The sequence below is a fragment of the Pseudoalteromonas luteoviolacea genome (assembly GCF_001696455.1).
In the GTDB taxonomy this organism is placed as follows: domain Bacteria; phylum Pseudomonadota; class Gammaproteobacteria; order Enterobacterales; family Alteromonadaceae; genus Pseudoalteromonas; species Pseudoalteromonas luteoviolacea_C.
Genome location: NZ_MAUJ01000017.1, coordinates 1 through 57,671, shown reverse-complemented (window position 1 = coordinate 57,671; position 57,671 = coordinate 1). Strand labels below are relative to the sequence as shown.

Genomic DNA, 57,671 nt, shown 5'->3' with positions numbered 1-57,671 from the left:
GGTCATCTCGGCCCATGGGCCAAAACTTAATGTCTGGATCATGAATCAAAGCATAAAAGTCTAAAGTAAATCTTGCACCTTTTAGGGATTGCCAATAAAGCGGGCTTACGACTTTCGGAGCGTCATTGATTGGGTTAACAGTGATTTTCAGCGCCATAGTATTGGAGTGATGCTTGCCATCAAACAATGAAACAGGTACGTTCAGTTCACCATTAAAGTGTTCAGTTGGGGTAATAGTTAATCCATTTACTTGGTAGTTTTGTCCTTGCGCTATTTCAAGCGTGATGTCTTTGCTTAATGAGTCTGCATCAATATAAGTGATATGCTCAGTGCTGAGCGTTAACGATGTATCTTCATCCATCACTATTTGCTGTTGCGCTGTTATTTCAGGCGCTGTTTTATTTTCTTTTAAAACTGTAATTAATACTTTGGCGCTTGAAGTGGCGCCACCAGTATCTTGAATGACATAGTCAATAACTTCTGTGCCATCAAAATCATAGTTGGGCGTGTATTCTATCGCGTTATTTATTACTAAAACTTGTCCATGTTTTGCACTCGCTAGCGTTATTTTCAGTGCATCACCGTCAACATCGGTGTCGTTTTCAAGTACATTAATTAACTTTGTTGTATTAGCAATTAAAGTTGCCAAATCGTCTTTTGCGACGGGGGCATCATTTATTGAGTTGACTGTAATATATGCTTGACCAGAAACGGCATTAGAACGACCATCATAAAGCATATAGCTTATTTGATCTTGTCCCGAAAAATTTATAGGCGGAATGTACTTTACTTGCCCGTTTGGCATTATAAGTACTTCACCATATTGCGCGCTCACCGACACAATTTTAAGCGTGTCTTTATCGGCATCTATATCGTTAGCGAGTAAGTCAAGTAACGACGTTTCATCTTCACTTAAAGTAATATAGTCTTTTGTGACTATTGGGGCCGTATTAGCTTGCGCATTCTCACGCAAGTTTTTAAGCATAAATTGTAAATGAGTGGGAAAGTCAAAACCTGCTGCCAAAGCAGGTTTTGCCAATACACAAAGCAAAACCAATGTGTATTTTAAAAAAATGCGAGTCACAATCATCCCTTAAACGTTTATTATTTTATCCAGCAAGGCGTTTTGCCGCACAAATCGTGTTCAGTTTTTACTAATTTATACGCAGTGCTAAATTGATAGGCTAAGGCACTTTCTTTAACACAACCTGTTTGCCCCCCCCAATCCTTATAGACTGGCGCATTACCATAATCATGCATGCGATTCTCGGTAATACTTGTGTTTGCAATGGTTAAGTAACTATTAAATTGTTGATAAAAAACAACGTAATTATACGTATGACGTTCTAGAAAAGGCTCTGTTTTACACTCAGAGTCTAAATACAATAAACCTGCCCCTGATGTTGCAATAGAAGGTGCATAAAAAAGCGGTGTTTGCGTGCCATTATTTGGCGTATATGCGTAACCAAAGTTGTTATAAGAAATAACTTTGCCTAGCTTTGTTATGCCATCGCCTTTATACAGCCAAGCTCCTTCCGAAGGTGGTGCGCTCGAATTCATACTCAGTGATATACTTTTTACTTGCTCAACATCAGCAAGTGATTCACATCGCAAGGCCGACTCAACAGATATTGCTTGCTCTTTTGATACGGCCGTCACCAATAAGCTATACATAGCCTGCCCTTGCAATGAGTTAAGATTAATCGCCCATTTATTTTGATTGCTTTCGCTCACACAACTTGGAGGGGTATGTGTTTTGGGTGATGATAGGGTAAATGTGGCTGTCTCGCCTTGTACGTTAAGTTCTGAAACAGTTGCTGCTGCACTTGCAAAATGAGCAGTAAAAAAGCCTATAAGTGTAATAGTTAAAAATCGCATATCATACAACCCTGTTTAATAAACCTATTATTCATTTTATTAAGTGTTTTATTTAATAATACATCCGCGTTCACCACATAAATAATGTGGGGTTGGCTCAATTTTAACCGCATTAGCTAGCGCGCTGGCTGTCTGACCGGTATCAATACATGTATAATTAGTTGTCGTGTCATTCTCATAAATAGGTTTTAACTTATAAACTTTAGCACTTCCATGTACCCCTAATTTATTTTCAGGCACAGAAGCGTCGCTTGCTTTTATGTATAAGTCTAAATACTTTATATATGAAGTATTGTAAGTGTAAGCGCTAACATAATTGTTTGATTTGCAATCTTTGTCTAAGGAGAATATCTGCGTATTTGACTCGTCATATATATATTTCATTATTCCTTTAGCGCCTTCTATGGGCGCATAGTAAATATAATTATGTCCTGGTGTACCTATGATGTTTCCTATTTTAGTGACGCCATCACTTTTATAAAGCGCTGGTATATTGTTTACTTGCGTCACCTTACTAACATTGAGTGCAATATGCGCCACTTGTTCAACATCTGGTAGCGCTTCACATCGCCCAGCCGTTGTTACCTCTACTAACATTTCCTTTGATATCGCTGTGACTAACAAGCTATACATAGCCTGACCTTGTAAAGAATTTAGGTTAATCGCCCATTTATCTTGATTGCTCGCGCTCACGCAATTCGGAGGTGTATGTTTTTTGGGTGATGATAAGGTAAATGTGGCTGTATCACCTTGTATTTCAAGCTGTGATACTGAAGAAGTCGCATAGGAAGCAACTGGTAGTGATAAAATCAGCACAGCTGAGAATAGTTTGTTAATTTTCATTTTAAATCTCAGTTTACAGGTCAGAAATGATTCTACTTTATTTAAGGTTTTAATAAGGTTAAAAGTATTAATTATAAAAAGTATAAATGATTAATTAAGTTTGCTTTTAAATTTTACTTTATCTAGAAGTTCAATATCACCCTCTGGCAAGCAAGTGTTTTTACCTTTCAAAATGACAGGCCTGTTACTTTCAAATGCACCTAAGATTAGACTGAATAGGTTTGCGCCGCCTTGACTTGTCAAATCGATTGCCCATGAATCTAATCGCTGAGCGTTAATGCACTCAACGTTTGGATTACTGCGATTGGCATGGGTTTTTAAAATAACGGCATTGTTTTTTATTTGCACATTAGTTATAAAATACGTAACTTCGTTGCCAAAACAGCTTAAACTAGTAATAAATGAAGCTATAAACATTAGTTTTTTCATTTCCTAAGAAATCTCTCTTTATTAAATTGTTTTGCCACGCTCGGTTTAAATTTAAAAGACCGTACTGCGGCATGTGTAAGCTTATTTAGCGTATATTGACAGAAATTAAAGTGTATACGATACGCACGTTTTCACTTTAAAACCTTCATAGTTACAAGGCGAATTTGGCTCAATTTACCTAACCCCAAAATAGGAGTGTCGTAATTTTTAGCGCAACTGCCATATTCTTTATTTAAATAGTGCAATGCCTCTTTATTGCGCATGAGGCATTGCAGCTTGCTTATTGCGACTCTACAACTGGGTTACCTAATAGATCTGTATGGATAAAAATGATCTGCTTTTTAGGTTTAATGGTCACAATATTACTCCAAGGCGTACAATGGCCTTTTTCAAAACATGCTTTAACACGAAATGATTTGTACTCGCCAGAAGTAACTTGGTAATAATGGATGGCCTTACTAAACGTACTAATTGTTTGCCAATTAACATCAGGAGCCCTACTACATGAAGTGCAGTTTGCACCTTGCAAAATGTAGTTTGCGGCGTTATCTACTGAAGGCCAACGTAGTGTATTGCCATCTAACATCAAGGCTATTGCATTACTTATTGAAAAGTAGTTATCTGCATACGGATCAACTGTAGTAATTGCAGCAGACCATGAAGTAATTGCAGAGTTAGTGTCAGCTTGTATCGCAATACGAACTTCGTTTGTGGTTGAATTAACACTGCATTGAAGTGGAGATTCAAGCTTTACTTTATTCGCTGCGGCAAACTCACCATCGGTAACTGAGTTGACTTGATAACCTTCTGCGTTATCTACTCGAGTTATTTTCCAATATTGCTGTTTTACAATCGGATAAGATGCATAAGGGATCATTAATACCCCAGGTATCACTTTAGAGTGAAACTGTGTAGATTCTCGTTTCATGTAAAGGCCGGAGCTGCTTTGATAAACTTCAAGGCGTCCCAAAGCTTGGTCACATTTAGTATTTCTAGGTACATCAATCGGCAAAGTGCTTTTTGACACTTCGTAGCATTTTGTAGGGTCACAGGAGCGCACCCGATAAGCCACTTGGCCTTGGGCCGGTGCTAAGTCAATGTACTCAAGCCCGTCAATTTGCTCTATTACTTGCCAAGTCCCAGAATTGACAGAACGTTCAACAGAATACCAGACCTTGTCTGCATCTGAAGGGGCTTTCGACCAAGTCACTTTAATACTGCTTGTTGGGTATATTGGCGTAGAATCGGGGTTTAAAGTGAGCAATGCACTGACATTTTGTGGCGCAAGGATGCCGCCAACACCATTCGACTCATTTGAATACTTTGAACATTGACTACTTTCTGGGCTGCAAGCTCGTACTTTATAACGCGTCGTTGCATCATTAGGTTTAGCCAGTTGAATTTGCTGCTCATTAGTTTTGCTTAAATAAACAAAGTCAGAACTATTTGTGCTTTCATAGACTTCATACTCGATACCAGTCGATTTACCGGTTAATGCGCTCAAAAACCGTGATATCGGTTTAAGGTTTATATTTTGTAGTGAGTTTATGCTAGTTGGTGACCAACTTACTTGTACCTGGCTGCCTTGTTGTGTCGCAGCTATATTTTTTGGCGCTTCTGATAAAGCATTGACTAAAATAGAACGGGAGTAAACAAAGTGGGTGCATAGCGACTTTGTTTGGCACGCCCGAACACGATAATAATATGTGGCTGAATGCGATGTAGACACGTCAAAATAATTATTATTTCCTTGATATACAACTTGCCATTCAATGCCCGTATCTACACTTTGTTCTAACGTATAGTTACTTTCATACCCTTCTACACGCCAGTCAAGTCTAAAGTCTCCTGTATCACTGCGGTGTGGCAGATTGATATACCCTTGATGCATTGAAGGAGCATCATCCATATAGTAATCAATTAAAATCGGTAGATATAAGTCATTCGCCAAGCTTTTAAATGGCGAAAAACCAAGCAGTGTTAAACCGCTCAGCAATAAATACTTTTTTATCATAAAGGTACTTTAGGTTGTTTAAAGTGAGAGTTGAATCATATTTTCATTTACTTGACGTCATGAAACCCAGGCACATCACTTTGGATCTGCAATGCAGATAACTCTCTTGCAGAGTGTTGTACTTTTATATTGCTTGTATTTATAAATACACGAACAGGCAAGTTATTTGCTTTTGCCATAAATGCCAATGACATAACGGCGTTAAATTCTACCGGGTAGTCGGCAGTGGAGACAAAACCATAAACAGTATCGCCACAAACATAAGTCGCACCTTTTGCATCTTTAAAGCTTATCAGCAAAGTACGGCTTAGTATTGGCATATCGGCTCTGTTTGTTTCGATTGCAATAGAATCAACGTATGCATCGCCGCATTGAACCACTTGAGCAAATGCGTGAAATGGGGCTAGTATGGTTAACGCAAAGAGTATATTAGCTAATTTTTTCATTTTTATTTCCACAGTTGCACTGCCATTACAGTTAATTATGCGACAGTGTTTATCCTATTAAACTAAACCACAGCTAATTGTACCCATTAGATTAACTCGACACAATTAATATAAGCGGTATAATGCAGATAAATAACAATTTTAGTTAAATATCTCTTAAAAAATGAAAGCTAACCGTACATTATCGGCCATAATTGGCTTGGGCTTGTTTGCTACATGTTCAAGTTTACAAGCAGCGTCACTTATAACACATGTAAAACTAGATAAAGACCTCGTTGTAGTTGAAGTTCAACCAAAAAAACAAACGGGTTCTTTAAGCTGTGTTGAACAAGGTAAGCAGCACCTCTGGGCTGTAGACACCTCTAGCACTGCAGGTAAAAAGCTTTATGCAACTTTACTGGGGGCTTTAACAGAGCAAAGTAGTGTTGAATTAATATCAGGGCAAGATTGCGAACACACTCAAGGTTATGAAAGGCTTATTGGTATTCGCATAAAATAACACGGCGAAGCAACTTCTTCTATTGCTTCGCTGTTGCTTATAATCAAAATTGGCGCTTTATTTAACAATACATAAACTGCTGCCGCAAACTGGGTGGATTGCAGGCTCTAATGCATAAGCAGGATTTGGCGTCCCTGTAGGTTTGCATGCTCCTTCGTCAACATAATACCATTGACTGCTGACAGCCGAGCCTAACTTACTTAAGTTTGCGCGATAAAAACCGTTTAATCCTTCGTGTTCTTTTTGGTAATAATTAACACCTATAAGTTGATCTGATTGATTATATCCGTGAATATAAGGCGTTGACTTGCATGACGCGTCTGGGTAATAAGTCATATTTTGGCTGAATCCTAAGCTATATTCTCTGAGAATCGTTGGATTGTCTAAAGGAACATATAATAATTGACCAGTATAACCAATAGGTGAAGATACCATCTCACCTGGCAATCGCCCTGTGTGTATTCCATTAAGCACTAGCCCTACTTTAGTGAAGCCGTCACTTTTATATAAATAGGCTTTGCCATCATCAGCATCCGCTGTTACATCAGTAGGCGCACTCACTGCTAACTCAATGCCTGATACTAGTTCAATTTGTTCATTACAGCTTAGCGCACTGGTTGCGGTTATTTTTTGCTGCTTAGCAACCGCGGTCATCAACATGGTGTACATCGCTTTACCATGGCTATCATTTAAATAAAATGACCATGTATTTTTAAGCTCTGGGATAGTTGAAACACAGCTCGGTAAAGGGTGAGATTTATCTGCATGCAAAGAAAAACGAACGAAGTCACCATTTAACTCAATCGTTTTTATTGTAGAAGGTGAATTCGCTAAAGCACCAAAAGAAGCTAAAGCGCATAAAGAAAATAGCGATAGGCTACTTCGCATATTAAATTCCTGAATTAAAATTGCAGCGGTAACAGATACTAAATTACTATGACTGTTAGTTTTTTAAATTATCGCAATATTGTACCTGTTTTTTAATAACGCAGCAATCGAGCAAGTTAAAAACATTCTAATTTTAAGATAAATAATTGTTTTTATATCAAAATTACAAGAAAAAATGATTAAGGTATTAAAAAATACTTTAGCTGTATTATTGGCTTGTAATGTGCAGTTAAAACGGCAATAATCCTGAGAAACGTGTAACTTATGTTTATAGGTATGTCATTATACGGTTATTAATAAATTCATTAACTCTAACTTTAACCACTTTTAAGCGCGTTTTGTAAAGTCGCATTTTGAAATTATTACACTTTTAATATATCTCGGAAAAGTGCTGTTATAGTGCTTTTGCTGTGGCTTATCAACTCCTATGAATGGGGGGCATATTTTAATTGGTCGCTATTTTCTTTGAATCGTTATCATTTCAGCGTCTGAATTACCGTTTATCTCAGGCGTATACATAAGCTCTATGTTCGCGGCTGGTGATACGTATTCCCCATTAAACCTTGCTTCAGCCAAGTATTCGAATAATGTGACACCATCCGAAACCTGATATCGGTGCCAGACTATTTGTCCCATGCCATTTATGTGCGGTAAGGTGTTTACAGCACTTTCTCCTAGCCAATTGGTGTATTGTTTTTGTCTGTGTAGAGGGTTTAGGGCAACAAGCCCCTTTGGCAGAGTATCCGTTATTAGGACATGGGTTCGTGGAATTGGGCTAAACGCAGAAAGCCGCACTTTAACCAGTTGGCCAACCTTAATCTCGTTTTCAGAAACGTCTTTCCACTCGCCGTCGGTCATTATTTGAAACTTTTTTGAAATGCCAACGCCATTGAACGACGCTTTATCGCTGATATAGTGCTTTTCGTAGTCAATATTGAGATAAAAACCCGCATCAACTTGGTTCGTATGTATTTTATACTCGGTCACCTTATTGTGAGTGTTTTCTGCGCGCAGGTTTACGTGCAAAGCCTCTGTGACAGGTCTATTTTTAAGTGCTCTTGTACACAGTGCATCGTTTAAGGTGTTGCCGAAGTGCCCAACTTGAATTTGTTTGCTTATCACTTGTTTGGCAAGGTCGTCTTTAAGGCTTTGGCGTTCAGTGAGCATAACGGCCAAGCACTTATCTTGAGTAGAATTTAAAGATGTATAACTACTGTCTTGATAACCGCCAGACAAAATGCGTTCTAAGGCTTTTTCAATTTGGGTCTGATCACCGCCCGCAGATTTCATCGCCAGTAATTGAATCAAGTTACTTGTGCTATCTAAAACGCCTCTTGCCCTAACCCTCTTAACGTCCTTTAAATTTATTTCTCCCTGTTCTGCTAGTGCCCACAGTAACCAATCGTTTGCATAGGGGGTTAGTTTAGACTTATAAGCAATTTGAGTTTGGTTTGTATCTGAGAGCTTATTGACTTGCGTGTCGATTAAACTTCTGTCTACATTGAACTTATAGGCAGAGTCTTTTAACCACTGATTTGCTAATAACGTATAAGCAGTTAAAAAAGGGTCTGTTTTGGCGTTTAGAAAGTAGCTATACCCATCATTTCGAGCATTGTGTTTATTGCTAGCATGTAGAGTCTTATGCAAAGCTACGTTCGTTTCTTTAGTCATTGGGTTATTGGTGAGGCTGACTGTTCTAGATAGTGTTTGCTCCCAACATTGATGCGGATAACGAGTGTGGTACTTCAAAAGCCCCGACCAATCAGGCGCGAGTGTATTAGTTGGAATTGCATAGCTTTTTAATATTTTTTCATTGGTGGGCAGCATAATGTTCGGCGTTGTTTGGCTCGGAGCCATTTTTACTGAGCGTTGGTCTTGGTATGTGGCTAATAAAACTTCGTAGTTTGCGAATTGGTTTCGTGTCCTGTCTTGCTCACTTTTAAGCGCAATTTGGTAGTGACCCATGTCCGAAGTCTTGATCGGTATATCGAGTGTGAAGCTTTGTTGTTCATGCAACTCAATGTTGTATGTTTTAGCGCCACCGTTGTTTATAGAAATATCTAGCCGGTCTTGTAATACTCGGTTTGTGCGGTTAGTTGCAACGACTCTCATGACCGCTTTGTCGTTTTTAAAAACCTTAGGTGGTACGTAAAGGCTATATTCTATTTCGGCTGAAGTCGTTATATCCCCCTCATATCTTGCATGATTCGTCTCGTTTGCACCAAGTGCAAATAGTTTCCACCGTCCAATTAACTGTGGTAACGGCACGTCTATCGTCCGTGACTTTTTCGCTTGTAATGTAATTGGTGGTAGCCATACCGATTGGGCTAAAGGCGACATAGACTGAGAGGGAGGCATAGAAGCTAACCGCCTTCGCATTTGTACGTCATGATGCGTGGACGCAAAATGCGCGAGCATCTCGGAGTGCTCAGTGAGTTCAGGTTCAATCATCCACTCTTTTAAGTTGTGGGCTGGCTTAAAAGGCAGCTCATACAAATACGCGTTGTATAAATCTTTAAAAGAAACATCTTCGGCGCGGGTGTAGCTAACATCAAAAAGCGCATCGTTCACGAGCCAAAGTTGCACGTCTGTATTTTGATTACTTTCAAGCGTCACTGACAGCATACTATTTGATTTTGTTGTAACTGCGTGAGTAGCCTTAAGCTCAAGGGGGGTTACGGGAGTAACGTTAATGCGTTTACTGGCTATTTCGCCCAAAATACTTGGCTTTTTGGGTAATACAAAATTGTTTTGACTTGTAGGGAACTGCTCGAACTGCGACTTTAATTTCTCGAACAGTAGCTTGAGTTGGTCACTATGTAAAGATTTAAGCTCTGCTTGCGCTTGGGCGCTAAAAGGCATAAAGACATGAACCTTGATTCCAGGCATGTGCCTTTGAGAAATAGTTATTTGTTCAGAGTTGCTGCCTTCAACTAAATGTATGTGATTTATTTCTTTATATTCACCCGCATTGATAAAAAGGAACGCTTCCCCTGCTCTATTTGACGTTATATTGAGTTCATATTCGCTACCTACCTCTGTTTGTGCTTTCCCTTGTATCTCTAAGGGGGCAGTTTTTAACTCATCGTCTGATTGTTCAGGGTATACATAATGTGAACGTAACCACGTGAACTTATTATCACCGCTTACTAATTTAAAGGTGACTTTTCCTGAAAGACCCGTAGGTATTTTGCAACTAAATGGGGTCTCACCGGAACAGAGCTCAGTGGCCTTCCCATCTTCATGAACAATATTGACGTGCGTTTGAGTTTGAATCTGTTTGCCTGACGGCTCTACTGCAATGACATCTATTTGATAGTTTTGCTGCTTTGTGCCGATATAATGTTCCCTAGAAAAATACGGTATACTTGCTCTGTAAAACGTACTTTGCCCAGTTTCAGAAATAACCGTGCCATTAAGCCTAATTTGAACTAGAGGTAGATCTGGTTTTAGTTTTAGCTTTAATTCACCGACTTCATCTTTTGATTGCAATTCGGTTTTTACAGCCCTTCTTAAGTTGGCTGCTAACTCATCGCGATCACTGTACTCAAAATTCGCAGGCCAGCCATCTGGGGCTCGGTACATGTGGTCATATTGATGGCTAAGTACGCCTGAAAAGTTTTGAACAGCAAATCCATTAAAGGTTTTGCCTGTCACTTGCACAGTAAAAGGTGCCAACTTTGTTGCGCTATCTGAATGACGCCAATCAAATTCAACCTCAGGTGGAATGAATTCCGTAACCTTGAAATACCCGTTTACTTTTGTGGGTGAGCCATTGTATTGAGCTTCTAACCAATAAACCCCGGTTTCACTTAATCCTTCGGGTAGCTCGAATTGCATTAAACCGTGTTCGGATATTGCGGTCGCGTCTATTTCAATTGGCGTGTGAAGCTTATTGTTGAACCGGTGTATGGTGATATTGAGATTGTTTTTGAGCGTTTTTAAGCCATTTTCAGAGTGCCTTTTCGCTAGCAAAGTAAAATGAATGGGTGTATTTGGCGTATAAACGGGTTGGCTAAAAACAGCCTTGGCAACAATTTTTGTTTCAGGGCGTTGGTCTATTTCTAATACCGCTTTTGACTTTTTGCTGGTGGCCCAAAGCCAGCAATTTTGCATTGATTTTCCCTCAAATTTGAGCCAACTTGTATGAGAGATGCTAAGTTCGCCATCATCGTTTGTTGAACCAATCGATGCTGGTTTAGACATGTTCGGACACACAAGCTTTATTTTTGCTTGGACTGGTGAGCCTGTTTCAAAACGCGTTGTTGAAACATACAACCCTGCACCCATAAACGCTTTTAACTCAAAATCTGAAGCACTTAATGCGATGCTTTTATCTTCAAAGCTTGTATCGGATTGAGACTGGCTTTTACTACTCTGCCCTGTCAAATTGTAAATGACGACACCACTAGCATGATCTAGGTGCTCAGCGACTGGTAAGTGTTGATGACGAAGTGTATTGTCATTTGCTGAATTTATCTGAATGGGCGTAAATAAACTTTGTTTATTGCTCGTGTTCAAAAAATTGAGCAATTTCGTCGCATTTGTGGCTGAAAAATACTGTGCCTTGAGGTCCAATGCATTTCTATGCTCAAGGCGAAGTATTGCAGATTCGCTTGATTTAAACTGCTTGCCCAAATAGTCACGTGTGCGCCAGTAAGTACTTTCCTTACCCGTTTTGTATGAAATTAAGAAATCTGTATTTTCGAAATGCTTGCCCTTTGTGGTGGTCAAGGCTGAAAAGTCAAATTGGTATTGGGTGTCGCCCTTTAAGTTAACACTATAAAAGTGAAAGCGGTCCTCTTGAGATTTTTGGGTTACTTTAATCGGGTGTGAATTCAAAGATGTAGCTGTAATCGTTGATAAGTCATGCTTGCTGCGAAGTGCATGTGTAAATGCAAATGCTAGGTTCTCTGGCGGACAGGACTTTTTGCTGGCGTTTTCTATTGAAGTGAATCGCTTATTAGTCCAATCATTGTGTGACGCCTCACAAAAAAGCCCTATAAATTTCGGGGTATCTGAATAAGCTTTTTGCCGATATAACACTGTTTTTGAATGCGTGGCTTGATGAGCTTCAGTTGCTTTAAACCCTTGAGGTAACACGAGTTCAATATTCAGTTTGTTTATAGGTTCTTTAAATTTAAAAACAAGCTTTGTTTGCGTGTCATTTGTGCGTATCAATTGCGTATTTAAGGGCTTAGTAATTGAGTGGTCGAGTTTAATGCGCACTACATCGAGTATGGCTGCAATTGCTTGTTGGTCCGCTTCGAAGGGGGTTGTAAAAGTGACAGAGAGTTCATATTCATTGACTTTAGTCTCACCTACGGGAAAGCGTGTGTTAACCCATATGTGTTCAAAACGATTGTTTATTTGTTTGCCTTTGCCAACAAAATGCTTCGTCACGACTAACTTTGTTGGAATGTAAGCTGGCGTTTTGACAAAGGTATCGCAACTGATTTTATTTAAACCCTGGTAGCGCCAACGACATTGCTTTTTGAGTTTTTCGTCTAGCTCTATTGCATTTATTTGTGCTGATGTGGGTACTTGCCCATGCTTTGCTATTGCTTGGTTGAAAGTAATGAGGATCTGATTGAGGTGTCGATTACCTTCAACAAATTTGACATCAGTGACCGCAAGTGGTTGCGCAGCGGCTGAAAACGAAGCGAGAGTTAAAATAAAAAGCAGGGTTATCTTGAACATTAGTGTATGGGTGTTTTTCTTATTGGCACCAATATACCAAACGTATTTGTAAATAACATCAATTCAATAAGTTAAGAACGGTCACCCAAGGGGCACCAATTTGGGAACCCCTTGTTATGTCGATTATAACTCTAAGTTAACAGCTAAGTATTACCACTCACCTGGATTGCCGTCATTGTCACTGATTTCTTCAACTGTTCCACCCGTTTGAGCGGCGAGCTTCTTCAAGAAATCGAACGTAGGCAAAGACTGTGCGTAATGTTTTGGTGAAAGCGCATAAGCAGGTAAGTCCTTTGCAATCGCGGCATCCATTTTATTACTGAGATTCGCAATGGATTGAACTGTACCCGTATAGATTGTTGCGTTAAATTGTACAGGTGGCTGTTCATATAAATACTTGTTTGCGACTTCTGCTTGCCAACCACTGCCACCACAGTTACTGACTGGGCTGTGATTTTCATCGCCATCAGTCGAACCATAAACACGCAAAATTGCGCCTTGGCTTGCTTCTACGGAGTAGTTTAAGCGCAGTTCGTCCGCACCATCACACATTGCCTCTGCTAACGCAGTCATGCCAGTACAACCTTCACCATCTAGCTGTGAAAGCGCCATAAATGCTGATGAGAAATCAACGAAACCATTGGTGATTGATTGGATTTGACCACCAGAAGCAAAGGTCTTTATGTTCAATTTCTGTCCATTAATAGAGCTATCTAGAAAGAACTTACTCATTTTACTGATAGCTTGCTGTTTAGAAAAAGCGCAACGAGATTGGTTGTCTGGACGCTTGATCATCATTGACCCGCTTCTGTCTAAAAACAGTATGCCGTATGACTCCGGCGCACTTAATGCTGAGAATGAAGCAGTTACTAACGTACCGAATAGTAAACCTGATAAAACTTTCATAATGAAACTCCTTGTTCATATTACAAAGCCTCTATTAGGAGGCAGGCGTTTGCAACACTTATCGAATAGCTAGGTTAATTGAATGTTGCAAAGAGGAGTTTAGCCAAAGCATATTGCGTTGCTATTACACTTTATTACATGTTGTTAACATTGTGTGTTGTGGGTACTCAATGTTGAAAATAGTAATGAAAATTATATGAAACAACGATTTTTGACTATCTTTTAGTTAAGGAAAATTTTCAGCACATTGCTGTACTTATGTGCATTTGGTTAACGCCCAGGAGACATAGATGCACTTTCTTAAGCGCTTATCAATTTTGCAACTCACTGTAATTAGTTCACTCGCTCTCATTGCTTTTATTTTTATTTTACTTGCCAAGGTAGCGACTCAATACTGGCAAGATTTTTCGTCTACTAACCAAGACATAGAATATATTAAGTTATTGGATGCGATTGAAAAAGTTGCACATCATCACGCCGTAGAACGTGGTCTATCCGCAGGTTATTTAGGAAGCCCCTCGCCGCAAAAGAAGCAATTGGTAGATGCACAAAGGGTTAAGGCAGATCAGTCTGAAAGGGTTGTGAGGGACATGGTCCAGTACGATTTTCCTAATGATGAGAAAGTAGAAAAGTGGCTGCCCTTTCTTTTCAACGAGCTCAGTCAAAAAGCGGCGATTAGACGTGAAGTTGATAGGCAAAACGGTAAAAATGCTTTCAAGTATTACAGCCATTTAAATCAGGTTGCAATTGATACCGCAACGAGAATGCAGGCGTATATCAGCAATCGGGACTTAGCCTCTAAATTGTCATTGGCATTTTTACTTGCAAAGAGTAAGGAACGTAAGGGGCAGCTTAGAGGAAAGGTTAATGGTGTGCTTGCTAAAAAAGCGATTAACTCTCAGGTACGCGGCGAGTTGACCTATTTTCAAACTCAGCTAGGAATTTTAAAAGAACAGCTGGAAGCTGCATTAGAAGGAGAGCAATTACGCTTATACAAAGAAGCAATGTCTGACAGCCGCGCAAAAGAGCTGGATAACGTCATAAATTACTTAATCAAAGAAGATGACCCTAATTTTGACTCCCTACTAGCCAGTAATGAATGGTTCCCTAAGGCGACACAACAGATCGTCGCAGTCAAAAAAGTGCTCGAAAATCAGTGGGAATTAACCGTTGCGCATAGTACAGCCGTTAAAGGGGAGCTTACAGAGCAAAGTCTATTCATCATCGTGGCATTTATCATTGCAATGACCGTTATCATTATGATTAACCTACACCTCGTGACGTCATTGAAGCACGAATTGAATCACCTCACGGGGATTTTGGAAAAGGTGGCTAAAGAAGGCGATTTGACGCTAGATGTTCGATTGAAGACCAGTGACGAACTCGGCCAAATTTCAGAGTCTATCCATAACACGGTATACGCGTTTAAAGATTTATTACTTGGCTTGTCTAAATCCATAAATGTAGGCACTCAATTGGGTGAAGAGATGGACAAGGCAGCCAGTCACGTGAATGAAGACGCTCAACGCACACAAAGTATGGCGTCTAGTATTGCTGCCGCCATTGAGGAAATGGCGGCGACAAGTGAAGAAATTGCGCGTTCTGCGTCGGATACACTCAATGCGAGTGACCAGTTAAATAGCGAGTCTAAAAAACTGCTTGAAGACAATCAAAGAAATTTAGACGCCATGAGCACCCTGTCCGACAGTATGGATAACGTCAACGAATTGGCTGCAAACATGGAAAAACAAGTGGGTGAAATTAACACTATTCTCGATTCGATTCGAAGTGTCGCGGATCAGACCAATTTACTTGCGTTAAATGCGGCTATTGAAGCGGCGCGGGCCGGCGAACATGGTCGCGGTTTTGCGGTCGTTGCCGACGAAGTTCGGGGACTGGCAAATAACAGTAAAGAGTCATCAGAACAGATTTCGTCTTTGTTAAACGATCTCAACGATATAAGCCAAAGCGTTGTCAATGCGATTAAGGATAATACCGAGCTTGCTGGTGAAATAATGAAAGAAGTCGAGGAAACGCGCGGTGTATCAAAGCAGGTTAGTCAACACAGTACACATGTTGAGCAACTTACCACCTCGGTTGCTACCGCTGCGCAGCAGCAATCTACCGTAGCGCAAGATATATCCACCAGCACCACCGCAGTTTTGGAAGCTGCCAATGATGAACTCGAAACATCTATTGAATTGAAGAAACTGTTTGCTGACATGAAATTGAATAGCGACACGTTACAACGTACCATGGACAATTTTAAAATTGATTAATCTAATTACCTATTGTGCACTTTTCTAGCGTACATGTGTTATAAGCGCCTTGGTCTGTCAGGCACATCAATTCTGGCTTGACGGATTTTAAGTCTGCCAAGCTCATATCGGCGGCATGTCTTACTTTACTTGATGATATTAATTCGTATTCGTAATTAATTCGGGTTGAAATCTTTATTAGCAAGACATTAAATGGTAATGTTGCAACATTATCACATAACAGTTTTACTATATGCTCGACTCACCAACGGCCACAGAAGCGGTAAATGGCCCTAAATATCTTATCGACGAAGTAGCAGGCGTTCTATCAAATATATATGACAAAGATACGTCGCTTGTATGTTATTGCGCCCCTTCCTCTTGGGCAACGACTAAAGCAGCTCAAAGTTATGTTAAAAAGGCAAATCATGAAGGGTTTCAATACCAAGGTGCAATCAATGAAGAGCTGTTAAGTGAAATTGAATTGCTTTTTAAAAATATGGCCCATGGTGATTTAATCTTTCAGCATGTTACGTTGATGTGTGAAATGTTTGAGGCACTATTGGAGCCAAAGGAAATAGGCCTAAGGATATTACCATGTATACAAGGTCTAAGCCCTGCGTTTCATGAGCAAAATGGGGTTGTTAAAATGGTATCAACCCTGGGAGGAAGCGGTGAGCGATGGGTGGAAAAACAGTTTATTAAATATGCACCACTAGAGAAAAACCAAATTTCTCCAACTATTATTCAGCCAAAAAGCAGTGATGTTAACTCTTTATGTGATGGTGATATAGCATTGTTTAAAGGTAAAGACTGGTTGGAGCAAGAGCATAATGCGGTCATCACGGCATCCCCTTCTTTTAGTGCACAATGTGCGAAGATCTGTATTTATATTGATTACCTCCGTTAGCACATAAAAAGCGCCGAAAGGCGCTTTTACATAAACAGTCATTATTTGCTATCTTGCCCTGTCCACTGCCAATCAGGATAGAAAACTCCATTTACCGTTGCGTTATGCCCAGCAATGATGGAATTTGGTTTGGTAACCGCTTTCCAGTTGTAGGCCTTTGAGTGTTCAAGCTCGAAAACAACGTTGCCCCATAAGCTATAAGGGCCAGAAATTGTTGAGCTTTTATATGCTGCAAAGAGGCTTTGGCCTCCCATTTGAAGTTCTCCGACACTACTCTCATTATTGATTTCAGCTGCGCCTTTACTCCAAACCATGAGCAAGTTAATGTGGCTCTCATCATCAGCTAAAAAATAACCATTTCCCGCTACTTGCACGGAGCGAAAGTGATTTTCACTTTTTGAGTATCCCGCTGAGGTGTCATAAACATCTACTTTTATTTGGTCGCAGTCTTCAATAAAGTTTGCATATGAACTGTTGTATATGCCGACTGTGTTACCAGAAAGCTCAGATAGGTAGGCTGTACTATTGTCTGTGACCACAAACTGATAAAATGGGGTTTGCTCAGCGGCCTTCGCATTAGTTGTCACATGGTTTAGCGTTAACGTAGCGTTTGCTTTTGCTTCAACAGCTACCACACCATTTGGCACATCGATATTAAAGTTGTCCAGCTTTACAGAGCTAGATTCTATGAGAATCGCACTGCCCACCCCTTTGTCTTTAGCACGGACTCGCAGGGAACCAGACAAACCACTATCGTTTATGATTTCAATACCAGACCTCTGAATTTTGATAGGTCCACGACACTCTCCTGAAATCACAAATCGTACATTTTGTGATTGATAGGTTTTGTTGAGTGCGTTGCGTAGCGCATGAGGATTATCTGTGCATCTAATCTCTTTCGTTATCTGCTTTAGCGGCCAGTGACTAGTATGCTGATCATCAGCGATCTTAGTGGCCTCATGTGCGACTGATACTGTGCTACATAAACAGGTGGCAACCACACCAAGTGGAGCTAATCGTATCGATTTCATTAATTTTTCCTTTTAATGTTGTAAGTTTTACATGTTGTTGTAATGTCAAACCGCTAGATTAATTAGTCAATTTGTTTGACTTTAAAACACTAACGCAGAAGAAAAAGCTGGTCAAAAATTGTGCTTAAAATGGTAGGAACAGGTTGTTATAACATATTACTTTAAGATCGTTGTTTCTCATTTCATTTAGAACGATTCGTAATTACAACTGCATGTAATTATTGATTAAAGTTCAAAATTACGCTGCCTTATAAAAACAAGCCTCACAATGAAAGTGTTCACCGTCAAAAGCTATCATGAAGGTTTTTAACTTTAATTAACTGTCTTAAGTTATCAAAAAATGTACAAAATTATTACAAATGAAATATTTTTCATATAAAGTGTCGTGTTTCGATATTAATTTATTTATGCCTAACTTAAGCAAATGGAAAAATAACTATGTTAAAAAAAACACTTTTGGCTTCGGCCATTGCGAGCATGATGGCACCGGCAGAAGCGTCACTGATCGTGTCAGAGTATATTGAAGGAAGTAGTTACAACAAAGCAATCGAAATCTACAATACTTCTGACACCGCAATTGATTTAAGTGAATATGCATTAAAGTTCTACTTTAACGGTAAAAGCACCGCGGGAAATACAATTAATTTGGAAGGGAGCATTGCACCAAAAGCTACGCATGTCATCGCTCACGCTCGAGCAAGTGAGGCTTTAAGATTAAAAGCACAACAACAAAAAGATGGCAGCTGGTACAATGGTGACGATGCAATTACCTTGGAACATAGTGGTCTCGTTATTGATAGCTTGGGCCAGATTGGTGTTGACCCGGGATCTGCTTGGACAGATCAAGGCGTGTCTACAAAAGATAAAAGCTTGGTACGTGCGAATACAGTTAATATCGGCGATAACAACCCAAGTGACGAATTTATTCCTTCAGTGCAATGGATAGCCCTTGATAAGGACGACTTTTCCAACGTAGGTCAACACGACTCTAGTGGACCAGTAGAGCCGCCAACCGTTGTTTGTAACGAGCAGAATGTATTTATTCATCAAGTGCAAGGTGAATCTGACTCAAGCCCTTTATTGGAAGAAGTGGTTCAGGTTCAAGGCGTAGTGACTGCATCTTTGCAACAAGATGAACAACTCAACGGTTTCTTCTTGCAAGAAGAGATCAGTGACCATGATGATAATGCACTAACCTCAGAGGGGGTATTTGTAAATTATGCTGCGGAAGCGGTAAATGTAGGTGATGTAGTAAAAATTGCGGGTACTGTTAAAGAAGTATATGGACAGACACAAATCAGTAACGTGATAGGTATGGCTGTATGTGGTATAGCCCCAGTTGTGAGTACAGATGTTACCTTGCCGTCAGTTGATGGACTAGAACCTTATGAAGGCATGTTGGTTAACATTACCAACGATATGGTCGTGAATGATACTTATGGCTTAAAACGCTATGGTGAAATAAAGTTAGGTACTGAGCGACTTTACCAAGGTACTCAAATCGGTATGCCAGGTGAGGACGCAAACCGTATTGAGGCTGAAAACAGACTGAAAGAGATTACACTCGATGATGGTTCAACGTTACAAAACCCAGAGGTCATCCCTTACCCTTCTCCTGAATTAGATGCGTACAATACCCTTAGATTAGGAGATAAGGTTACAAACATTGAAGGTGTTATTGGTTACGGCTACGGACAATATCGTGTTCATCCAATTAACGCGCCACAATTTATTCAAACGAATAATCGAGTAGAAAAACCGTTTGTCGCAACCGAAGGTAACCTTCGCATTGCAAGTGTGAACGTGCTCAATTTCTTTAATGGCGATGGCACTGGCGGAGGGTTCCCAACGGCACGCGGCGCTGATTCTGCGGAAGAATATCAAAGACAAAAGTCTAAGTTGGTAAACGCTTTAATTAATCTTGATGCAGACGTTGTCGGTATTCTTGAAATGGAAAACGATGGGTTTGGAGAATTAAGTGCGCTTGCCGAACTCGCTAATTCGCTATCAGAGAATGACCCAAATAACGAATATACGTATGTTAAATTTGATGTGGAGCAAATTGGTACTGATGCGATCATGTCGGCGATACTCTATCGCGCAAACAAGGTTAAAGAAGTTGGCCAAGCGGCATTCACAGATGCTGTGCCGTTTGATTATGGCAACCGTCCGCCAGTCATGCAAAGTTTTGAAGATTTGGCCACGGGTGAAGTGTTTAATTTAGCAGTAAACCATTTGCGTTCAAAAGGAAGCTGCAGCAGAGCTGAAGGGTTGGACCAAGATCAAAATGATGGTCAAGGCTGTTGGAACCAAACCCGAGTCAACGCAGTTAATGAATTTAATCGCTGGGCAGCAACTAATCCAACAAACGTTGTTGACGAAGATACAATCGTGCTTGGAGATTTCAATGCCTATGCCTTGGAAGATCCTATTCGCGAAATGGCTACGCTGGGTTATGAGAACTTAAACTCTCGCCTGACTAGCGAGAACCTTGGTTACTCTTATGTGTTTAGAGGCCGTTTAGGAAGTTTAGATCATGCGTTTGCTAGCAGCGCAATGGCCGAAAAAGTGGTCGCCGTATCCAATTGGCATATCAATGCCGATGAACCGGTCGCACTTGACTATAATGTAGAGTACAAGTCTGATAAACACATTCAGTCGTTATACGCTGAGCACAGCTATCGCTCTTCAGATCACGACCCGATAGTCATTGAACTTCAGACAGAAAACCCATTTCCTACCATTGAAGGTAAAGTAGAAGGATTGTTTGGTTGGTTTTGGTGGCAGCGTTTCTCGTTTGAGGTACCGGAAGGGTACTCTAGCTTGGAAGTCTCGATAGATGGTATGGGTGAAGCCGATCTGTACTTAAGAAACAACAAAAAACCGCGATTCTTTAGGTTCGATTGCAGACCGTACAAATGGGGAAGCCGCGAAACCTGCAATATTGAAAATGCAAAGTCAGGGGTTTGGCATGTCGGGATCAGAGGCTTTTTACCTTATCAGAATGTGACACTAAGTTATCGAATTTCAAAATAATCGATTTTAATAAGGCAATAGACTAGGCCTAATTGCTAAATAAAGGGGGCAATGTGATTTCATTGCCCCCTTTTATTTATCTAACAAGATACTTTTGCCAAAGGTATGAAGCGCGTTGATAGGTGGCAATAGCCTCTATTTTATTAAACTTAACGGATAGTACGGCTATCGTTTGTGGTCTTGTACTGCACAAGGGAAACTTTAACGTATGTTTTAGTGTCGCTACTTTTAAATAATTGAAAGTGGATTGTTCGTGTTGGTTAAAAAAACAGATTTTAGTGAGCTTGAGAATCTAACGCATTCATCAAGCTCACTTATAGACTGGTGTATTTATCGTTTGTTGTTTCCCTATGTGTCTAAATTCGTCCTAAAAGTGCGTTTTGAACTCGTAGCCTTAAATTATCAGGGTCGAAGGTTCGTGGACCAGGCTCGAATCGACGAACACACCTTGAAGAAGTGGCGCAATCATCGGTTAGTGATTTTAAGAATGCGACTAAATCCGATTGCTGCTCTGTGTCCAGTGGTGGAGCAACAAATGGAGAAAGTTGTAATAAAGCAAGTGCCGCTTGACTGTTTTCTACGGCGTTAACATTTAACGTGTCACAATTAGGGTCATCTTTAAATTGAGCGAGCCCACATGCTCCCCCGTTTGCGAAAAAGGTTTCTATGGCATTTTCTGGGTTTACATAATGGGCTACGACTTCCTCAAGAGATTGGTAAGCACCTGAGTGGCCATAGGGAGCGGTTAACTCAATATTTAGCAAACTGGGCACTCGAAAAGCGAACATATGCTGTTGTTGCCCATCGATTGCGAATCTTCCGACGTCTGCATTTTGATTGTCTAAACCGATACCAAATTGTGGAAACGCGAGATTAAAGAACCTGTCATTACTAAATCTGCTTCCACCATGGCAATTAACACAGCCTGCCCCACCATCTGAAATTTGGGTAAAAAACAGATGGGCACCTCTTTTTTGATTTTCACTTAGTGCGTTTAAATCACCTTTCAAATATTTATGCCAAGGTGTGTTGACGAGTTTTACCGAAGATTGATATTGGCCAAGTGCCATCGCGATGCTGTCAAAGGTGATTAATGTTTCGGCGCTTTGTTGGCTATTAAACGCCTTTCTAAATTCTTGTAACCATGTATTTTTTTCTAGATCATTGATGCCAGAGCCATAGTTTCCTAATCTCGCAGCTAGGTGTTCTCGCACAGACTCATTGTCTTGTGCATTAGGGAAAGCCGAACCTCGCATTTCTTCTACTGATGTAACTGGGAAGCGGGAAAGTGTTGAGACAAGGTCAGAGCTGGCTTTTTCGTCTGGCTGACCAAAGCCTGAGTCTGGTGTACTGATAAAGCTGACTTCATTTCCTTGGTTATCTGTAGTGGTGACTTTCTCTACTCTTCCGTCCCAAAACAAACTTGATTCGGCAAGCCCTGAATTAAAAATTGTGGGGGAGTTTCTTGGAATGTTAATTTCTCCGTTTACAACCCTAAGCGGCCCAACAACATCTGGCTCTAATGCATTAGTCCCAATTGGTAATGAAAGACCATCGGCGCCACCTAAGCGAGGGTGATGACAGCTTGCACACGCGACCGTCTTTTCGCCGCCAAGAGATTTGGCGAAAAACAGCTTCATACCCAACTGCGGTATGGGCTCAGAAATATGAGGTAATCCACTTACATCTGGTATGGTTTCTACCAAATTTTGGTCAGAAATAATTTGTTGTAATGTTAGATCCGCTTCACTAAAAGTGGGAAGTGACACACCAATATGCTTATGTCGCTTTCTATCATTTTGCTCTGCCCGATGTTCTGGCTTAGCTAAAACGGCTGTGCTTAGTGCTGCTACGCACAATAATAAACCATATGAACCTATTTTGAACGTATTCATGTATTGCCCCTCGATGATAATGCTAAATCAAAGAGTGACAATTCAATGTGCAAAAAGTGTGTAAATCAAAAAAGACAAGATTAATAATCGCAACGTACCTATTTATTCGTACGTTTAAACCATCGTTCAATCTCTTTGTGATCTCTTGTTACGCCTAGCCCTTGCTTTTGACAGTCGGCTACTTCTGTTGCCAATAAGGCTTCAGCGTTCAATTCTAGTTTTTGAAGCAACTCACCCAACAACTTTCGCTCTTCTTGTGAAAACGGCTCGAGTAATTTTTCCTCTCTTGTTTTCAAGTGCTCGATGACTTTTTTGTAAATATCTTGTCCATTGGCAGTGAGTAAAACGGGCTTGCTTCTGGATGCACCTTCTTGATACTCAACCAACTCTTTTTTTGCTAGTGCAGCAATAGCACGAGTTATTGAATACGGGTCTAGTCTCGATTGATAGGCAATATCAGACGCTGCGATAGGTCCATAGGAGCCTATGTTGACCAATATTCTCAATTCTCGTGTATCCAAATCCGTTAAGTTTTTAATAATGGGGTCTCTAGAAATCGATAATAAGTTACTGACTACCGCTACCTGAAACGGAATATGGCTGTCGAGAGCAAGCTGATTTTGCTCTGATTCGGATAACTCAAAAGCCTTAAGCCGATTATTTAATGAATTTTTATACGGATTGTCACTGGACAATTTACTTCTCCGAAGTTATGTTATGTTGCATATGCAACAAAAAATGAAATTCAATAGGAGCTGATTATGCCTTTAGTGACACCCCTTTCACAAGATCATGACCAAGAAGTGACGGAACTTGCAAAGTTTTTCAACGAAACATTGGGGTTCTGTCCTAACAGTGTGCTGACGATGCAGATTCGACCAGCTATTGCACGCGCGTTTATAAACCTAAATAAAGCTGTTATGGAGAACAAGGGGCGCGTTACATCAGAGTTGAAGCGCTTTATTGGCTACATCACCAGTGCAAATACAGGTTGTCGCTATTGTGAAGCGCACACTATTTTGGCTGCACAGCGTTATGGAGGCACGGATGAGAGGCTTGCACAGATTTGGCAGTTCAGAGAAAACGATGTGTTTAGCGACGCAGAGAAAGCAGCGTTCGAATTCGCATTAGCAGCTTCGAGTGTACCTAATGCCGTGGATGAACATATTCAAGCAGAACTTAAGAAACACTGGGACGATGGCGAAGTGGTAGAGATCCTAGGTGTAATCTCATTATTTGGCTATTTGAACCGTTGGAATGATTCTATGGGTACGACGCTAGAGTCCGGAGCGATTGACGCTGGCGAAACCCTATTACAGAAAAACAACTGGGAAGTTGGAAAACATCAATAACCTAACCTTTACATCTCAACGATCAAAGGCTCACTCGCCCGGGTGAGCCTTTTTATATTTTAATTGTGAAATTGGACATTGTAACTATATATAACGTCCACACAGTATGGTGTTTTTTTGTAAAAGACAGCTTTTGTTTGGGCTATTTAACTTTGCTACAAGGAATAGTCGTGCCATCATCCGGTACCGGTATTGCTATAAAATTATTGTCGTCAATCTGCTTTACTCGTGAGACAAACTCTTTATCACCGGATCCCTTAGCGAACCACTCGACTGTTTCAGGGGTAAACATATTTAAGTCATCTTTTATTAATTTAGATGAGTGTTTTTTGTAGTTGTAACTTTTAACTAACCCGTCTTCAATTATAAAATTATCCGAAGTTTCAATATAAATTACAGACGTCTTTGCTGGGTTTTGATTCTTATACATTGTATACGTTACTTTTGAAAAAGATTGCAAAGTTTGTAGTGAAGTCGTACCAACTGATTCCATCTTTAAGGTTGTCCCCTTACCAATATCAGATTCAGTGACACAGCGCCAATTACCTTCGATAAAGCTTAGGTCTTGGGGTGTACTGGAATACGCGAATGCTGGAATAAGTAAGGCAATAAGAAAGAATTTTTTGAGCATATGTGTTAACTATGTATGGGTGTACCTATTTTGAAGCGCCATTCTATGACGTCTATCAGTGCTACGCAATATGATTAGTAAACTCTAATGGGCCATAAGTGATGCTCGCTACTAACGCTTAATGCAATAAAAAGTTACAAAGCAGAACATTACATATACATCGGATATAAGCCGAAAAAGCATGAAAGTTAAAAGCCTCCTTAACCTTTTGGTGCAAAATGCGCATACCAATAGCTCTCACTTACCAGGTCTTGTACAGACTCTACACGGTCTACAAACGTTAATCCGTCTAGATGATCCAATTCATGTTGGAAAACTCGCGCAATAAAATCTGTGAATACGGCGTGATGTTCTTGACCTGTTTGGTCGTAGTACTTAACTTTGATTTGCTTGTGCCTAGGCACCAGTCCACGTATGCTCGGTACACTCAAGCACCCTTCCCAACCCTTCTCTTTATCAATACTTGCTTCAATGATCTCTGGGTTAATAATCGCGGTCGGCTCCATTAAAGGTGCATCTGGGTAGCGCGCATTTGGCTTTGAACACATTATGAAAATACGCTTGCTATTAAATATTTGTGGCGCGGCAATGCCCACTCCACCAGCTTGCTCAACTGTAATCATCATTTTTAATATCAGATCTTGGCATTCATCAGACTGAATCTCTGTAACAACCTGAGCAGGTGTTTTTAATACTGGATGCCCTAGCTGGGCTATGTCGGTGTACTGTTTGTCTTTCAAATAACTCATAGAACTGATTTCAATATAGGGAGTGTTCAATTAAATTATAAGCGTAGTAAAATCAGAAAGATAATATAAAGTTAAAAAACTCTCTTCAGCGCATTTTGGAAATCTATGTGTCGAAATAGCGAGATCTTGAATTGAAATAAGCAATTTATTTTAATATGCAGACGAGTACGTCATATGGTTTGAAGTATTGGTAACGTGCTCGTTCAGTTAATTCGAACTTAATAGTAAAATTATCTGTTTTCCAAACTTTCGTTGTCAGGTGTTGTGTTCCGGCACTGAGTTTATGACTAATCCGATACAAACCTGCTTATTAATCCGTCACAAATTTCAATATTTACCAAAACATGTAAAAGTTGTGTGTTTCACAATATACAAATTATGTAAAAGCGACTAGATTACAGTCTGGGAATGGGTACTGACTCATTTGTGTCAAACAAGCACAAATCGACTTGCTGAACTTTCAAAAAAAATTGAAAATTCAGTTGATCTGAGTCAAATACCCTTATATATTTAACTTTCAATAATTACTGAACGTTTAGAATTATGAACTTATCACCAAAGATCGAAAACTTCGTGCTCCATTGCGGTGAAATGGGCAGTCGTTGGGGATTTAACAGAACGATTGGGCAAATGGTAGGACTGCTTGTAATTAACGAGCACCCGCTCACTGCCAATCAAATTGCAGAAGCATTAAAAATATCTCGCGGAAACGTAAGCATGGGTATTAAAGAGTTGCAGTCCTGGCAACTTGTAAAAGTACATCATGTTCCGGGGGATAGAAAAGAATATTATGCTCCTAACGGTACTATATGGGATCTTGCTAACAAAGTCTTTGAAGAAAGACGAAAGCGAGAGATTGACCCTACTCTTACATTACTGCGTGATCAGATCTTAGACTCAGCAAATTCACCAGAGGAAAAGTACGCTCAGGAGCAAATGCAATCCATACATGACCTACTTGAAACGGTAACCAAGTGGTCTGCTGAATTGCAAAGGTTGACACCTGAACAATTGCAATCATTGATGAAGCTTGGTTCATCAGTAAGTAAGGTGATCGACCTCAAGGACAAGTTATTGAAAAAGTCGTAAATAACAGAGGTGTGTCATGCTTGATACCTTATTGCTGTCGCGAATTCAATTCGCGACTAATATAAGTTTCCATATACTTTTCCCGACCATATCCATAGCGTTAGCGTGGTTCTTGGTTTTTTTTAAAGTCAGATATATTCAAACAAATCAGCCCGTTTGGCTCCGGGCTTATCGGTTTTGGGTTAAAATTTTTGCCCTCACCTTCGCGCTTGGCGTTGTTAGTGGAATCACTATGTCGTTTCAGTTCGGCACAAATTGGCCGGGCTTTATGGAGCGCGTAGGCAACATTGCTGGACCGTTGCTTGGATATGAAGTGCTGACTGCTTTCTTTATGGAAGCAACATTTTTGGGTGTAATGTTATTTGGAATGAAGCGTGTAAGCCCTCGGGTACACACCCTTTCTACCGTTGTAGTGGCAATAGGCACAACCATATCGGCGTTTTGGATTTTATCCCTAAATAGTTGGATGCATACACCTACGGGTCATGAAATTATCGATGGTGTCTTTTACCCAAAAAACTGGTTAGAAATTATTTTTAATCCCTCATTCGGTTATCGTTTAAGTCACATGCTATTGGCGTCTGGCATTACTGCTTCGTTTTTAGTAGCCGGTATTAGCGCATATAGATTACTCAAGGACGATCACAAACATGCGCCAAAACTCACGCTTAAAGTTGCGCTCACCGTGGCTGTAATTTTAACGCCGCTGCAAGCTTTCGTTGGTGATTTACATGGGTTAAATACCTTCGAACATCAACCTCAAAAAGTCGCCGCAATGGAGGGAGTATGGGAAACCGAAAAAGGCGCGCCGTTATTGCTTTTTGCAATACCAAATGAAGAAACGAGAGAAAACCACTTCGAGCTGGCAATACCAAATTTAGCGAGTCTGATTTTAACCCATGACATGGAGGGTCAAATAAAGGGCTTAAACGAATTTGAGAATGCGCACCCTCCAGTTAAGCCCGTGTTTTTTGGGTTCAGAATCATGGTTGGCCTGGGGCTGTTAATGATTTTGGTTGCTGCGATAACCCGATACCAATTATTTAGAAAAGAGATCTTACCTCGGTGGCAGTTAAAGCTGCTCGTAGCAATGACATTTTCTGGCTGGGTAGCCACGCTAGCCGGTTGGTATGTAACAGAAATTGGTAGACAGCCATTTATGGTTCAGGGGTTACTTCGAATCGATGAGGTAGTGACACAGGTACCCGCCCAGCACGTCTTATACACACTTATTGGCTACCTCTGTGTCTATGCGCTGTTACTGGCTGCCTATATTAAGACGTTATTCTACACCGCTGATAAAGCCGTCGAAGTCGAAGAGTATGAATTAAACAACGATGTTAGAGGAGGCCAATATGCTTAGTGCTGATTTTCTCGCGCAGTTTTATGGTGCACTTATGGCCCTCGCGGTGCTCGTTTACGCCATTTTAGATGGTTATGATCTCGGTGTGGGTATTTTGTTACCAACAGATGATAAGTCTCAAGCGGATACCATGATCGCATCCATTGGCCCTTTCTGGGATGCGAATGAAACTTGGCTAGTTCTTGCAGTTGGCTTGGCGCTCATCGCTTTTCCTCTAGCCCACTCGGTGATTTTGCAAGCATTATACTTACCCGTAGCTTTGATGTTGCTTGGTTTGATATTAAGAGGCGTTGCATTTGATTTTAGAGCAAAAGCCAAAACTAAATACAGAGACGCCTGGGATGTTAGCTTTAAAATTGGCAGTATGATTACCGCTTTTTCTCAAGGGTTTATGCTCGGTTTGTATGTAATGTCCTTTGATACAAGCATGCAAAGCTACGCGTTCGCGATGTTAAGTGGCGTTGGTGTAGTTGCTGCATACGGGTTAATTGGTTCGGCTTGGTTGGTAATGAAAACGTCGGGCGAAGTGTATCAACGATCAATAAGTTGGTGTCGACGTTTCAATCTGGTTGCATTAATCGGCGTTATCACAGTTTCGTTAGTAAACCCACTTATCAACGATTTTGTTGCTAATAAATGGTTTGGTACTGAGTTGTCTGTACTACTACTTCCCATCCCTTTTGCTTGTATCGCTTTGTTTATATTTCAAGACAGAGTGCTTGCTAACTTGGGTAACGCCGGCGCTAAAGAAGGTAGCTGGAAGCCTTTTGCGTTAAGTTGCGGAGTGTTCGTTTTGTGCTTCGTTGGCCTCGTTTACAGCTTTTTCCCTTATGTCGTGCCAAATGAATTAACGATTTATGAATCTCTAGCTGATCCAAGTGCACTCACGTTTATGTTCTATGGTGTCGTATTGGTCGTGCCTGCAATCATTGGTTATACGGTTTTTTCATACCGCGTTTTCTGGGGCAAGACTCAAGAGTTAACTTATTACTAGTTTCATTCATTAGCCCACCAAAAAGGCAGCGTTGTTTAGCTGCCTTTTTTATATTCCCACAATTGTAGTTAAATTTTGGGGTAGCCAATTCTATCAGAAAGGTATCCGACACTGGTTACAAAATAGTAGCTTCTATTCCAATTCATCAGTGCTTTATAATTGTCATAGGCGAGATACATACGGCCATTGATGTCATCTGGCATGACCAAAGCAGCTGTAATATTCACTTTAGGTAAGTCAGTGCCATCAGTTCGACGAATGCCAAGCGCCTGCCAATCCTCGAGAGAGCGCTCTGAATTAGAAAAGAACTCTAGCCACTGGCTGTGGTTACGAGTGCCACGCTTTAAAACGTAGTTTTCTGAAAATCCCTCAGGTAGTTTAACTTGTCTACCCCAAGTAAGATTGTTATTCCAGCCAACGCTCTTTAAGTAGTTCGCTATCGAAGCAAACGCGTCTTCTTTTGTCGTCCAAATGTCTTTTCGGCCATCTTTGTTGTAATCGACAGCATATGACTTAAACGACGTCGGCATAAATTGGGTTTGCCCCATTGCACCGGCCCACGAACCTTTAAAATCGCCTAGCTCGACATGACCATCTCGTAAGATGTCTAATGCTGCCCAAAGCTGTCTTTTGTATAATGCTTCTCTTCGGCCATCAAACGCTAATGTCACTAATGAGCTAATTACTGGGTAGCCGCCTTGAACACGCCCAAAACTACTTTCGAGACCCCACAGCGCGATAATAAATCGCCCCTGTACGCCAAACTCAGATTCAATTTTATCTAACAGCTCTTTGTTTTCTTTGTAGAGTTTTCTAGCGCGTTTAATTTTCCAATCAGGTACGCGTTTTGGAAGATAGGTTTCCAGTGTTTCTACTATCTCAGGTTGCGTCTTATCTGCTTTGATGACCTTTTTTTTAAATTTTGCAGTCGCGAAGGCTGAATCAACCAATGATTGTTCATACCCTTTTTGCAAAGCTTCTGCCTTTAATTTTTCGAGGTAAAGGTCAAACTCAGCTTGTGTTGTTGCACTAACAGAAGCTGAAAAACACAGAGAAGTAAGTAATACTTTTAAAGTCTTAGTCACTCTTTGCTCCATTTAGTTTTTTAAATTCATCCAGAAGGTTGTCTTGTGGAGGTGGAATCTGTAAGTAAAAGCCCTGTTCGATTAATTTTTCCTTAACCAAGGCTAAATCTGCTACCCCGAGTTTTTCTCTTTTCGCAAGATCAACTAACATTACATATATTGGGGTGCCAAAAGTGCTCATGAGAGGCGCTGGAACTTTGCTGAAATCGTCTCTTTTTTCAATAAAAAGGTATGTATCGGCTTTTTTACTACTTTTGTAAACTGCACTTAGCATTATAACCCTATAAATTCTTGCTTATCTTAGAGCAGCACTATACCATGACAGATATAATAATTGGAAAGTTTTGCTGCTCTCAAACGTACACAGTACGGGGTCAGAATAAGATTTAATAAAGAGTACGCAGTTATATTTGAGCGCTTATGTCTACACAATCTTTTGAACTAAAGGGAAACCTTTTTACTTTGTCGGTGTTGCAGTTATTAAACGCTGATTTGAACGTTGTAAAAGAACAACTGAGTGAAAAAATATCTCAAGCGCCTAAATTCTTCAAAGGCGCGCCAATCGTCATTAATCTTGCAGAGGTCCAAGAAGAACCATTGGTTTTGACTGATCTCAAATCTATCTTGAGTGACCTATCTTTAAACCCTGTTGGTATTTGCAACGGTAGCGAAGAGCACAATGAAAAAGCTAAGTCGATAGGCATGTCTGTGCTTAACTACACAAAAGACGTTGCGCCAGCTGTTAAAACGCAAACAATGACAGAAGTTGTTGAAAAGCAAGTTTATGTTCCTGCACAAATAGTTAATGGTACAGTGCGTTCTGGGCAGCAGATTTATGCTAAAGACCGGGATTTGATAGTTATTGGTGCTGTTAGCCACGGTGCTGAAGTTATTGCGGATGGCAATATTCACATTTATGGAACATTACGCGGTAGAGCGATTGCAGGTGCTCAGGGTAATGATAATGCAAGTATTTTCTGTCAAAAATTAGAAGCTGAGCTAGTATCTGTAAACGGCAGTTACTGGATCAGCGATTCCCTTCAAGGGGAATTTTGGGGTAATCCGTGTCAGATTACTCAAACGAACGAATCTTTAGAATTAACAGCTTTGGTCAAAGGATAAATCTAATGGCAAAAATTATTGTCGTAACTTCCGGTAAAGGTGGAGTAGGTAAAACTACATCTAGTGCAGCACTTGGTACGGGTCTTGCGCTTAAAGGGTATAAAACAGCCATTATCGATTTTGATATTGGCCTTCGTAACTTAGATTTAATTATGGGTTGCGAAAGAAGAGTCGTCTATGACTTTGTAAATGTAATTAATGGTGAAGCCAATCTAAATCAGGCGCTTATTAAAGACAAGCGCGTTGAGAAATTGTTTATTTTACCAGCGTCTCAAACAAGAGATAAAGATGCGCTAACGAGAGAAGGCGTAGAAAAAGTACTCAACGAGTTAAAAGAAGATTTCGATTTTATCATTTGCGATTCGCCAGCTGGTATTGAAGCAGGCGCGATGATGGCATTGTACTTTGCTGACGAAGCAATTGTTACAACAAACCCAGAAGTGTCTTCTGTTCGTGACTCAGACAGAATTCTTGGAATTTTACAAAGTAAATCCAAAAGAGCTGAAGAAGGTGCCTCGCCTGTTAAAGAGCACCTTTTGCTAACTCGTTACAACCCAGAGCGAGTCGCTACAGGCGAAATGCTATCAGTAGAAGATGTGCAAGAAATTTTAGCGATAGACTTACTTGGTGTAATTCCAGAATCAACGGCAGTGTTAAACGCTTCTAACTCTGGCCAACCCGTAATCTTGGACTCTGAATCTGACGCTGGCCAAGCCTACAGTGATGCAATAGATCGCTTGTTAGGTGAAATAATCGACTTTAGATTTTTAAATGTCGAGAAGAAAGGTTTATTAAAAAGAATATTCGGAGGCTAATTTGTCTTTACTTGATTATTTCCGTTCAGAGAAAAAAAGCAGTGCCTCTTTAGCAAAAGAAAGATTGCAAATAATAGTCGCTCATGAACGATCGAAAAGAGGTACTCCGGATTATTTGCCACAATTAAAGCAAGATATCTTGGAAGTTATCAGCAAATACGTAAAAGTCGACTCAAATGCTGTGAATGTTCAGTTTGAACAAAACGAAGATGACTTGGCTGTATTAGAGTTAAACGTAACATTGCCTGATGACGAAAACAAATAAATAGAAGGTAGCTTTAGCTCAAGCTGATACGTATACGTGTCCCTAAAAGCTAAGATTCCGTACAAAAAGTGCTATATTACTGTGGATTTGCAGTGTAGCACTTTTTTTGTGCAAAAAATCCTGACCGCCAAAACTGTCAGTGATACCTAAAGAGTATAAAAGAATTACATCTAAGAAGTATAAAAAGGCAGTGGCTATTCGAGTGGACTTACTAAGCGGGTCTGTTGATCTTGAAGACTTATTTACTTTGATAAGTATGAGTAAACTAAAAATCAAATTCTCTTGAAATAGAACCGTTTTAACAGAAATAGAGCTTTAATAACGCTTAGCACAAAAAAGAAAATGGGGTGACGGGCAGACTCGCCGACTATAGGAAGCCCATAAAAAATGTGGGCTTTATTCCAATAGCTAACTTTTTTATTTGGCCAACTAATTCATCGTTTGATTTTAAAGTTGTGAAAACAATTCAATGATAGTAGCTTTCGCCGATGCCACGTTAGTCTTTATCTAATTCAGGCCATTCAACAATATGGTCCTCGAACTCAACCTCTAAATCCACTTGCGTCTCAAGTACTACTTTGTCCTTGATACTAATACCAGCGTCGTGCATTGTTTGTTTTGAGCCTTTGTGTCGTAGTGGGTGCCAAGAGGCAAGACCCCTGCCCTCGTGTAATCGTCTATAGCTGCACGACTGAGGCATAAAAAAGATGTCTTTTAAATTGTTTTTGGTAAGTTGCACACAGCTCGGGACTAATGTTTGTCTTTCACTATATCTCGTGCATCCGCCCGTGCTAATGTCACTGTATTGGCATATTACATCTGTATATAAAAGCTCTTCACCTTCTCTTAATACATCTGTACTTTCAAAGTGTTCCTCTTCGTCTGAATCAATAAAGGAATGCAAGCAGCATTTCGCGCAGCCATCACAAATTGATTCCCATTCAGCCGTAGTCATCTCTTCTAATGACTTAGCTTCCCAAAACTCTACACTACTCATATCTAACGCCCAAAAATTCGAACGGTGAATTCTACTTTAACAAAAGTTATAGCGCAAAAAATTAAGTAATGAATCTTTAACCTACTTCTAATTGTGGTTTCGATACCGATTCAATGGGCAGGGAGATTTCAATACACAACCCGCCAAGCAAGCTATTATGTGATTCAATCTTGCCTTCATGAGATTCGATGATCTTTTTGCAGACAGCTAGCCCCATTCCCTTGCCGCCGAGCATCGCACTTCTTGAAACTTCGTCCCTAAACAGAGGCTGAAATAACTGTTGATGTGCTTCGTATGACAAAGGCATACCTGAGTCTTCTATTTTTATGATGAGGTTATGGTCTTCTTGTAGCGTCGTTAATGATATTTCTACATCTTCTCCACCGAACCTGAGTGCGTTTTTAACTACCTCTAGAATGGCGTTTTCCATGGTTTGCTTGTCAACGTTGATTGAAAGTCGATGATCTACGGAATTTGAAACACTAAACTTTGACTTTTTGGGGTCACCTTCTTGTATACACGTTTGGAAAACCTCATTAATAAATACTTTTGCGTTGAGGGTTTCTTTATTTAATAAGGCTGCAATATCTTTATCATCAGTGACCAACATAAGTTGGTCAATAAAAGAGTTTAGCTCATCGATTTTAGTCATGAGCTTATTGTAAGAATCTTGCACATTATCGACAATGTTGTATTGCAATGATTCTACCTGAATCTTCATGACAGTAAGCGGAGTTCTTAATTCATGAGAAAGATCCGTGAAGAGCTTTTCTTCTTTCGCCTTTAATTGAACTTCTTTGTCATTCGCTTCTTTGTGTTTAGTATTAACGGTTTGATTGAGCGCGTGTACTTGATGCTGGAGCTGGTTAAGTAATCTTGATTGCAAAGACTTATGCTGAAGTGCTAACGCAACGGTAAACAATAACACCTCAATTAAGTAACCTATTTTAATGAACGAAGTAATATCGAACACATCTATAAAATTGCCATAGCTTGCACCAACAATTGTAAAGACATTTAAAAATAACAGGTGATTGATCAAGCTGAACGTAAATGTTCTCATTCCTGGCCCTTTTTGTTTAATACTCCAGACACAGGTATAGATAAATACTGGTATGACCAATGTACTCAGCAACAAGTTAAAGTAGACGCTATTGATAAACAGAGCGATTGGGATCAGCGCAGCGTATATGCAAATAAAGGTGCAGTAGATTTTGTTCAGAACAGGGTGATAATGCTTAAGCTGTAAAAATCCTCTTACAAACAACAAGTGAAACAGTGGGACTGTCGCCATTAAGAAAATAGAAAACTGACCGGAAAACTTATTATGGTGTGGCCAAAAGTACTGAAAGGTGAATCCGGCAGTGTCTATCACTATCATGAAAAATAGCATTGTCCAAGTGGCATAATAGACATTGGTACTGTTCCTGTTAAAGAATAAATTGACTAGCACTATTAGTAAAATTGCAGCTATAACACCAGCTAAACTGGCATTGGTTATCAAGCTTTTATGGGATTCGGCTAGGAAGTTCTCTTGGGAGTGCAACCGGATATTTGCAGGCGCATTGGCGAATGTTTGGTACTCTACGAGGAATGTGTTTTCACCAGGCTGAAGTTTTAATGGTATATAAAATTGAGGATCTTGTATTGGTCTTTTGCTAAACGGATCCGATTCTGTGAGATTAATGACATCCAACCATCCATAAGGCATTTTTTGATAAACGGATACCTTAGCAAGTCTTGGGAAACCAAATGACAGGATCCAGTCACTGATTTCAGTGTCTCTTTCGACTTTAAAGTACGCCCATTTCGAATATATTTCTTTTTGAGGCTTTTTGTTTAGGTCATTAAGCGGCCTAAATTGTTGCGCGAACGCATCAAAATCAAATGCGCTATGAAATTCATCATCGTAATCAAAGTAAAAGCGTGCTGATTTGTTTATTTGGACGACCTGCGTATCTTTGTTGACACTGGTTGGTTCTACATTCGGGAGGACATCTGCGATAGCAGGCATGAGGACAAAACCGATCAGTATCAGTAACAAACTACGCATTACTCGCTCTCTTTTATATTTTTTCCCAATTTTAGCTTTGAATCATGTAGAGAATATGGAGGTTGAGAATGATTGTCGTTTACTAACGCTTGTATTGTAAAGGATTGTAACAGAAGGGAGTTAATAAAAACTTCATTAGAAACAAGGGGGTGGTTAACATACAATCAAAAACGAACACTTGCAGTACACTATGGTGCTCTCTTTATATTGCGTTGATTGGTGTGAATATTCGAACTGAAATATTTCTGTCATATTTCTCTGGTTAAATGCGCCCTGAAATAAAAACGTCATCAAAATGCCACAATCTTTATAGGCATGACACAACGAGATAAATCAATGAGTGAATACAGCGAAAAGTCATTTCCATCAAAGTTACTAACCTGGGGTGCAATTGCATTTCTAGTCTATTTGGTACTTGTAGCCGTTGGTACAGTAAGCGGTGGTTTTAAACTTGCGTCAGGCGGCTCCGAAGGAGCTAAAGAAATCTTCGCTTTTGCTACTAACCCTTTTGTAGCGCTTCTATTAGGTGCATTAGCTACTGCACTTGTACAGTCTTCTTCTACTGTTACATCTGTTATTGTTGGTTTAGTTGCAGGTGGTCTACCACTGCAAATCGCAATACCTATGATAATGGGTGCAAATATCGGCACCACAATTACAAATACGCTTGTATCAATTGGGCACATTCGTTCTAAAGAAGAATTCCAAAGAGCATTTGCCGCCTCAACGGTACATGACTTCTTTAATTTGTTTGCTGTCGCAATTTTCCTACCGTTGGAAATTATGTTCGGTTTACTCGAAAAATTCTCAGCAAGTTTAGCGCACTTATTTGTTGGTGATGCTGACCTATCTCTTAAGAGCTACAACTTCGTTAAACCACTCGTTAAGCCTGCTGTAGGTATCGTGAAAGATGGCGTAAGTTTCTTGGAAGGCACGGCTGCTGGTGTAGCAATGGTTGTAATCGGTATTGCGATGATTCTATTTGCAGTTACAACACTTGGTAAGCTACTTAAGCAGGCTCTTGTAGGTAAAGCTAAAGACCTTTTACACGGTGCAATCGGACGTGGCCCAGTTGCCGGCATCAGTTCAGGTGCAGTAGTAACAGTAATGGTTCAATCATCATCTACAACAACTAGTTTAATGATTCCTTTGGCTGGTAGTGGCGTATTCACAACTCGTCAAATCTATCCGTTCACACTCGGTGCTAACATTGGTACTACCATTACGGCGTTGCTTGCAGCTACATCAATTACAGGCCCTGCTGGCGAAGTAGCTCTGACTGTTGCACTTGTACACGTAATGTTTAACGTATTTGCTGTTGGCCTTATTTACGGACTACCTCTTCTACGTGAGATTCCAATCAAGTGTGCAGAGAAGCTAGCTGAAGTAGGTGCTCGAAATAAAACAGCGGCGTTTGGATATGTATTGGGTTCATTCTTCGTCGTGCCTGGTCTTATTATGCTAGCAGTTCGCTAAGATATAATATTTCCATTTTACCCCAGATAACATAATCCTGTTATCTGGGGTTTGTTCATATATCTGCAATGAAAATTGTGCACACTAATACTGATTCAATAAATTTAGTTTTTAACCATGGCAACTTCTAGAACAATTCAATTTGAACTCTATACGCATTGTGACCCAATGTTCCCGACCGGTAGTGCTTCAGCAATAGATGAAATCAAGTTTGATACGCAAGGGACCGAACTGGTGATCGATTGCTTGTTACCTAACGATGCAGCTGTGGGTAATATCATTCAAGCTACTGCGACTCACGAACTTCAAAGGGACGTGAGCTTTAGTGGGAGTTACACTTTGAAGGAGTCTGATATAAATGCCGGATGTATTGAATTAATACTTCAAGGTCATGGCGACGCTGGAATGTACATGACTCAACTAAGTTTGACAGGGCTAACCGGCGGTGTGAAAAATGTTGTGGATGCGCAAGTTGAACTAGAGCACCCTATTTTAGATTTGGATTCGAATGAAAAGGTTTCTTATAAAGAAAATAGCCCAGTCAAAACAATCTTGTCCAAGCTAAGGGAGTGGAAAAGCGACTTATTAATGGCCTAACATCAAAGAGGAAGGCTTATTTTCCCAAGCGTTAAATTGTCTTGGTTTGCGCTATCGTTATCCGCACATACACATTCGTTTGCCAATATTGCAAACAATACCGCCTCTTTCGAATCCGCATTGATGCCATTGAAATTCAGCTTCTCGACTCGCACATTTTCACTAAGCAGTCGTTCAAGGTTTTTCATCAAAACTCTATTATGTGCTCCTCCTCCACTGACTAATACGTCAATATTACCCGTAGTTTTAAGCGCTTTTATATGGTCTGCTATAGTTTGTGCGGTAAACATATTCAGCGTTGCTATTATGTCAGGTTTACTGACATCAGTGACGTTGGCAGACTTCAAACAGTTTTCTAAAAATTCAAGATTAAAAAGTTCGGGCCCTGTAGTTTTTGGCATCGGTTGATTAATAAAGTCAGAACTAGTCAGGGAATTTAATAATTGCTTATTTACTTGACCAGACGCCGCTATCAGTCCATCTCGGTCATAGTCTTCATTAAAGTGCGTTTTAACGAATTGGTCCATAATTGTATTACCAGGGCCAATATCGGAACAGACTAGATCATCAAGTGACGCGCCTGTTTTAATATATGTAAAGTTAGCTATACCACCGATATTTAAAAGCACGGTATTTGAATCCGCACTACCGAATACACAATAGTCGCCGTATTGAGCCAGCGGCGCACCTTCATAGCCGGCTGCAATATGCTTCTGTCTAAAGTCCGATATTGTGATAATGCCTGTATTGACCGCGATATGATCACCATCACCTAGTTGCAAGGTAGCATTATTAAATTCTGAATAATCATGAAAATGCTTTGGGCTGTGATAAATCGTCTGTCCATGACTTGCGATCAGGTCTATCTCTTTACTGTCTATACCCCATTGTTCCAGTTGTTCATTGATGATTTTTGCATGTAGCTCCCCTATCCAAGGGTTCAAAAGTGTTAAAAACTGGAGGTCGACGGTTTTTTTAGCGAATACTTCTAATATTGTGTTTTTTGTTGATTGATCATAATCAACAGTCGAAAAGGCCAGTACTTCACATTGAGTATTCGCGCCATTACCAGATATTTTGCAAAGAGCTAAATCTAGGCCATCCAATGATGTACCACTCATTAATCCTAAAATGATGCGTTCTGACTTACCGCTGAGAGTATAAAGAGATTGAATGTAAGGGTTCATAATTATTATCGTAGATTATTGCTAGTTACTAAAGAGATGACCGGGTAGAGGTTGTTGCCCAAACTGACAGTGATATTTATAGTCTCGCCGCCTTTAAACGACAATTTCTTCGGCAAGCTGCTCAGTACTTTTGCGCTACCATCTGCGTAAGTCGCCATTAGGTGATGTGGCTCAAGAATTCGTCTACCTGAGGCAAGGTTTTCTATACTAAGTAGTACCGCTCTCTGGCCATCTTCATTCGACATGGTAATCGCGCTTTTGACTTTAAAATCACTATTTTGAGGTCTAATATTTTCATCGCTATAAAACAACGATGTATCCGTGTAAATCTGAGTATTGTCTATAGTGAAAGGTTTTTCTATTTTTGCATTGGCAACCCCGGAAAGTATGACCAACGGTATCAATAATTTAATCAAGTTGTTCTCCAAGCTTTACTTTGTTGGTGTAGAGGCAGGTCTTCTTTCTAAAATTGCTTGAATATCAGGTTGCAATTGCGCTATCGCATCGTTGATTGCTGCTATTTCTTCATTTTTAAAAGTTAGCCTGCTTAGCATAAAGTGGATAGCATTATCGTTTACGATATATGAGTGTAACCTTAACCGATCATACCCTAACCTGTTGATATAATAGTACCCTGTATATTCGTCTTCAATTAAAAAATCTATGCGTTTTTTATTTACCAACTCAATACGTCTTGACACACTGGCGACCTCGACTAGCCGTTGTTGATACCAACTAATTTGCAGAATTTGTTTAAGTTCCTCGCCGTAATATGCCCCAGGGTTTGTGACAAAAGTGTATTCTTCCGCAAAGAGTTCTGTAAGGCTTTTAACTGGCGGTAAATCTAGCCGAGTAAACAGTCTCATTCTTTCGCGCCTGTAGGGTACGGTAAAGTGCGCGTTATTTGCTCTGTCGATATTGAAACTCGCCGAAGGCAATACATCAACGAAGCCTTTATACAACTCAGCTAACCCCCTTGCTGACGTGGGCAGTCTTATAAACTTAAAACATACATTGGCTTTGTTGAAAACAAGTTTGGTGATTTCAATGTCTAGACCGAAGGGAGTATCGCCTTTATACATTACATATGGAGGCCAGCTACTTCCAATACCTATCTTCTTTTCAGATAAGCACCGTTCGTTGGACGAGCAATAAAATGAAATAAAGGCTATGAGTAATAAAAGGCGCTTCACATTTGTATACGTTTGTCAGACATTTACATAGTATGAAATATTTGAAGAAAAAAACAAAGGTGCGGTGCACCTTTGTTTTTTATTGAGGGTTGGCCTGTCCTTCTGTCAATTCAGAAAAGGCATTCTGAATATCAACCCATAATGACTTAAAGAGCTTGCCAAACCATCGCTTTGCCTGGTTCTTCGCCTCTTGTCCACCATTTTGCGCGATACACTTTACCGTTGTGTGAAGCTAGGTCACCGCCAACGTAAACCTTACCTGGATCCCAAGGTGCTACGCTAGACGCCGCATCAGTGACAGTTACGTCAAATGAAGCTGAAGTTGTATACGTGCCGTCCGATACATCAACCGTTACCGTGTAAGTCGTGTCTTGGCTAACTTCACCAGCAGCAATGGAAACACTAGAACCCGTTCCAGATACTGTCAGTCCAGCTGGCGCGTTCCAAGTATACGTAAGCGGGTCATTATTTGGGTCAGTTGCAACCACTGTTACATTTACTGATTTGTTTTCTTCGACTGTGGCGTTAGCGATAGGTGAAACAACAGGTGCACCGGCCGGAACTTCAGCTTTTACAAGCACAGCGACCGTTTTTTCTGTTGTTGCATTTTTATCGTCCGTCACAGCTATCTTTAAAGTGAAAGTCGTATCAGTCGTAACATTCGGTGCAGTAATCCCAACCGTTGCTGTATTTGCGCCCGTTAGAGTAAGACCTTGCGCTGTCCAAGCATATGTAACAGCTGAACCTTCCGGGTCATTTGCAGTTGCAGTTAGGTTCGCAGATTGACCTGAATTCAGTGTCAGGTTCGCATCAACCGATACGACAGGCGGTCTGTTTGTTGGTACTCCGCCAGTTAGACCATCATACATAGCATTGAGGATATCGCCGTTATCAGCATCGATTTCCCAAGCAAATAAACCACCTAAGTTGTGCAGGTTAACATATTGCCCTTTAGCGTAAACTGAGCGTGGGCTATCATAGGTCAACATCTTGCCGCTAGTCGGGTTCCACACCCAAGCAGCTTCTGCTTGATCATCATATCCCGCTGTAAAACCATTTATACCAGTACCACTACCACCAACTAAGTTTTTCGCAATGGCTTTGTAATCCATGATGCCTGGTTCCCACACGCCTTCACTTGTAGAACCTGCATATTTTCCGTTACCCGGTGCTGTAACTGGGTTGCCAGGAATAGTCGTGTTTGAATCAAACACACCTTCCCAACCACGTCCGTACATAGCTGCACCGACAACAAGCTTCTTAGAGTCTACACCTTGTGCAAGTAGTGCTTTGACTGCATTGTCTAGCGTGTATGCTGGGCCTTTGCGCGGCTCGCCGTTATCATCTAAGCCAGTACCGTCACACTCGCCTTGACTTAGGTGTGAGCCACAGTAGATACCCGTTTGGTGACCTGTAACATTGTTCCAACCACCGTAAAAATCGTAAGTCATCGCAAAGATGTAATCCATATATTGCTGAGCAACTTGATAATCAACATCTTCAATTTTGTCATAACCAGAACCAATCGCTGAAGTCAGTTCATATTTGCGGCCTGTTTCTAGCTCTAACTCATCAAGCATAGCTCTTAATTCTTGCATTAACGCAATGTATGCCGGGCCATCGTTTACAGGGTCGCCAAGGTTAGGGTTTGGACCGTCCCCGCCAGGGAATTCCCAGTCAATGTCAACACCGTCATAGAACTTCCAAGTCTTTAAAAATTGCTTCATAGAAGCAACAAAAGTGTCTCGGTTTGCTTTAGTTGTGAACCCATGGAAAGGGTCTGATAATGTCCAGCCGCCAACTGAAGGTAAGATTTTTAGGTCAGGATAACGTTGTTTTAGTGCCATTAACTGAGCGTAAGTACCACGGATTGGGTCGTTATTGTCAGTACCTGGTAGGGTTTTTTGTACTGCAGCCCAAGGGTCGTGAATGACAACTTCATAATCTTGTGAATCTGCACACGCTTTTTGTAGAGCTCTCCAGCTATTGCCGTTTTCGATCTCTTTCAATGACTCGTTAGCGCCACAAATTGGGATGAAACCGTATAAAAGGTGCGATAGGTTGTGTGCTGGAATATTTGATACGTCAAAATCTCTGCCGTAAATACCCCACTCTACAAAATAAGCACCAGTAACCATTTCTGGAATAGTACCGTTATTTTTGTTGTTAGGGTCAACATCCATCGTTAATGGCTGTAAGTGACCGCCATCTGTATCTGCGATTACAATTGGTTTACCCGCACTTTTTGCACAGCCTGTAGCATCACAAAGCTCAAGATAAAGCGTGTGGCGACCTGATTTTGTGTAAGGGAAACTGACTGTGCCACTTTTTGTACCAGCGGCCAGTGCGCCTTGGTCAACTACCTGATTGTCAAAGTAGACTTTGTAACTATCTCCACCAGTACCGCTCCATGAGTTCCACTTAATGTTTACAGTAACTACGTCTTTCGCCTTGACAATCTGCTTGTAAGAACCGTTACCATCAAGATTTACATCAACAAATGAGTATGTCTGTGGTTCCCAGCTAATTTGTGGAGCAGAAGGTGCAGCGATAGCACCTGTCGACATCAACGCTATTCCTATAGCTGCTGTTAAATTATTAATTTTCATTACTATCTCAACCTTATTTTACATGTTATATCCAAACCCCAACGTATTGGAGTGACCTTTACATCTTATTTAATTTCTTTCCAAACTTGAGTAGTTCCTGGCTCTTCGCCTCTGTTCCACCACTTAGCTTCGTATACTTTGCCATTGTGACTTACTCGATCGCCACCAACATAAGTTGCATTTGCTTTCCACGGCGCAGGTGTATTGGGAATATCCTTTACTGTAATCTCGGCAGTTGTATTACTAGATAAAGTACCGTCTGAAACAGTAACGCCAACTGTATACACCGTATCTTTGTTTACGGTCCCTGCTGTCAGTGTGATCGTTGCTCCCGAACCCGTGTAAGTAAGGCCTGCCGGAACGTCCCAGTTATATGTTAAATCCATGGTGTAATCATCAAAGGCATGTACATGCAGCTGTACTTGCGAAACTTCGTCCATTACAATTGGATCAGGCTTGTGAACAGTAGGTGGTGTATTCGGCTGCTGAACCTGAATCGTTAAGTTGTAAGTGTTAGATGCGCTAGTAACAAATACCTGATTACTCAACAAGTTCACCTCGTCAAAAGTAATATTACCAGCGCTGTCTTTTACGCCCACTTGAACGTCAGCTGCAAAGTTTGTGTTTAGTACCTTTGCAAGCTCGGTTTGCCAGCTATTGACGTTCGCCTCTGTTACTTTAAGAGACTGCTTTATTATTTCTTGCCCATTGGCATCAAAAACACGGGCCCAAACGGTATCGGTCACTTGGGCATTTTGACCTTGTTTTACAAAGTAACCCGCAGAGAACCAGTCAACAGGTTTTGAATCTGTCACGATGTTGATATCAGAGCAGTTATAAAACCCTTCCCCAGCTACATCGTTTCGCTGCCATCGCGTGTATAGAATTGCCCTACCACTGCGATCTTGGGGAATGTTAACTGTCATTTCGTAGAATTTTTTACCATCTGGATCTGTTACAAAATTGACATTGCCCACTTCTGTAATTAAGTCTAGGTCTGTCCAATTCAAGACATCTGTCGAAGCATTGAATGCGGGCTTCGTTAAATAGAACTTCCAAAAACTTGGATTGTGAGGGGTCGTTGCTCTGAATCTTATAGCCAGATCACCGTTTGCACTTGGCTTTACGTCTGTTGTTTGCCATTCAGTATGAGGTAGGTTCATCCCTCTTTTTTCGTTTGACCCCGCGGCACAAAGTGTACCGTTGGGCACAGCCGCTTCAACTGCGGCTTGATTATTATAATCTGCAATAAGCGACGCGAATTCATGTTCTTGCACAAATTGAACATATCCAGACTCTAAAAATGCAGCTCTACATGCTAAGTTAGGAATATTAGAACCATCATCTGGCCACCAATAACCTCCCTGAGCTTCACAAATTGATTGTCTAGCTTTAGGAAAGTCCATAAAGCCGTGGGCATTTGCACTAGGCGTGTAAGTCGCAACATATGCGCTACATGCTATGGATAGAGCTGTTAAATATTTTCCTTGGAATACGTTCATCGCGCTCACCTCTTGTGGCATTTTCGCTTTATTAAATTATTACTACTTGCTTGTCAGAAATAAGTGGAGGGGGGAGCCTCCACTTAACTTACGTTTTATAAACTACAAACTTTTTGGTAATCAGCACTCGTAGATGGTTGTTTATTACTCCACCACTTAGCTTTATAAACACCTTTACCGTCGATGATTAAGTCTCCAGCTCCGGCATGTGTGCCTCTAGGGAAAGTCGGATAAACTGCAATGTCTGCAATAGGGGTACCTTCACAATGAGTAATTGGACCTCCATTACCGTCACCTGGTGTTGCTGCTGGTAATGTTGGATACTCAAACTTGAATGCGTAGCGTTTACCATCTTTCTCAGCCGTAAAGTTAACCGGTCCAGTTACTGGCATGTAGTACATGACCTGCGCATTTACAGTCTCGCCCGGAGCAAATGATTTAGGTGTATTGCCCCACTCATTTTTAAGCGTGATTGAGAATCTATGGAAATCGTTATCAAATCCGCCGATATTATTGCCCGCCGCATTTGAATTGTTTACATCTACAGCCATGCCTAATTTTTCTTGAGCGTTCCAGTTCGATTTGAAAATCGCTGATGTAGAAACTGGGACATCAAAAGAAATCTTAGCGCCAGATAAATCAATGTTTGAATTGTTGGTGAACGCAAATGTTGGTGCAATTGGATAATTGTCATCGCCTACAGGGAAGCTTTTCGCATCAAAGGTTACGTCAACTTGCTCAGTAGGTACTTGGAATGCAACATCACCACGATGAATATCGTACTGTGCGCCAGATTGCTTGAACTTATTATATGCCAGCGTCGTCATGCTTGAACCCATGAAGTACTCGCCTTTCACTGCATCATAATCAAAGTCACCGGCAAGCTCCCAGAACATGATACCGCCGAGTCCTTTGTTGATTACATAATCAACTTTGGTGCCCATTGACTCTTCATCTTCGATTGAGATAAATACATTCTTTTGCGCATTCCATAACCACGGTGCAACCGCGACTGCATCGTAATTTCTTGCGTAAGTTCCAGTTAGTTGGTCATCTGGATCTGTGTCTGGTGTAAGACCATACGCTGCTAGGTAGCTTGGAACCGTACCATTTTGTAGGTTCTTCGCGTGCCAAAGTGGGTTTGACCCCGCTGGTACTTCTAAGCCAACATCATTTTTGTCATGCCACAAGTTGTCTATGCCAACTGCGCCATTACCACATTTGTTTTTCTCACCAGACCCTGTTCCCGGAGGGCAATCTGCTTGGTTAGGAAGCGGTGCTTGACCCCAAAGACCGTTGGTTCCGCCTTGAACATCTCTAAATCCGCGGGTGTAATATGGAATACCAATATTAATGCGCCCTGCTGATAAGCCACCTTGGAAGTATTTCACGGCCCAATCTGTGTTTAAGTAGCCGATACCTTCAAACTCTTTAGTGCCGTATACATTCCATGCTTTCAACTCGGAATCTTCACCAGTGTCGTACAATGCAGCATTGTGACCTACATGCGAATTCCATGCTCCGTGTAAGTCATAAGACATAATATTTACATAGTCGAGGTATTGCGTTACCTGAAAGGTTTCCATACCACGTAACAAGTATCCCGAAGATGGTGATGCGATAGTTAACATATAGTGTTGACCATCCTGTTGACCTGCCTTATCAAGTTCTTCACGAAGACGCTTCATAAGTACTTGATAAGACGCGTTCAAACCCGCTCTTCTGGCGTTAGAAATTGGGAAGTCGTCAGGGTGACCAGAGTCTTTCATTGAAGACGGGTATTCGTAATCGATATCTACACCATCAAAGCCATATTTTCTGATGAAATCAACAGAGCTCGCGACGAATGTTTCAATGCCCGCATTGTTAATTGAACCATCAGCATTTGTAGTCATTGTGTAGAAACCACCGCTGTTTACGCGTTTACCATCTGGTCCAAAGAATCCACCAGTTTCAGCCCAGCCACCGACACTGATCAGCGTCTTCACGTCAGGGTGTTGCTTTTTGTACTTGTTAAGAAGGTTGAAGTGCCCTTTGTACGGTAGTGTAGGGTCTAATTCTGCACCAGCTACACCAGGCCATTCCATATTGGTTGCTGGATTGCCAGCAGCGTTTGGATCGCCAATTGAAACCTTGTTTCCTGCATCGACATGTGCAAAAGCATAATTAATGTGGGTGATTTTGTCCCAAGGAATGTCGTTGACTAAGTATGAAGGCTGGCCGTTAGAACCATTTCTCCAACTGGTGAAGTAACCAATGACCCTTCTAGGATGATCAGCGCCCATTTCCTCACGACCATTTGCATCATAAATGGTACAGTAAGGCGTGTTCACACCTGGAGTTTGGTATAAACCAGCAGGTTTACAGGCGTCCCTGTCTCCAGGTACTTGTGCGCCTACTCGAAGTTGAGTGCTGACGCTTGTAGACGCATTCTTATCATCTGTTGCTGTCAAAGTGAACGTGTAATTACCATCCGCTTGTGCAACCCAAGTATGGTCAGTAGGAGTACCGTTTGTTGATACAAGCTCGACGCCGTTCACTGCAAAGCTTAACTTTTTGACTGTACCGTCGGTATCGCTGCCAGAAAGTGAAAACACAACATTACTACCAACAACGAGTTCTACAGGTTTTGACTTTATATCAAGAGTAGCCGTCGGAGCTTCGTTTACTGGTGTGCCAGTTCTAACCGTTATTGAATTAGTGATCGTTTGCGATGCTTCATTTTTGTCATCATACGCTTTTGCACTTAGCTGATATACACCAGGCTGACCCGCTGTCCATACAGCGTCGAACATGTCTGCAGCACCTGTTGTATCTGTCGCGATCAACGTATTGTCAATATAAAACTCCACTTTGCTTACGTTTCCGTCAACGTCAACTGCTTTTGCACTAATGGCAACGCTGTCATTTTGGTCAAATTGAGAACCGTCCCAAGGCGATAACTGACTGATCGTAGGAGGAGTATTTGTGCCAGAACCCGCGCAGTCACCGAGTTTCTTCCATTCTTGATGTGGGCCTGAGTGCGATGCTGGTTCGGTACGGTTCCACCATTTTGCCTCATAAGCTACGTTTGTCTGTTTTACTTTATTGCCAGCAACGTAAGTACCACCAGGTTGCCACTCGGTTAGGCCCGTACAATCATACGCATGGGAATATGTTGTACTTATCGCAATTGCCAGTGTGCTTAACTTGAGCACATTTTTAATATGATTTCTCATTTTCATCTTATCACCAACCTTTACATTAATTGTGATTAACATTTGTTAAATAAACCTAACATAGAAATTAAACACGTCAATGCGCCACTGATTAAAAAACAACCGCCAAGAGCTTCTTTCTAATACTAAAGAGCGGCTTTTTTTGGTGCAAAATGAAAAAATTTGATAATTACACTCTAGATGGATATATGAATCGAATTCATCTCTAAAAACGTTCAAAATACATACTATTGCATATATAACAGCCAGTTAGTTCAATCTTGTACCTTTGATTGATCTAAATGTAAACTTTCACATAAATTAAACTAATCCGAAAGTTGACGTGCACGTCAACTTATTGTGGTTATAATATATAACTAATAGCTATATTATTTAATGAATAAATCTTTTTTTAAATTGACGTAAATCAGTACGGAGCGAATTTGAAAACAAAATAAGGAATCTTGCGCTGTAGACTAAAGTCTATAGCGCAATCTAATTTAGGGGAATATTAGTATAAATACTCTTTAATATTAAAGGGATGATTTAGGGATATTAACTGTTACCGTCACACCGGAATCAGGATTATTTGCTAAAGATATGGACGCACTGTGATTAGAAAGGATGCCATAAACAACTGCTAGGCCCATACCCGTTCCCTCACCCAAAGGCTTAGTTGAATAAAACGGCTCAAATGCGTGAGGTATAGCCTCTTCAGGTATACCTATACCATTGTCCTTAAATGTAATCGTATAGTTTGCCCCTGAATCAAATACCGAGACGAGGATCATCCCTTGGCTAATTAATGACTGCGCTCGGGCTTCTTCACAAGCTTGAATGCCATTAACGAAGATATTGATAAAAGCCTGTGTAATATTAGATTTACTTCCACATATTAAATAACCCGTGCCACAATTGACCTCAAGCGTTACTTGTTTAAGTTTGTTCTCGAGTAACTTAGTTGAGTGTTCGATTACATCTGCAATTTCGAATTCTGACTCATCACTCTGTTTTGGTTTAGCAAAGTCTAGTAGGTTTTTTATAATGCTAGATATTCTACTGCACCCCTCCTGACAATCCTGAGAAATGTCGCTTAGGTCTTGAACAAGCTCCTTCGTGTCTATGTTTTTGCTTAATTTATTTAGCCCTTCAAGCAACTCACTGTCTGAAATAGCTTCCGATTGATGCTGCGTTATTAACTCAAAGTAGTCATTAATATCATCTTTATAGTGTGAAAGAGTTTCTAAATTACACGTTAGATAGGCTAGCGGATTGTTTATTTCATGGGCAACACCGGCAGAAAGCGTACCAAGCGTTGCCATCTTTTCAGATTGAATGACCGCAAGTTGTTGTTGCTGTAATATAGTAAGTTTTTTTTCAAGCTCTAAATTTAAAGCATAAAGTTTGCTCGTTTTTTCCTCTAGAAGTGCTTCTAGTTCATCTCGAGCAGATTTTTCTCTTAAATAGGCCTTGTAATAATTTTGCATATTATGAATAGGTTATGATTAAAAAACACGCTTGATCGCCTTTGTGCATGCATTTAGGGTGATCAATCTGTATTTGTTTGTCAAAGTGCTCTGCACAGCCATATATTAACCCCTCTGCACAAAAACATAACTTTCTTGGCGAACGATAGGTTAAATGTATTGTTTGCGAATCTTTTATGGTGGCTTCTATTGTAGGCAAGTTAGGCTCATCATATAGCTTTCGAACTTCATTATGGATCACCTCATCTATGGAAATGATTAACTGCTCAAAAGAGGCAAACTCCTCAACGATGGACTTGTGTCGCTTTGCCAAGAAACCGAATAAATACGTACCAAATGCTTTTAGGGTCTCTGGCATAGATAAATTCAACGCCTGTGATACGCTAGTTGCAAGTCCTACTAACTCTTCATCAGGGTACGACTTTGCACTAACATAAACCCTGTCTTCTGGGCAGTGCTTTTCTAAAAGGTGTTCCCAAACATCCATTCCCTTTGTTTCTATTACAAGTTCTTCAAGGCACCTAAATATAATACCTTTCATAATGCATCCTCCAACACGAGCTTTCTTTGGCGAAGTTGTTCTATGACCTTACCAAAGAGCAGCGGATCATTTTTCTTTGAGCTTAGTTCAGAAACTTCAATTGAGGCCCTATCAGGGCTTAAACCAATAAACAATCTCAAGATCAAATCTTGACTTGTTTCACTTGAATCAGGTGAAAGTACTCTTAATCTATTTTCTAAAACTTCCTTTTCTATGCCCCAAGCAAGCAAGTACTTAAGGTATAAGCTAGTTTTGCCTTCTTGTTCGGCATTGAGCTTTTGATTGAAGTATTGCTGAATTAAATATTCTAGGTAACCAATAAATACCACCTGATAAATTTCTTCACATTGCTTTATTGGGATACCAATTTCTTGAGCAACTGAATAGGCTTGGCTTGACCATAAGAGATATTCTGCACATGCACTTGTTTGTTGCCCAACGCCAATGGTATGGATTAGTTCTAGTGACATATAATAAGCAGTAGAAACACAGCGTAACATGCTTACAGAAAACTCGAGCTTAGGTGTTGGGTTTTCTGTCTTGAATAGACCGTGTGCTTTTTCTATGTGGATCTGTAATTGAGTATCATAAATGTCACTCAAACTAACAATATTATCTAAGCTTTCTTTTGTGTCACGGCTAGGAAATGGAAAGTAAGGAAGTAAGCCAAACAACATTTTTTGCTCGTCTGTATATTCAATAGCCTCTAATCGACTAAGAAACGTTTCTAACAGAGCGAGATCTTGTTTATCAAATGGCTTTTGCATGAAATAATTAGCCGGGACATCATCTTTTGAAATTAAATTCTCGTTCGTATCACCTGACATGATTATTCTCAAAGCTTTAGGAGCACGTTGCTTTGCAATAGTAAGCACTTCTTTACCGGACAGGCTTGGCATCTGGAAATCGCTAATGATTAGGTCGTAATCTGATTGGTTATCTGATAGGTAACTTTCAGCTAAGAGAGGGTCACTTAAGGTAACTACATCTGATACAGTTAAGCTTCGAGAAATGGCTTTTGATAAGGCGCGCAACATGAGTTTGTCATCGTCTATAATTAGAATCTTTGAAGCTTTCCTTACCATATTTTACGAACCTATTTTGTTGTTTCTTATTAAAGTTTAGTCTAATTTTAAGACTATAAACAAAACTATTTAATTTAAGATGGAGCTGTCTAAGTCTATGAGTGATGATCCAATTCTTGTTCTGTGTTTAGATGATGAAAAGAGTGTATTAAATTCACTTGGCAGATTACTTAGACAAAATGGCATTAAAGCTGAGTTGTTTGAATCTGGCCTCGAAGCATTAGAGCGGGTTAGAGAAGTCTCCTTTGATGTCATTATATCTGATATGAGAATGCCAAAAATGGATGGTGCTGAGTTTCTAACAAATGCAAAAGCCATATCTCCTGATGCTAGAAGAATTTTGCTAACAGGCTATTCAGATATTGAAGACACAATAAATGCGATAAATGGAGGGGGCATTCATGGCTATATTCAAAAGCCATGGAAAAATGAACACTTAATTTTGGAAATTAATAAGGCTGCCGAGTTAAGTAAGCTTAAAAAACAAAATGATGAATTACAAAATAAAGTTAAAGCACAGAACGCAGAACTAAAGGAGCTGAACTCGAATCTAGAAAGTCTGGTCGAAAAACGAACGACACAAATTAGACAAGTGTTAAAACAGCTTGAGGCGGCTAATGAAAACGAGAAAAAGGAACATAGAAGCACGGTTGAATTGCTGTACAACTTTATAAATGCAAATCCTCATCTGGATGCAGACAAAGCAAAAAACATCGCTAAAGTGTGCTTTCAATTAGCTAAAGCACTGTCTTTAAGCTCAGAAGTAGCAGATATGACGCGAATGGCAGGTTACCTCTCTCAAGTTGGTTTGCTTGCAATGGATCCTTCTTTATATGCTAAACCTTTTCATGAATTAGACCCTGAAAAGAAAAAGGTTTATTTAACACACCCCTCAACAGCACAACTAATGCTGATGCCCGCGCAGCACTTAAGCGACGTTGCTGAAGCTATATACAGCCAATTCGAAAAATACAATGGACAAGGAGTTCCTAAAGGGCTGAAAGGTAAAGATATTCCTATTGGTGCCCAAATATTAGCCGTTGCTCGAGACTACATAGAACATTTGTATCAAAGCCAACGCCCTATGTCTGAGCGAAAAGAAAATGCTTTAGAGATAATAAAAATGTATGGCGGAAGCTTTTACCATCCCAAAATTGTAGAAGCTTTATTATCTGTGCTTTCTAAAGATCAGGTTGAATCAGAAAAAGTCGGCAGTATGAGCATACTTACTGCTCAACAGCTTAAACCTGGGATGGAGCTTGGTTTAGCTATGCACAGTGCTCAAGGTATAATGCTATTACCAAAAGGACATGTATTAACAGAAAGCTCTATTTCTAAGCTTCAACAATTAGAGACACAGCGCCCTAACCCTTTCAGAATTATGATAGTTGATAATTAAATGATTATTACAAGAGGTTTTTAGCTGAAGATTGATCGGATATACATCAAGAACACATCATACAATATGGTTGAGTACGATAAGTTCCATTATGTTAAATTAACTAAAGAATATGTAACCGTAACAACAAAGTTCAAATGTAGAGTTCAAATGTAGAGTTCAAATGTAGAGTTCAAATGTAGAGTTCAAATGTAGAGTTCAAATGTAGAGTTCAAATGTAGAGTTCAAATGTAGAGTTCAAATGTAGAGTTCAAATGTAGCGCCTGACCGCGTGACCAGGCGCTAATAAAAGAACTTAGTTCTTAAATTTTTCTGCTAGGTATAACCAAGTTTCAAGAACAGTATCTGGGTTCAATGAAACTGTGTCGATCCCCTGCTCTACTAACCAAGCTGCAAAGTCTTCATGATCTGATGGACCTTGACCACAAATACCTACATATTTACCTTTTTCTTTAGCTGTTTTAATTGCCATAGAAAGTAGCTTTTTGATTGCCGGGTTTCTTTCATCAAATAGGTGAGCGATTAAACCAGAGTCTCTATCCAAACCAAGCGTTAGCTGAGTTAAATCATTAGAACCAATAGAGAACCCATCAAAGTACTCTAAGAATTCATCGGCTAATAAAGCATTTGATGGAAGTTCACACATCATAATTACACGTAGGCCATTTTCGCCACGCTTCAATCCGTGCTCTTCTAGCAGCTCGATTACCTTAGCTGCTTCTTCTAGTGTTCTCACAAATGGGATCATGATTTCGACGTTAGTTAATCCCATTTCGTTGCGAACTCGTTTGATTGCTTCGCACTCTAAAGCAAAGCATTCTCTGAAGTCTTCAGAGATATAACGAGATGCACCACGGAAACCAATCATCGGGTTTTCTTCTTCTGGTTCGTATTGCTGACCACCAATTAGGTTAGCGTATTCGTTTGACTTAAAGTCAGACATACGAACAATCACTTTTTCTGGCGCAAATGCTGAACCAAGAGTGGCTATACCCTCAACAAGTTTCGCTATGTAAAACTCTACTGGAGATTCATAGCCAGCGATAATGTCTGAGATCTCTGCTTTAAGTTCTTCTGACTGGCTGTCAAAATTGATTAATGCTTTTGGATGAACGCCAATCATTCGGTTAATAATGAACTCCAATCTCGCAAGTCCGATACCGGCATGAGGCAACTTTGCAAAATCAAAGGCTCTGTCTGGGTTACCAACGTTCATCATGATCTTTAATGGCAGGTCTGGCATAGAATCAATGCGAGAAGAGATAACTTCAAACTTCAATTCACCTTCATAAATATAACCAGTGTCGCCTTCTGCACAAGAAACAGTCACTGCATCGCCATGTTTTATGGTGTCTGTTGCGTTTCCGCAACCAACAACTGCAGGAATGCCAAGCTCACGCGCAATGATTGCAGCATGACATGTTCTGCCGCCTCGGTTAGTAACAATTGCGGATGCCCTTTTCATGATAGGTTCCCAATCAGGGTCTGTCATATCAGTGACAAGCACATCGCCTTGTTGAACTTTGTCCATCTCATCGATTGACGTTAAGACGCGAACTACGCCAGTTCCAATTTTGTGACCAATTGCACGACCTTCACAGACTACGTTAGACTTTTCTTGTAGTTGGAAGCGTTCCATAACGTTAGCATCTTCGTTCGATCTAACGGTCTCAGGTCTTGCTTGAACAATATAAAGCTTGCCGTCATTACCATCTTTTGCCCACTCGATGTCCATTGGACGACCGTAGTGCTTTTCGATAATAACTGCTTGCTTAGCTAACTCTTGAACTTCGTCATCTGTAATAGAGAACTTGTTTGAAAGAGCCGGATCCATATCGACAATTTCAACTTGTTTACCATGTGACTCATCACTTGAGTAAATCATTTGAATTGCTTTTGAACCAATGTTTCTTCTAACAACAGCTGGATTGCCTTTCGCTAGCGTTGGTTTGTGTACATAGAATTCGTCCGGATTTACAGCACCCTGTACGACCATCTCACCCAAGCCATAGCTTGAAGTAACAAATACTACATCCTCAAAGCCAGACTCAGTATCTATTGAGAACATTACACCTGAAGATGCTTTGTCCGAGCGAACCATACGTTGTATACCAGCAGAAAGCGCAACACCTCTGTGGTCATAACCTTGGTGTACACGATAAGAAATTGCACGGTCATTAAATAAAGACGCAAAAACATGCTTAATAGCGACCATTACGGCGTCTATGCCACGTACGTTTAGGAAAGTTTCTTGCTGGCCAGCGAAAGATGCGTCTGGCATATCTTCTGCGGTTGCAGATGAGCGTACGGCAAAAGATACATCGTTGCTATCTTCACCATGAAGAGTTTTGTACGCTTCACGAATTGCTTTATCTAATTCTGGTTGGAAAGGAGTGTCGATTACCCACTGTCGAATCTGGCTACCTACTTTTGCCAGCTCGTTGACATCGTCAACATCTAGGGTGTCTAAAATAGTATGGATTTTTTCATTAAGCCCTGACTGCTCGAGAAACTCGTTAAAAGCGTCTGCAGTAGTTGCGAATCCACCTGGTACTTGTACACCAGCGTTAGCAAGGTTAGATATCATTTCACCTAGAGAAGCGTTTTTACCACCAACTCGAGGTACGTCATGCATACCCAATTCTTGATACCAGAGAACGTAGTCTTGCACGGAACTGTCTCCAAAAACAAATTGTAATAAATGTGAGAGATTGTTTGACCTTCCTTTAGGTCGAAGGCATTCTACAACGGTAAGTATAGCCGCGTAAACCAAGACTTGAAAAAATACTAAAAAAGTAATGAAAAGGTTAAAATGAGAACAGCATTTTATATTTCAGATGGCACAGCTATTACAGCTGAAGTATTTGGGCATGCAACTCTTTCTATGTTTCCTGTAGAGTTCGACCACAAAACACTGCCATTTATCGAAACAGTGGATAAAGCTAACGCAGTAAAAACGACGATTGATAAATTAGCAGAAACCAGCGGCGAGCCCCCACTGGTATTCTTTACCTTTGTTAATCCTGAATTGTCCGATATTATTTTGTCGTCAAAAGGGGTTTGTTACGACTTCCTATCCTATGCGAGTGAAATAGTTAAACGAGAATTAAAAGTTAAGCCGGTACCGAAGGTACATCGAACTCATAGTATTCACGAAAAGACTTATGACTTCAGAATATCTGCAGTAAACTATGCGTTAGCTAATGATGATGGTGCTAACATCAAGGATTATGATGATGCTGATATCATACTTGTTGGCGTTAGCCGTAGCGGAAAAACACCTGCAAGTTTATACCTAGCATTACAATATGGTATCAAGGCGGCAAATTATCCAATAACTGAAGATGATCTTGAAAAAGGTAACTTTCCTAAATTTTTACTAGAACATAAACATAAATTGTTTGGGCTGACGATTGACCCAGAAAGACTCGCATCGATTCGACAAGAACGAATGGCTAATTCTAAATATGCGTCGATTAGACAATGCCGCATTGAAGTACGAGAAGTCGAAATGTTATTCAAAAAGCACAGAACACCATTTTTGAATTCAACTAAATTTTCTGTTGAAGAGATATCAGCAAAGATAATTGCAGAGGCTGGATTATCGAGACATAAATACTAAAAAGGCCGCTGTACGCGGCCTCTAATTATCTACTAGCTATTAAGCCCTATCTTTAGCGTCTTTTAGTAAATCAGCTACTAAGAAACCCAATTCAAGTACTTGATCAGCATTTAGTCTCGGATCACATTGTGTTCTATAACGTTGAGCTAAATCTTCGTCTGATAAACCGTATGCGCCGCCGATACATTCAGTGACGTGTTGGCCAGTCATTTCTAAATGTACACCGCCCGCATATGAACCTTCGGCTTTATGCACAGCAAAAAATTGACTAATCTCACGTAATATATTGTTAAAGCTACGTGTTTTGTAACCGGTACTCGCTTTCTCGGTATTTCCATGCATCGGATCTGAAGTCCAAACAACATTTCTGCCTTCAGCTTTAACTTTTTGCACAAGCGCTGGCAACTTCTCAGGCAGAACATCTGCGCCCATTCTCGTTATCAGCGTCAACCTTCCTGGTATGTTGTCAGGGTTTAAAGCATCGATAAGTTTAATCAAATCATCTGGCTGCATACCTGGGCCAACTTTGACTCCAATCGGGTTCTTTATGCCTCTAAAGAATTCAATGTGCGCATGATCTAACTGTCTAGTTCTTTCACCGATCCACACAAAGTGGGCTGAGCAATCATACCAATCACCACTTAAATGGTCGCGTCTTGTTAAAGCTTGTTCGTAACCAAGTAATAACGCTTCATGCGAAGTATATAAGTGCGTTTCTTTTAGACTTGGCGCTACGGTCGCATCAATACCGCAAACTTCCATAAACTCAAGCGCGTCTTGAATTCTGTTCGCCATTTGTTGGAATTTGTCTCTGAGCGGGTTGGCAGCCACAAAGCTCATATTCCAGCGGTTTACTTGGTGTAAGTCAGCTAAACCACCTTGTGCGAATGCACGTAAGAGATTTAATGTAGAAGCACTATGATGATATGCTTTCATCAATCTCGCCGGATCAGGGATTCTGGCTTCTTCAGTAAACTCAAAGCTATTAATAATGTCACCACGATAAGATGGTAAGGAAACACCATTTATCGTTTCATAATCAGAAGAACGTGGTTTCGCATACTGGCCGGCCATACGTGCAATCTTGACTACTGGGCATTTACCACCATACGTGAGTACCACTGCCATTTGCAGAAGTGTTTTAAATGTATCTCTAATATTTGTCGCGCTAAAATCTGAAAATGATTCAGCACAATCTCCGCCCTGTAATAAAAAGGCTTTTCCTTCACATACATCAGCTAAACTTTTGTGCAAGCTTCTTGTTTCTTCTGCAAATACTAAAGGTGGTGCGGCATTTAATTCCGACTCGATAGTATTTAATTTTTCTTTGTCCGGGTATTCCGGTTGTTGAACAATTGGAAAATCTCTCCAACTGTCTGGACTCCAAGGTTTCATTTCTCATTCCTCATTAGTTACCTCAAAATGCAACTTAACGTATAGGACGTTATCCTTCAAGTACAAATTAGTTAATTATTAAAGTTTATAGAGAACACATCATACTTATTAGCTGTTTTATATATAGTTACACCGCTTAGAAATTAAATAAAGGCCCACAAAACAACAAAATTTAGTAGAAACTTCGTACTTTTATCTCCGATTAGCCACCTTACAAAAGTTACCTCCTACGAGCCATCGCTTCATTGAAAATTGTGTAAACATGAACGATGAAAATCAGGACCTAAAACTACAATCAACCACTTGGAAGAAGATTTAACTTTAGTTAAAAAGTTAATACTCTTTTATGTCGGAAAAATGATAGATACTTCCCTACTAAGCGCGGTCCAAAATCGACACTTCAAATAAATGCTTGTTAAATCTTATTTCGAAATCGATAACGGCTACATTTCAAAAAATTGATTGATGTAACTTTACTTAAATAATTACAACTGACTAATACCCATAATAAGTAAAGATGGGAGCTTCATTAATTCAATACCCATAATTATTCGTTATACAAAACGGCCTATTTGGTTAAGGAGTGTCGATGAAATTGACATGAAATTCAAACTTGGGCTAAAATAACAGGAACACATCATACTAAAAATCAAACATATTGTTGATACTATTGCGCTGCTATTAAGAAATTAACCAAGACAATAAAATCTGGCGAAATATCATTCGTCATAGGCTCAGTGATATCAAGGTATGTATGCACTTACTTATGCGTAAAGTGCAGTATTATTCTCAATGGTTTTTATGTTAAATTGACCAGTAAGCGTTTTTAACTGCATTGATTCCTACTTCTACTTCCTACTTCTACTTCCTACTTCTACTTCCTACTTCTACTTCCTACTTCTACTTCCTACTTCTACTTCCTACTTCCTACTTCCTACTTCTGACTTCTACTTCTGACTTCTACTTCTGACTTCTACTTCTGACTTCTACTTCTGACTTCTACTTCTGACTTCTGACTTCTGACTTCTACTTCTGACATTTCAAGCTGTTGTTGTAAAACGCTTTCTACAGACTCTTTAAACTTCGCAGGATGTGCTGTTGCTAAGAAAATACCCGTTTCGCCAGCCTCACAG

Annotated in this window: 44 protein-coding genes and 1 pseudogene (1 of these 45 running past the window's edge); 15 read left to right on the top strand and 30 right to left on the bottom strand. The window is 40.3% G+C overall.

Going from position 1 to position 57,671, the window contains the following annotated elements; translation table 11 throughout:
• From A7985_RS24270 to A7985_RS24245, 6 genes are all read right to left on the bottom strand, one after another.
• Positions 1-1,084, bottom strand: the start of a protein-coding gene (locus A7985_RS24270; RefSeq protein ID WP_065792984.1) for a tandem-95 repeat protein. 2,315 nt of this gene lie to the left of the window's left edge; the window shows 1,084 of its 3,399 coding nt (coding positions 1-1,084); the start codon lies at positions 1,082-1,084; its stop codon lies off the left edge, out of view.
• A gap of 20 nt (positions 1,085-1,104) precedes the next feature.
• The gene (locus tag A7985_RS24265; RefSeq protein WP_065792983.1) at positions 1,105-1,878 is read right to left on the bottom strand and encodes a hypothetical protein; all 774 of its coding nucleotides are present in this window, start codon (positions 1,876-1,878) and stop codon (positions 1,105-1,107) included.
• Positions 1,879-1,926: 48 nt separating this feature from the next.
• Positions 1,927-2,721: a hypothetical protein gene (locus tag A7985_RS24260; RefSeq protein ID WP_065792982.1), complete on the bottom strand. Its 795-nt coding sequence runs from the start codon at positions 2,719-2,721 to the stop codon at positions 1,927-1,929.
• 90 nt (positions 2,722-2,811) lie between these two features.
• Positions 2,812-3,138 carry a hypothetical protein gene (locus A7985_RS24255; RefSeq protein WP_141685440.1) on the bottom strand — a complete coding sequence of 109 codons (327 nt, stop codon included), beginning with the start codon at positions 3,136-3,138 and terminating at the stop codon, positions 2,812-2,814.
• A 292-nt stretch (positions 3,139-3,430) separates the two neighbouring features.
• Positions 3,431-5,164 carry a hypothetical protein gene (locus A7985_RS24250; protein ID WP_065792980.1) on the bottom strand — a complete coding sequence of 578 codons (1,734 nt, stop codon included), beginning with the start codon at positions 5,162-5,164 and terminating at the stop codon, positions 3,431-3,433.
• 47 nt (positions 5,165-5,211) lie between these two features.
• Positions 5,212-5,610 (bottom strand): hypothetical protein, encoded by a 399-nt coding sequence (locus A7985_RS24245; RefSeq protein ID WP_065792979.1) that lies wholly within the window; start codon positions 5,608-5,610, stop codon positions 5,212-5,214.
• Positions 5,611-5,773: 163 nt separating this feature from the next.
• On the opposite strand from A7985_RS24245, the gene A7985_RS24240 reads away from it, so the two are divergent.
• Positions 5,774-6,109, top strand: a complete 336-nt coding sequence (locus A7985_RS24240) for a hypothetical protein (RefSeq protein WP_065792978.1) — start codon at positions 5,774-5,776, stop codon at positions 6,107-6,109.
• A 57-nt stretch (positions 6,110-6,166) separates the two neighbouring features.
• On the opposite strand, the gene A7985_RS24235 is transcribed toward A7985_RS24240, so the two are convergent.
• The 3 genes from A7985_RS24235 to A7985_RS24225 form a co-directional block, all read right to left on the bottom strand.
• A complete protein-coding gene (locus tag A7985_RS24235; protein ID WP_065792977.1) occupies positions 6,167-6,997 on the bottom strand; it encodes a hypothetical protein in 831 nt (276 codons plus the stop codon).
• Positions 6,998-7,453: 456 nt separating this feature from the next.
• The gene (locus A7985_RS24230; RefSeq protein WP_065792976.1) at positions 7,454-12,697 is read right to left on the bottom strand and encodes a hypothetical protein; all 5,244 of its coding nucleotides are present in this window, start codon (positions 12,695-12,697) and stop codon (positions 7,454-7,456) included.
• Between the two features lie 150 nt (positions 12,698-12,847).
• Positions 12,848-13,603 carry a VWA domain-containing protein gene (locus A7985_RS24225; protein WP_141685439.1) on the bottom strand — a complete coding sequence of 252 codons (756 nt, stop codon included), beginning with the start codon at positions 13,601-13,603 and terminating at the stop codon, positions 12,848-12,850.
• 290 nt (positions 13,604-13,893) lie between these two features.
• On the opposite strand from A7985_RS24225, the gene A7985_RS24220 reads away from it, so the two are divergent.
• Both A7985_RS24220 and A7985_RS24215 read left to right on the top strand, forming a co-directional pair.
• Positions 13,894-15,882, top strand: coding sequence for a methyl-accepting chemotaxis protein (locus A7985_RS24220; protein ID WP_065792974.1), 1,989 nt, complete (start codon positions 13,894-13,896; stop codon positions 15,880-15,882).
• A 232-nt stretch (positions 15,883-16,114) separates the two neighbouring features.
• Complete coding sequence (locus A7985_RS24215; RefSeq protein WP_065792973.1) at positions 16,115-16,771, top strand: DUF1826 domain-containing protein; 657 nt, start codon at positions 16,115-16,117, stop codon at positions 16,769-16,771.
• Positions 16,772-16,812: 41 nt separating this feature from the next.
• Here the strand turns inward: A7985_RS24215 and A7985_RS24210 are convergent, their stop codons facing one another.
• Positions 16,813-17,802, bottom strand: a complete 990-nt coding sequence (locus A7985_RS24210) for a hypothetical protein (protein ID WP_065792972.1) — start codon at positions 17,800-17,802, stop codon at positions 16,813-16,815.
• Positions 17,803-18,240: 438 nt separating this feature from the next.
• Here A7985_RS24210 and A7985_RS24205 point away from each other — a divergent pair, with 438 nt between their 5' ends.
• Positions 18,241-20,838, top strand: a complete 2,598-nt coding sequence (locus tag A7985_RS24205) for an ExeM/NucH family extracellular endonuclease (RefSeq protein ID WP_065792971.1) — start codon at positions 18,241-18,243, stop codon at positions 20,836-20,838.
• A gap of 356 nt (positions 20,839-21,194) precedes the next feature.
• Here A7985_RS24205 and A7985_RS24200 read toward each other — a convergent pair whose 3' ends face one another.
• Positions 21,195-22,733: a cytochrome-c peroxidase gene (locus A7985_RS24200; protein WP_065792970.1), complete on the bottom strand. Its 1,539-nt coding sequence runs from the start codon at positions 22,731-22,733 to the stop codon at positions 21,195-21,197.
• Positions 22,734-22,831: 98 nt separating this feature from the next.
• Positions 22,832-23,428: a MarR family winged helix-turn-helix transcriptional regulator gene (locus tag A7985_RS24195; protein ID WP_065792969.1), complete on the bottom strand. Its 597-nt coding sequence runs from the start codon at positions 23,426-23,428 to the stop codon at positions 22,832-22,834.
• A 66-nt stretch (positions 23,429-23,494) separates the two neighbouring features.
• On the opposite strand from A7985_RS24195, the gene A7985_RS24190 reads away from it, so the two are divergent.
• Positions 23,495-24,085 (top strand): carboxymuconolactone decarboxylase family protein, encoded by a 591-nt coding sequence (locus tag A7985_RS24190; RefSeq protein WP_065792968.1) that lies wholly within the window; start codon positions 23,495-23,497, stop codon positions 24,083-24,085.
• A 142-nt stretch (positions 24,086-24,227) separates the two neighbouring features.
• Here A7985_RS24190 and A7985_RS24185 read toward each other — a convergent pair whose 3' ends face one another.
• Complete coding sequence (locus A7985_RS24185; RefSeq protein ID WP_065792967.1) at positions 24,228-24,716, bottom strand: hypothetical protein; 489 nt, start codon at positions 24,714-24,716, stop codon at positions 24,228-24,230.
• 200 nt (positions 24,717-24,916) lie between these two features.
• Positions 24,917-25,465 carry a peptide deformylase gene (def, locus tag A7985_RS24180; protein WP_065792966.1) on the bottom strand — a complete coding sequence of 183 codons (549 nt, stop codon included), beginning with the start codon at positions 25,463-25,465 and terminating at the stop codon, positions 24,917-24,919.
• 543 nt (positions 25,466-26,008) lie between these two features.
• On the opposite strand from def, the gene A7985_RS24175 reads away from it, so the two are divergent.
• From A7985_RS24175 to cydB, 3 genes are read left to right on the top strand one after another with little or no spacing between them, the layout of a single operon-like run.
• The gene (locus tag A7985_RS24175; RefSeq protein ID WP_063358218.1) at positions 26,009-26,554 is read left to right on the top strand and encodes a GbsR/MarR family transcriptional regulator; all 546 of its coding nucleotides are present in this window, start codon (positions 26,009-26,011) and stop codon (positions 26,552-26,554) included.
• Positions 26,555-26,570: 16 nt separating this feature from the next.
• Positions 26,571-27,917 (top strand): cytochrome ubiquinol oxidase subunit I, encoded by a 1,347-nt coding sequence (locus A7985_RS24170; protein ID WP_065792965.1) that lies wholly within the window; start codon positions 26,571-26,573, stop codon positions 27,915-27,917.
• Positions 27,910-28,911, top strand: coding sequence for a cytochrome d ubiquinol oxidase subunit II (gene cydB, locus A7985_RS24165; RefSeq protein WP_065792964.1), 1,002 nt, complete (start codon positions 27,910-27,912; stop codon positions 28,909-28,911). The genes A7985_RS24170 and cydB overlap by 8 nt, the downstream gene beginning before the upstream one ends.
• Before the next feature lie 68 nt (positions 28,912-28,979).
• On the opposite strand, the gene A7985_RS24160 is transcribed toward cydB, so the two are convergent.
• Both A7985_RS24160 and A7985_RS24155 read right to left on the bottom strand, forming a co-directional pair.
• Positions 28,980-29,996: a lytic murein transglycosylase gene (locus A7985_RS24160; RefSeq protein WP_065792963.1), complete on the bottom strand. Its 1,017-nt coding sequence runs from the start codon at positions 29,994-29,996 to the stop codon at positions 28,980-28,982.
• Positions 29,989-30,270, bottom strand: coding sequence for a YcgL domain-containing protein (locus A7985_RS24155; RefSeq protein ID WP_065792962.1), 282 nt, complete (start codon positions 30,268-30,270; stop codon positions 29,989-29,991). Before A7985_RS24155 ends, A7985_RS24160 begins: the two co-directional genes overlap by 8 nt.
• 146 nt (positions 30,271-30,416) lie before the next feature.
• Here A7985_RS24155 and minC point away from each other — a divergent pair, with 146 nt between their 5' ends.
• Genes minC through minE form a run of 3 tightly spaced genes read left to right on the top strand, consistent with a single transcriptional unit; the run spans position 30,417 to position 32,198 of the window.
• Positions 30,417-31,118: a septum site-determining protein MinC gene (gene minC / locus A7985_RS24150; RefSeq protein WP_065792961.1), complete on the top strand. Its 702-nt coding sequence runs from the start codon at positions 30,417-30,419 to the stop codon at positions 31,116-31,118.
• A gap of 5 nt (positions 31,119-31,123) precedes the next feature.
• Positions 31,124-31,933, top strand: coding sequence for a septum site-determining protein MinD (gene minD / locus A7985_RS24145; RefSeq protein WP_065792960.1), 810 nt, complete (start codon positions 31,124-31,126; stop codon positions 31,931-31,933).
• A gap of 1 nt (position 31,934) precedes the next feature.
• Positions 31,935-32,198 (top strand): cell division topological specificity factor MinE, encoded by a 264-nt coding sequence (gene minE / locus A7985_RS24140; protein ID WP_065792959.1) that lies wholly within the window; start codon positions 31,935-31,937, stop codon positions 32,196-32,198.
• Between the two features lie 496 nt (positions 32,199-32,694).
• Here the strand turns inward: minE and A7985_RS24135 are convergent, their stop codons facing one another.
• A complete protein-coding gene (locus A7985_RS24135) occupies positions 32,695-33,195 on the bottom strand; it encodes a YcgN family cysteine cluster protein (protein ID WP_065792958.1) in 501 nt (166 codons plus the stop codon).
• A 76-nt stretch (positions 33,196-33,271) separates the two neighbouring features.
• Entirely contained in the window at positions 33,272-35,248 is a 1,977-nt protein-coding gene (locus A7985_RS24130; protein ID WP_065792957.1) for a sensor histidine kinase, read from the bottom strand.
• Between the two features lie 336 nt (positions 35,249-35,584).
• On the opposite strand from A7985_RS24130, the gene A7985_RS24125 reads away from it, so the two are divergent.
• Positions 35,585-36,724, top strand: a complete 1,140-nt coding sequence (locus A7985_RS24125; protein ID WP_063370938.1) for a Na/Pi symporter — start codon at positions 35,585-35,587, stop codon at positions 36,722-36,724.
• 117 nt (positions 36,725-36,841) lie between these two features.
• Entirely contained in the window at positions 36,842-37,321 is a 480-nt protein-coding gene (locus tag A7985_RS24120; protein ID WP_065792956.1) for a hypothetical protein, read from the top strand.
• 2 nt (positions 37,322-37,323) lie between these two features.
• On the opposite strand, the gene A7985_RS24115 is transcribed toward A7985_RS24120, so the two are convergent.
• The 9 genes from A7985_RS24115 to A7985_RS24075 form a co-directional block, all read right to left on the bottom strand.
• Complete coding sequence (locus tag A7985_RS24115) at positions 37,324-38,508, bottom strand: anhydro-N-acetylmuramic acid kinase (protein ID WP_065792955.1); 1,185 nt, start codon at positions 38,506-38,508, stop codon at positions 37,324-37,326.
• Between the two features lie 5 nt (positions 38,509-38,513).
• Positions 38,514-38,924 (bottom strand): hypothetical protein, encoded by a 411-nt coding sequence (locus A7985_RS24110; protein WP_065792954.1) that lies wholly within the window; start codon positions 38,922-38,924, stop codon positions 38,514-38,516.
• 15 nt (positions 38,925-38,939) lie between these two features.
• A complete protein-coding gene (locus A7985_RS24105; protein WP_370671185.1) occupies positions 38,940-39,701 on the bottom strand; it encodes a substrate-binding periplasmic protein in 762 nt (253 codons plus the stop codon).
• Between the two features lie 146 nt (positions 39,702-39,847).
• Positions 39,848-42,310, bottom strand: a complete 2,463-nt coding sequence (locus tag A7985_RS24100) for a glycosyl hydrolase family 18 protein (RefSeq protein WP_065792952.1) — start codon at positions 42,308-42,310, stop codon at positions 39,848-39,850.
• 65 nt (positions 42,311-42,375) lie between these two features.
• A complete protein-coding gene (locus tag A7985_RS27100; RefSeq protein WP_065792988.1) occupies positions 42,376-43,812 on the bottom strand; it encodes a lytic polysaccharide monooxygenase in 1,437 nt (478 codons plus the stop codon).
• Between the two features lie 95 nt (positions 43,813-43,907).
• Positions 43,908-47,036 carry a glycosyl hydrolase family 18 protein gene (locus A7985_RS24090; protein WP_256096846.1) on the bottom strand — a complete coding sequence of 1,043 codons (3,129 nt, stop codon included), beginning with the start codon at positions 47,034-47,036 and terminating at the stop codon, positions 43,908-43,910.
• 506 nt (positions 47,037-47,542) lie between these two features.
• Positions 47,543-48,496 carry a sensor histidine kinase gene (locus tag A7985_RS24085; RefSeq protein WP_065792951.1) on the bottom strand — a complete coding sequence of 318 codons (954 nt, stop codon included), beginning with the start codon at positions 48,494-48,496 and terminating at the stop codon, positions 47,543-47,545.
• A 1-nt stretch (position 48,497) separates the two neighbouring features.
• On the bottom strand, positions 48,498-49,037 hold the full coding sequence (locus A7985_RS24080; RefSeq protein ID WP_065792950.1) for a heme NO-binding domain-containing protein: 540 nt from the start codon (positions 49,035-49,037) through the stop codon (positions 48,498-48,500).
• On the bottom strand, positions 49,034-50,122 hold the full coding sequence (locus A7985_RS24075) for a response regulator (RefSeq protein WP_065792949.1): 1,089 nt from the start codon (positions 50,120-50,122) through the stop codon (positions 49,034-49,036). The genes A7985_RS24080 and A7985_RS24075 overlap by 4 nt, the downstream gene beginning before the upstream one ends.
• A gap of 97 nt (positions 50,123-50,219) precedes the next feature.
• Here A7985_RS24075 and A7985_RS24070 point away from each other — a divergent pair, with 97 nt between their 5' ends.
• Positions 50,220-51,521: an HD domain-containing phosphohydrolase gene (locus A7985_RS24070; protein ID WP_370671184.1), complete on the top strand. Its 1,302-nt coding sequence runs from the start codon at positions 50,220-50,222 to the stop codon at positions 51,519-51,521.
• 295 nt (positions 51,522-51,816) lie between these two features.
• Here A7985_RS24070 and ppsA read toward each other — a convergent pair whose 3' ends face one another.
• Positions 51,817-54,192, bottom strand: coding sequence for a phosphoenolpyruvate synthase (gene ppsA / locus A7985_RS24065; RefSeq protein WP_065792947.1), 2,376 nt, complete (start codon positions 54,190-54,192; stop codon positions 51,817-51,819).
• Between the two features lie 141 nt (positions 54,193-54,333).
• Here ppsA and ppsR point away from each other — a divergent pair, with 141 nt between their 5' ends.
• Positions 54,334-55,143, top strand: a complete 810-nt coding sequence (ppsR, locus tag A7985_RS24060) for a posphoenolpyruvate synthetase regulatory kinase/phosphorylase PpsR (protein ID WP_065792946.1) — start codon at positions 54,334-54,336, stop codon at positions 55,141-55,143.
• Between the two features lie 39 nt (positions 55,144-55,182).
• Here ppsR and A7985_RS24055 read toward each other — a convergent pair whose 3' ends face one another.
• On the bottom strand, positions 55,183-56,538 hold the full coding sequence (locus tag A7985_RS24055) for a class II 3-deoxy-7-phosphoheptulonate synthase (RefSeq protein ID WP_065792945.1): 1,356 nt from the start codon (positions 56,536-56,538) through the stop codon (positions 55,183-55,185).
• Positions 56,539-57,574: 1,036 nt separating this feature from the next.
• Positions 57,575-57,671: pseudogene (locus A7985_RS27240) on the bottom strand (hypothetical protein); the annotation flags it as partial.

Bases quoted from the DNA above. Each gene is read 5' to 3' on its own strand.
- A7985_RS24265 (WP_065792983.1), bottom strand. From the start codon at position 1,878: ATGCGATTTTTAACTATTACACTTATAGGCTTTTTTACTGCTCATTTT.
- A7985_RS24260 (WP_065792982.1), bottom strand. From the start codon at position 2,721: ATGAAAATTAACAAACTATTCTCAGCTGTGCTGATTTTATCACTACCA.
- A7985_RS24255 (WP_141685440.1), bottom strand. From the start codon at position 3,138: ATGTTTATAGCTTCATTTATTACTAGTTTAAGCTGTTTTGGCAACGAA.
- A7985_RS24250 (WP_065792980.1), bottom strand. From the start codon at position 5,164: ATGATAAAAAAGTATTTATTGCTGAGCGGTTTAACACTGCTTGGTTTT.
- A7985_RS24245 (WP_065792979.1), bottom strand. From the start codon at position 5,610: ATGAAAAAATTAGCTAATATACTCTTTGCGTTAACCATACTAGCCCCA.
- A7985_RS24240 (WP_065792978.1), top strand. From the start codon at position 5,774: ATGAAAGCTAACCGTACATTATCGGCCATAATTGGCTTGGGCTTGTTT.
- A7985_RS24235 (WP_065792977.1), bottom strand. From the start codon at position 6,997: ATGCGAAGTAGCCTATCGCTATTTTCTTTATGCGCTTTAGCTTCTTTT.
- A7985_RS24230 (WP_065792976.1), bottom strand. From the start codon at position 12,697: ATGTTCAAGATAACCCTGCTTTTTATTTTAACTCTCGCTTCGTTTTCA.
- A7985_RS24225 (WP_141685439.1), bottom strand. From the start codon at position 13,603: ATGAAAGTTTTATCAGGTTTACTATTCGGTACGTTAGTAACTGCTTCA.
- A7985_RS24220 (WP_065792974.1), top strand. From the start codon at position 13,894: ATGCACTTTCTTAAGCGCTTATCAATTTTGCAACTCACTGTAATTAGT.
- A7985_RS24215 (WP_065792973.1), top strand. From the start codon at position 16,115: ATGCTCGACTCACCAACGGCCACAGAAGCGGTAAATGGCCCTAAATAT.
- A7985_RS24210 (WP_065792972.1), bottom strand. From the start codon at position 17,802: ATGAAATCGATACGATTAGCTCCACTTGGTGTGGTTGCCACCTGTTTA.
- A7985_RS24205 (WP_065792971.1), top strand. From the start codon at position 18,241: ATGTTAAAAAAAACACTTTTGGCTTCGGCCATTGCGAGCATGATGGCA.
- A7985_RS24200 (WP_065792970.1), bottom strand. From the start codon at position 22,733: ATGAATACGTTCAAAATAGGTTCATATGGTTTATTATTGTGCGTAGCA.
- A7985_RS24190 (WP_065792968.1), top strand. From the start codon at position 23,495: ATGCCTTTAGTGACACCCCTTTCACAAGATCATGACCAAGAAGTGACG.
- A7985_RS24185 (WP_065792967.1), bottom strand. From the start codon at position 24,716: ATGCTCAAAAAATTCTTTCTTATTGCCTTACTTATTCCAGCATTCGCG.
- def (WP_065792966.1), bottom strand. From the start codon at position 25,465: ATGAGTTATTTGAAAGACAAACAGTACACCGACATAGCCCAGCTAGGG.
- A7985_RS24175 (WP_063358218.1), top strand. From the start codon at position 26,009: ATGAACTTATCACCAAAGATCGAAAACTTCGTGCTCCATTGCGGTGAA.
- A7985_RS24170 (WP_065792965.1), top strand. From the start codon at position 26,571: ATGCTTGATACCTTATTGCTGTCGCGAATTCAATTCGCGACTAATATA.
- cydB (WP_065792964.1), top strand. From the start codon at position 27,910: ATGCTTAGTGCTGATTTTCTCGCGCAGTTTTATGGTGCACTTATGGCC.
- A7985_RS24155 (WP_065792962.1), bottom strand. From the start codon at position 30,270: ATGCTAAGTGCAGTTTACAAAAGTAGTAAAAAAGCCGATACATACCTT.
- minC (WP_065792961.1), top strand. From the start codon at position 30,417: ATGTCTACACAATCTTTTGAACTAAAGGGAAACCTTTTTACTTTGTCG.
- minD (WP_065792960.1), top strand. From the start codon at position 31,124: ATGGCAAAAATTATTGTCGTAACTTCCGGTAAAGGTGGAGTAGGTAAA.
- A7985_RS24135 (WP_065792958.1), bottom strand. From the start codon at position 33,195: ATGAGTAGTGTAGAGTTTTGGGAAGCTAAGTCATTAGAAGAGATGACT.
- A7985_RS24130 (WP_065792957.1), bottom strand. From the start codon at position 35,248: ATGCGTAGTTTGTTACTGATACTGATCGGTTTTGTCCTCATGCCTGCT.
- A7985_RS24125 (WP_063370938.1), top strand. From the start codon at position 35,585: ATGAGTGAATACAGCGAAAAGTCATTTCCATCAAAGTTACTAACCTGG.
- A7985_RS24120 (WP_065792956.1), top strand. From the start codon at position 36,842: ATGGCAACTTCTAGAACAATTCAATTTGAACTCTATACGCATTGTGAC.
- A7985_RS24115 (WP_065792955.1), bottom strand. From the start codon at position 38,508: ATGAACCCTTACATTCAATCTCTTTATACTCTCAGCGGTAAGTCAGAA.
- A7985_RS24100 (WP_065792952.1), bottom strand. From the start codon at position 42,310: ATGAAAATTAATAATTTAACAGCAGCTATAGGAATAGCGTTGATGTCG.
- A7985_RS27100 (WP_065792988.1), bottom strand. From the start codon at position 43,812: ATGAACGTATTCCAAGGAAAATATTTAACAGCTCTATCCATAGCATGT.
- A7985_RS24090 (WP_256096846.1), bottom strand. From the start codon at position 47,036: ATGAAAATGAGAAATCATATTAAAAATGTGCTCAAGTTAAGCACACTG.
- A7985_RS24085 (WP_065792951.1), bottom strand. From the start codon at position 48,496: ATGCAAAATTATTACAAGGCCTATTTAAGAGAAAAATCTGCTCGAGAT.
- A7985_RS24080 (WP_065792950.1), bottom strand. From the start codon at position 49,037: ATGAAAGGTATTATATTTAGGTGCCTTGAAGAACTTGTAATAGAAACA.
- A7985_RS24075 (WP_065792949.1), bottom strand. From the start codon at position 50,122: ATGGTAAGGAAAGCTTCAAAGATTCTAATTATAGACGATGACAAACTC.
- A7985_RS24070 (WP_370671184.1), top strand. From the start codon at position 50,220: ATGAGTGATGATCCAATTCTTGTTCTGTGTTTAGATGATGAAAAGAGT.
- ppsR (WP_065792946.1), top strand. From the start codon at position 54,334: ATGAGAACAGCATTTTATATTTCAGATGGCACAGCTATTACAGCTGAA.
- A7985_RS24055 (WP_065792945.1), bottom strand. From the start codon at position 56,538: ATGAAACCTTGGAGTCCAGACAGTTGGAGAGATTTTCCAATTGTTCAA.